Source organism: Pseudoduganella violaceinigra DSM 15887, assembly GCF_000425385.1.
In the GTDB taxonomy this organism is placed as follows: Bacteria; Pseudomonadota; Gammaproteobacteria; order Burkholderiales; family Burkholderiaceae_D; genus Rugamonas; species Rugamonas violaceinigra.
Genome location: NZ_KE384358.1, coordinates 404,761 through 460,189, shown reverse-complemented (window position 1 = coordinate 460,189; position 55,429 = coordinate 404,761). Strand labels below are relative to the sequence as shown.

57 protein-coding genes and 2 tRNA genes (2 of these 59 running past the window's edge) are annotated in these 55,429 nt (G+C 62.9%); 52 read left to right on the top strand and 7 right to left on the bottom strand.

What is annotated here, in order from left to right:
- The 5 genes from odhB to H597_RS32415 form a co-directional block, all read left to right on the top strand.
- Nucleotides 1–600, top strand: partial view of a 2-oxoglutarate dehydrogenase complex dihydrolipoyllysine-residue succinyltransferase gene (gene odhB / locus H597_RS0124720; RefSeq protein WP_028104461.1) — the 3' end only. Its footprint begins 639 nt before the window's first position; only the last 600 of its 1,239 coding nucleotides appear in the window; the start codon falls outside the window, past its left edge; the stop codon is at nt 598–600.
- An 87-nt stretch (nt 601–687) separates the two neighbouring features.
- A complete protein-coding gene (locus H597_RS0124715) occupies nt 688–1,014 on the top strand; it encodes a PspC domain-containing protein (RefSeq protein ID WP_028104460.1) in 327 nt (108 codons plus the stop codon).
- Nucleotides 1,015–1,026: 12 nt separating this feature from the next.
- Entirely contained in the window at nt 1,027–2,460 is a 1,434-nt protein-coding gene (gene lpdA / locus H597_RS0124710) for a dihydrolipoyl dehydrogenase (protein ID WP_028104459.1), read from the top strand.
- Between the two features lie 119 nt (nt 2,461–2,579).
- On the top strand, nt 2,580–3,677 hold the full coding sequence (zapE, locus tag H597_RS0124705) for a cell division protein ZapE (RefSeq protein ID WP_028104458.1): 1,098 nt from the start codon (nt 2,580–2,582) through the stop codon (nt 3,675–3,677).
- Nucleotides 3,678–3,690: 13 nt separating this feature from the next.
- A complete protein-coding gene (locus H597_RS32415; protein WP_051294087.1) occupies nt 3,691–4,380 on the top strand; it encodes a hypothetical protein in 690 nt (229 codons plus the stop codon).
- Here H597_RS32415 and H597_RS0124695 read toward each other — a convergent pair.
- The gene (locus tag H597_RS0124695; protein WP_307580969.1) at nt 4,377–5,177 is read right to left on the bottom strand and encodes a PP2C family protein-serine/threonine phosphatase; all 801 of its coding nucleotides are present in this window, start codon (nt 5,175–5,177) and stop codon (nt 4,377–4,379) included. The genes H597_RS32415 and H597_RS0124695 overlap by 4 nt on opposite strands.
- 145 nt (nt 5,178–5,322) lie before the next feature.
- Between H597_RS0124695 and H597_RS0124690 the strand changes: the two genes are divergently transcribed.
- Nucleotides 5,323–5,523 carry a YdcH family protein gene (locus H597_RS0124690; protein ID WP_028104456.1) on the top strand — a complete coding sequence of 67 codons (201 nt, stop codon included), beginning with the start codon at nt 5,323–5,325 and terminating at the stop codon, nt 5,521–5,523.
- 26 nt (nt 5,524–5,549) lie between these two features.
- A complete protein-coding gene (gene yoaA, locus H597_RS32410) occupies nt 5,550–7,571 on the top strand; it encodes a DNA repair helicase YoaA (protein ID WP_051294086.1) in 2,022 nt (673 codons plus the stop codon).
- Here the strand turns inward: yoaA and H597_RS0124680 are convergent.
- Nucleotides 7,568–8,335 (bottom strand): alpha/beta hydrolase family protein, encoded by a 768-nt coding sequence (locus H597_RS0124680; protein WP_161630641.1) that lies wholly within the window; start codon nt 8,333–8,335, stop codon nt 7,568–7,570. The two genes, yoaA and H597_RS0124680, sit on opposite strands and share 4 nt — an antisense overlap.
- An 88-nt stretch (nt 8,336–8,423) precedes the next feature.
- On the opposite strand from H597_RS0124680, the gene H597_RS0124675 reads away from it, so the two are divergent.
- The 10 genes from H597_RS0124675 to H597_RS32395 all read left to right on the top strand — a co-directional run bounded on the left by H597_RS0124675 (nt 8,424) and on the right by H597_RS32395 (nt 15,543).
- Nucleotides 8,424–9,470 (top strand): hypothetical protein, encoded by a 1,047-nt coding sequence (locus H597_RS0124675; protein WP_028104454.1) that lies wholly within the window; start codon nt 8,424–8,426, stop codon nt 9,468–9,470.
- Nucleotides 9,471–9,695: 225 nt separating this feature from the next.
- Nucleotides 9,696–10,361, top strand: a complete 666-nt coding sequence (locus H597_RS0124670; RefSeq protein ID WP_229632239.1) for a DUF6683 family protein — start codon at nt 9,696–9,698, stop codon at nt 10,359–10,361.
- A complete protein-coding gene (locus H597_RS33560; protein WP_051294085.1) occupies nt 10,358–10,741 on the top strand; it encodes a hypothetical protein in 384 nt (127 codons plus the stop codon). The genes H597_RS0124670 and H597_RS33560 overlap by 4 nt, the downstream gene beginning before the upstream one ends.
- The gene (locus H597_RS0124660) at nt 10,738–11,439 is read left to right on the top strand and encodes a DUF6683 family protein (protein ID WP_035375092.1); all 702 of its coding nucleotides are present in this window, start codon (nt 10,738–10,740) and stop codon (nt 11,437–11,439) included. The genes H597_RS33560 and H597_RS0124660 overlap by 4 nt, the downstream gene beginning before the upstream one ends.
- A complete protein-coding gene (locus H597_RS32400; protein WP_083941267.1) occupies nt 11,436–11,984 on the top strand; it encodes a DUF998 domain-containing protein in 549 nt (182 codons plus the stop codon). The genes H597_RS0124660 and H597_RS32400 overlap by 4 nt, the downstream gene beginning before the upstream one ends.
- A complete protein-coding gene (locus tag H597_RS0124650) occupies nt 11,981–12,451 on the top strand; it encodes a hypothetical protein (protein WP_028104451.1) in 471 nt (156 codons plus the stop codon). The genes H597_RS32400 and H597_RS0124650 overlap by 4 nt, the downstream gene beginning before the upstream one ends.
- A gap of 13 nt (nt 12,452–12,464) precedes the next feature.
- A complete protein-coding gene (locus H597_RS0124645) occupies nt 12,465–13,685 on the top strand; it encodes a hypothetical protein (protein WP_028104450.1) in 1,221 nt (406 codons plus the stop codon).
- A gap of 49 nt (nt 13,686–13,734) precedes the next feature.
- Nucleotides 13,735–14,394, top strand: coding sequence for a Vgb family protein (locus H597_RS0124640; protein ID WP_028104449.1), 660 nt, complete (start codon nt 13,735–13,737; stop codon nt 14,392–14,394).
- Nucleotides 14,391–15,122, top strand: a complete 732-nt coding sequence (locus tag H597_RS0124635; RefSeq protein ID WP_028104448.1) for a DUF899 domain-containing protein — start codon at nt 14,391–14,393, stop codon at nt 15,120–15,122. Before H597_RS0124640 ends, H597_RS0124635 begins: the two co-directional genes overlap by 4 nt.
- Complete coding sequence (locus H597_RS32395; RefSeq protein ID WP_051294083.1) at nt 15,082–15,543, top strand: hypothetical protein; 462 nt, start codon at nt 15,082–15,084, stop codon at nt 15,541–15,543. The genes H597_RS0124635 and H597_RS32395 overlap by 41 nt, the downstream gene beginning before the upstream one ends.
- On the opposite strand, the gene H597_RS0124625 is transcribed toward H597_RS32395, so the two are convergent.
- A complete protein-coding gene (locus tag H597_RS0124625; protein WP_028104447.1) occupies nt 15,530–16,504 on the bottom strand; it encodes an NADPH:quinone oxidoreductase family protein in 975 nt (324 codons plus the stop codon). The two genes, H597_RS32395 and H597_RS0124625, sit on opposite strands and share 14 nt — an antisense overlap.
- A gap of 116 nt (nt 16,505–16,620) precedes the next feature.
- Here H597_RS0124625 and H597_RS0124620 point away from each other — a divergent pair, with 116 nt between their 5' ends.
- The 7 genes from H597_RS0124620 to rlmD all read left to right on the top strand — a co-directional run bounded on the left by H597_RS0124620 (nt 16,621) and on the right by rlmD (nt 23,349).
- The gene (locus H597_RS0124620) at nt 16,621–17,226 is read left to right on the top strand and encodes a toll/interleukin-1 receptor domain-containing protein (RefSeq protein ID WP_028104446.1); all 606 of its coding nucleotides are present in this window, start codon (nt 16,621–16,623) and stop codon (nt 17,224–17,226) included.
- 23 nt (nt 17,227–17,249) lie between these two features.
- Nucleotides 17,250–18,290 carry a KGGVGR-motif variant AAA ATPase gene (locus H597_RS32390; RefSeq protein ID WP_051294082.1) on the top strand — a complete coding sequence of 347 codons (1,041 nt, stop codon included), beginning with the start codon at nt 17,250–17,252 and terminating at the stop codon, nt 18,288–18,290.
- Between the two features lie 98 nt (nt 18,291–18,388).
- A complete protein-coding gene (gene surE, locus H597_RS0124610) occupies nt 18,389–19,126 on the top strand; it encodes a 5'/3'-nucleotidase SurE (RefSeq protein ID WP_028104445.1) in 738 nt (245 codons plus the stop codon).
- The gene (locus tag H597_RS0124605; RefSeq protein ID WP_028104444.1) at nt 19,123–20,007 is read left to right on the top strand and encodes a protein-L-isoaspartate(D-aspartate) O-methyltransferase; all 885 of its coding nucleotides are present in this window, start codon (nt 19,123–19,125) and stop codon (nt 20,005–20,007) included. The genes surE and H597_RS0124605 overlap by 4 nt, the downstream gene beginning before the upstream one ends.
- Nucleotides 20,008–20,023: 16 nt before the next feature.
- On the top strand, nt 20,024–20,920 hold the full coding sequence (locus H597_RS0124600; protein ID WP_028104443.1) for a peptidoglycan DD-metalloendopeptidase family protein: 897 nt from the start codon (nt 20,024–20,026) through the stop codon (nt 20,918–20,920).
- Between the two features lie 10 nt (nt 20,921–20,930).
- Entirely contained in the window at nt 20,931–21,941 is a 1,011-nt protein-coding gene (gene rpoS / locus H597_RS0124595; RefSeq protein WP_028104442.1) for an RNA polymerase sigma factor RpoS, read from the top strand.
- Between the two features lie 67 nt (nt 21,942–22,008).
- Complete coding sequence (gene rlmD, locus H597_RS0124590; RefSeq protein WP_028104441.1) at nt 22,009–23,349, top strand: 23S rRNA (uracil(1939)-C(5))-methyltransferase RlmD; 1,341 nt, start codon at nt 22,009–22,011, stop codon at nt 23,347–23,349.
- 255 nt (nt 23,350–23,604) lie between these two features.
- Here the strand turns inward: rlmD and H597_RS0124585 are convergent, their stop codons facing one another.
- Nucleotides 23,605–24,288 (bottom strand): Bax inhibitor-1/YccA family protein, encoded by a 684-nt coding sequence (locus H597_RS0124585; protein ID WP_028104440.1) that lies wholly within the window; start codon nt 24,286–24,288, stop codon nt 23,605–23,607.
- A gap of 225 nt (nt 24,289–24,513) precedes the next feature.
- On the opposite strand from H597_RS0124585, the gene ndk reads away from it, so the two are divergent.
- The 20 genes from ndk to H597_RS0124485 all read left to right on the top strand — a co-directional run bounded on the left by ndk (nt 24,514) and on the right by H597_RS0124485 (nt 44,234).
- A complete protein-coding gene (ndk, locus tag H597_RS0124580) occupies nt 24,514–24,939 on the top strand; it encodes a nucleoside-diphosphate kinase (RefSeq protein ID WP_028104439.1) in 426 nt (141 codons plus the stop codon).
- A gap of 95 nt (nt 24,940–25,034) precedes the next feature.
- A complete protein-coding gene (rlmN, locus tag H597_RS0124575; RefSeq protein WP_028104438.1) occupies nt 25,035–26,207 on the top strand; it encodes a dual-specificity RNA methyltransferase RlmN in 1,173 nt (390 codons plus the stop codon).
- Nucleotides 26,207–27,022 (top strand): type IV pilus biogenesis/stability protein PilW, encoded by an 816-nt coding sequence (pilW, locus tag H597_RS0124570; RefSeq protein WP_028104437.1) that lies wholly within the window; start codon nt 26,207–26,209, stop codon nt 27,020–27,022. The genes rlmN and pilW overlap by 1 nt, the downstream gene beginning before the upstream one ends.
- Before the next feature lie 13 nt (nt 27,023–27,035).
- Nucleotides 27,036–28,184 (top strand): helix-turn-helix domain-containing protein, encoded by a 1,149-nt coding sequence (locus H597_RS0124565; RefSeq protein ID WP_028104436.1) that lies wholly within the window; start codon nt 27,036–27,038, stop codon nt 28,182–28,184.
- 15 nt (nt 28,185–28,199) lie between these two features.
- On the top strand, nt 28,200–29,462 hold the full coding sequence (ispG, locus tag H597_RS0124560; RefSeq protein ID WP_028104435.1) for a flavodoxin-dependent (E)-4-hydroxy-3-methylbut-2-enyl-diphosphate synthase: 1,263 nt from the start codon (nt 28,200–28,202) through the stop codon (nt 29,460–29,462).
- Between the two features lie 5 nt (nt 29,463–29,467).
- Nucleotides 29,468–30,805, top strand: coding sequence for a histidine--tRNA ligase (gene hisS / locus H597_RS0124555; RefSeq protein ID WP_035375087.1), 1,338 nt, complete (start codon nt 29,468–29,470; stop codon nt 30,803–30,805).
- A gap of 24 nt (nt 30,806–30,829) precedes the next feature.
- Nucleotides 30,830–31,477, top strand: coding sequence for a YfgM family protein (locus H597_RS0124550; protein ID WP_028104433.1), 648 nt, complete (start codon nt 30,830–30,832; stop codon nt 31,475–31,477).
- Nucleotides 31,478–31,480: 3 nt separating this feature from the next.
- Nucleotides 31,481–32,638, top strand: coding sequence for an outer membrane protein assembly factor BamB (gene bamB / locus H597_RS0124545; protein ID WP_028104432.1), 1,158 nt, complete (start codon nt 31,481–31,483; stop codon nt 32,636–32,638).
- Nucleotides 32,639–32,645: 7 nt separating this feature from the next.
- A complete protein-coding gene (gene der / locus H597_RS0124540) occupies nt 32,646–33,992 on the top strand; it encodes a ribosome biogenesis GTPase Der (protein WP_028104431.1) in 1,347 nt (448 codons plus the stop codon).
- A gap of 153 nt (nt 33,993–34,145) precedes the next feature.
- A complete protein-coding gene (gene hfq, locus H597_RS0124535) occupies nt 34,146–34,391 on the top strand; it encodes an RNA chaperone Hfq (RefSeq protein ID WP_028104430.1) in 246 nt (81 codons plus the stop codon).
- Between the two features lie 10 nt (nt 34,392–34,401).
- On the top strand, nt 34,402–35,547 hold the full coding sequence (hflX, locus tag H597_RS0124530; protein ID WP_028104429.1) for a GTPase HflX: 1,146 nt from the start codon (nt 34,402–34,404) through the stop codon (nt 35,545–35,547).
- A 9-nt stretch (nt 35,548–35,556) separates the two neighbouring features.
- Nucleotides 35,557–36,798: an FtsH protease activity modulator HflK gene (hflK, locus tag H597_RS32385; RefSeq protein WP_035375086.1), complete on the top strand. Its 1,242-nt coding sequence runs from the start codon at nt 35,557–35,559 to the stop codon at nt 36,796–36,798.
- Nucleotides 36,798–37,673, top strand: coding sequence for a protease modulator HflC (gene hflC, locus H597_RS0124520; RefSeq protein WP_028104428.1), 876 nt, complete (start codon nt 36,798–36,800; stop codon nt 37,671–37,673). Before hflK ends, hflC begins: the two co-directional genes overlap by 1 nt.
- A gap of 184 nt (nt 37,674–37,857) precedes the next feature.
- Entirely contained in the window at nt 37,858–39,018 is a 1,161-nt protein-coding gene (locus tag H597_RS0124515) for an ATP phosphoribosyltransferase regulatory subunit (protein WP_028104427.1), read from the top strand.
- A gap of 5 nt (nt 39,019–39,023) precedes the next feature.
- The gene (locus tag H597_RS0124510) at nt 39,024–40,334 is read left to right on the top strand and encodes an adenylosuccinate synthase (protein WP_035375085.1); all 1,311 of its coding nucleotides are present in this window, start codon (nt 39,024–39,026) and stop codon (nt 40,332–40,334) included.
- A gap of 15 nt (nt 40,335–40,349) precedes the next feature.
- A complete protein-coding gene (locus H597_RS0124505; protein WP_028104425.1) occupies nt 40,350–40,895 on the top strand; it encodes a phosphoribosyltransferase in 546 nt (181 codons plus the stop codon).
- A 259-nt stretch (nt 40,896–41,154) separates the two neighbouring features.
- A complete protein-coding gene (locus tag H597_RS0124500) occupies nt 41,155–41,751 on the top strand; it encodes a MarC family protein (protein WP_028104424.1) in 597 nt (198 codons plus the stop codon).
- A gap of 107 nt (nt 41,752–41,858) precedes the next feature.
- A complete protein-coding gene (locus tag H597_RS0124495) occupies nt 41,859–43,154 on the top strand; it encodes a TolB-like translocation protein (RefSeq protein ID WP_028104423.1) in 1,296 nt (431 codons plus the stop codon).
- A 35-nt stretch (nt 43,155–43,189) separates the two neighbouring features.
- The gene (locus H597_RS0124490; protein ID WP_028104422.1) at nt 43,190–43,504 is read left to right on the top strand and encodes a hypothetical protein; all 315 of its coding nucleotides are present in this window, start codon (nt 43,190–43,192) and stop codon (nt 43,502–43,504) included.
- 70 nt (nt 43,505–43,574) lie between these two features.
- Entirely contained in the window at nt 43,575–44,234 is a 660-nt protein-coding gene (locus tag H597_RS0124485; RefSeq protein WP_028104421.1) for a peroxiredoxin, read from the top strand.
- 129 nt (nt 44,235–44,363) lie between these two features.
- Here H597_RS0124485 and uvrB read toward each other — a convergent pair whose 3' ends face one another.
- Nucleotides 44,364–46,430: an excinuclease ABC subunit UvrB gene (gene uvrB, locus H597_RS0124480; protein WP_028104420.1), complete on the bottom strand. Its 2,067-nt coding sequence runs from the start codon at nt 46,428–46,430 to the stop codon at nt 44,364–44,366.
- 110 nt (nt 46,431–46,540) lie between these two features.
- Between uvrB and H597_RS0124475 the strand changes: the two genes are divergently transcribed.
- From H597_RS0124475 to H597_RS0124460, 4 genes are all read left to right on the top strand, one after another.
- The gene (locus H597_RS0124475; protein WP_028104419.1) at nt 46,541–47,743 is read left to right on the top strand and encodes an amino acid aminotransferase; all 1,203 of its coding nucleotides are present in this window, start codon (nt 46,541–46,543) and stop codon (nt 47,741–47,743) included.
- Between the two features lie 36 nt (nt 47,744–47,779).
- A tRNA-Asn gene (locus H597_RS0124470) sits at nt 47,780–47,855 on the top strand.
- A gap of 65 nt (nt 47,856–47,920) precedes the next feature.
- Nucleotides 47,921–48,778, top strand: coding sequence for a signal peptidase I (gene lepB / locus H597_RS32380; RefSeq protein ID WP_083941265.1), 858 nt, complete (start codon nt 47,921–47,923; stop codon nt 48,776–48,778).
- Nucleotides 48,779–48,806: 28 nt separating this feature from the next.
- Nucleotides 48,807–49,382, top strand: a complete 576-nt coding sequence (locus H597_RS0124460; protein WP_035375082.1) for an HI_0983 family protein — start codon at nt 48,807–48,809, stop codon at nt 49,380–49,382.
- An 18-nt stretch (nt 49,383–49,400) separates the two neighbouring features.
- Here the strand turns inward: H597_RS0124460 and H597_RS0124455 are convergent, their stop codons facing one another.
- Together H597_RS0124455 and H597_RS0124450 are read right to left on the bottom strand one after the other, a co-directional pair.
- Nucleotides 49,401–51,044 (bottom strand): serine hydrolase, encoded by a 1,644-nt coding sequence (locus H597_RS0124455; protein WP_035375081.1) that lies wholly within the window; start codon nt 51,042–51,044, stop codon nt 49,401–49,403.
- A 122-nt stretch (nt 51,045–51,166) separates the two neighbouring features.
- Entirely contained in the window at nt 51,167–52,621 is a 1,455-nt protein-coding gene (locus tag H597_RS0124450) for a serine hydrolase (protein WP_035375079.1), read from the bottom strand.
- A 167-nt stretch (nt 52,622–52,788) separates the two neighbouring features.
- On the opposite strand from H597_RS0124450, the gene H597_RS0124445 reads away from it, so the two are divergent.
- The 4 genes from H597_RS0124445 to H597_RS0124430 all read left to right on the top strand — a co-directional run.
- Nucleotides 52,789–53,484 (top strand): DUF3334 family protein, encoded by a 696-nt coding sequence (locus tag H597_RS0124445; RefSeq protein WP_028104415.1) that lies wholly within the window; start codon nt 52,789–52,791, stop codon nt 53,482–53,484.
- A gap of 52 nt (nt 53,485–53,536) precedes the next feature.
- A tRNA-Asn gene (locus H597_RS0124440) sits at nt 53,537–53,612 on the top strand.
- A 116-nt stretch (nt 53,613–53,728) separates the two neighbouring features.
- Entirely contained in the window at nt 53,729–54,577 is an 849-nt protein-coding gene (gene lepB, locus H597_RS0124435; RefSeq protein WP_083941264.1) for a signal peptidase I, read from the top strand.
- Nucleotides 54,578–54,799: 222 nt separating this feature from the next.
- Nucleotides 54,800–55,429, top strand: partial view of a hypothetical protein gene (locus H597_RS0124430; protein ID WP_028104413.1) — the 5' portion only. The gene runs 615 nt beyond the window's last position; the window shows 630 of its 1,245 coding nt (coding positions 1–630); its start codon is at nt 54,800–54,802; its stop codon lies off the right edge, out of view.

Below are 55,429 nucleotides of genomic sequence, written 5' to 3'. Positions count from 1 at the left end.
GAAGTGGACATGAAGCCGGTCATGGACCTGCGTAACAAGTACAAGGACAAGTTCGAGAAAGAACACGGCGTGAAGCTGGGCTTCATGTCCTTCTTCGTCAAGGCTGCCGTGCACGCGCTGAAGAAGTACCCGATCCTGAACGCTTCGGTGGACGGCAATGACATCGTCTACCACGGCTACTTCGACATCGGTATCGCCGTGGGTTCCCCACGCGGCCTGGTGGTGCCTATCCTGCGCAACGCAGACCAGATGAGCATCGCCGAGATCGAGAAGAAGATCGGCGAATTCGGCCAGAAAGCCAAGGAAGGCAAGCTGACCCTGGAAGACCTGACCGGCGGCACCTTCTCCATCTCGAACGGTGGCACCTTCGGCTCCATGCTGTCGACCCCGATCATCAACCCGCCACAATCGGCCATCCTGGGCGTGCACGCCACCAAGGACCGCGCTGTTGTCGTCGACGGCCAGATCGTGATTCGCCCAATGAACTACCTGGCGATGTCCTACGACCACCGTATCATCGACGGCCGCGAAGCGGTCCTGGGCCTGGTGGCCATGAAGGAAGCGCTGGAAGATCCTGCGCGCCTGCTGCTGGACCTGTAAAACCGGCTCCGCGACTTTCGCCGGCCAGTGTCGGCCCCTGCGGGGCTGACACTGGTGTACCGGTTTAACTATTCGACGAGAGGTCACATGAGCGTCTCCGAAGAACTGAAGCGCCTGCACGAACTGCACCAGGCTGGTGCCCTGAGCGATGAAGAATTCGCCCGTGCCAAGGACAAGCTGCTGCAAAGCGGCGGCAGCCAGCAGGCCGGCGGCGACTTCGCCACCGAAATCGGCAAGCTGCGCCGCGCCAGCCACGACCGCTGGCTGGGCGGCGTGTGCGGCGGCATCGCCCAGCAGACCGGGATCGAATCCTGGATCTGGCGCCTGATCTTCGTTCTGGTCGCAACATGTGCCGGCTTCGGCGGGCTGATTTACATCCTTATGTGGATTTTCGTCCCTACGGACGACCAATGATTGGGAAAATACATGAGCAACAAACAATTTGACGTAGTAGTTATCGGCGCCGGTCCTGGCGGTTACATCGCCGCCATCCGCGCAGCGCAGCTGGGCTTCTCCGTAGCCTGTATCGATGAATGGAGCAACGAAGCCGGCAAGCCAGCCCCAGGCGGCACCTGCACCAACGTTGGCTGCATCCCATCGAAAGCGCTGCTGCAATCGTCGGAACACTTCGACCACGCATCGCACAGCTTCAAAGAGCACGGCATCAACGTGGAAGGCCTGTCCTTCGACGTGGCCCAGATGCTGAAGCGCAAGAACACCGTTGTGAAGCAAAACAACGACGGCATCCTGTTCCTGTTCAAGAAGAACAAGGTCACCTTCTTCCACGGCCGCGGCGCGTTCGCCGGCGCCGCTGGCGCGGAAGGCTACCCGATCGCCATCTCCGGCCCGACCACCGAGACCATCACCGGCAAGCAGATCATCGTCGCTACCGGCTCCAACCCGCGCGCGCTGCCTGGCGCCCCATTCGACGAGAAACTGATCCTGTCGAATACCGGCGCCCTGAACATCGAATCCGTACCGGCCAAGCTGGGCGTGATCGGCGCCGGCGTGATCGGCCTGGAACTGGGCTCCGTATGGCGCCGCCTGGGTTCCGAAGTGACCGTGCTGGAAGGTCTGCCGACCTTCCTGGGCGCAGTCGATGAGCAGATCGCCAAGGAAGCGCACAAGCTGCTGACCAAGCAGGGCCTGTCGATCAACCTGTCCTGCAAGATCTCCAAGGTCGAAGCGGGCAAGGACAACGTCACCGTCGAGTACACCGACGCCAAGGGCGAAGCCCAGAAATCCGTGTTCGACAAGCTGATCGTGTCGATCGGCCGCACCGCCAACACCATCGGCCTGGGCGCCGATAAAGTGGGCCTGGCTGTCGACGAGCGCGGCATGATCACCGTGGACGAAGACTGCAAGACCAACCTGCCGAACGTGTGGGCGATCGGCGACGTGGTGCGCGGCCCGATGCTGGCGCACAAGGCGGAAGAAGAAGCGGTTGCCGTGGCCGAGCGTATCGCCGGCCAGCATGGCCACACCAACTTCAACACCCTGCCGTCCGTCATCTACACCCATCCGGAAATCGCTTCCGTGGGCAAGACCGAGCAGCAGCTCAAGGCGGAAGGCGTGGCGTACAAGGCCGGCACCTTCCCGTTCCTGGCGAACGGCCGCGCGCGCGCGCTGGGCGATACCAACGGCATGGTGAAGTTCCTGGCCGATGCAACCACCGACGAGATCCTGGGCGTGCACATTGTCGGCCCGATGGCTTCCGAGCTGATCTCCGAAGCGGTTGTGGCGATGGAGTTCAAGGCTTCGGCGGAAGACATCGCGCGCATCTGCCACGCACACCCATCGCTGTCGGAAGCGACCAAGGAAGCGGCGCTGGCTGTCGATAAGCGTACGCTGAACTTCTAAACCCGGAAAACCGGTAAACCGGTGTCGGACCCGCGGGGTCGGACACCAGGGCCCGCGACAGCCGTGTCATAAAGTGTCAGACCCCGCGGGTCTGACACTGGTTTACCGGTTCAAACAAGATGAATGTCCAAGAGTTTTACCAGCACGCGCTCACGCAGCGCGACTTCAAATCCGACGCCGCCCAACAGCGCGCCGTCGACCGCCTGCAGCAGTGCTACGACGAATGGGTCGCCTACAAGTCCCAGCGCTCGAACTCCTTCAAACGCCTGATCAACCGCCCGACGCCTCCGCGCGGCGTGTACATGTGGGGCGGGGTAGGGCGCGGCAAGTCCTTCCTGATGGACTCTTTCTATTCGGTGATCCCGCTGGTGCGCAAGACGCGCCTGCACTTCCACGAGTTCATGCGCGACGTGCACATGCAGCTCGATGAGCTGCGCGGCGTGGAAGATCCGCTGGACGAAGTGGCGAAACGCATCGCCAGGAAGTACCGCCTGATCTGTTTCGATGAATTCCACGTGTCGGACGTGGCCGATGCCATGATCCTGTACAACCTGATGAAGGCGCTGTACGACAACGGCGTGTCCTTCATCATGACCTCGAACTACGAGCCGTCCACCCTGTACCCGGACGGCCTGCACCGCGACCGCATCCTGCCCACCATCGCCCTGCTGAAGGAGCGGATGGATGTGCTGAATGTGGACGCCGGCATCGACTACCGCGGCCGCGCCCTGGAGCAGGTGGATGCCTATTACACGCCGCTCAACGCCGACACCGACCGCCACCTGCGCGAAGCCTTTGCCCGCGTGGCGGAAACGGCCGATGAGGACCCGCGCATCCAGGTCGAGGGCCGCGAACTCAAGGCCCTGCGCCGCGCCGGCACCATCATCTGGTTCGATTTCGCCACCTTGTGCGGCGGCCCGCGCTCGCAGAACGACTACCTGGAAATCGCCAGCCGCTTCCATACCGTGATATTGTCCGGTATTCCGATGATGTCGGCCGGACAGTCGTCCGAGGCGCGCCGCTTCACCTGGCTGATCGACGTGTTTTACGACCAAAAGGTCAAGCTGATCATGTCGGCCGAAGTGGAGCCGGAAGAGCTGTACACCTCCGGCGTGCTATCCAACGAATTCCACCGCACCGTGTCGCGCATCGTCGAGATGCAGTCGCGCGAGTATATGGAAAAGGAACAGCGCGGCGCCGCCGAAAAGCTGTCCTGACAAGGAGAATAATTTGAAGAACCTGATCTGGCTGGCCCTGTTGCTGCCCGGCGTGACGCTGGCGCAGGACATCGGCGCTCCGGCAACGCCGGATGCCGCGCGCACCCCGGAAACCCATTCCATCGAACAGGCCGATGCCCGCCTGCTGCAAGTGAAGAAGGACCGCGAAGCGGTGGAGGCGGAATTCAGCACCAGCGAAGCGCTGTGCTACGAAAAGTTTTTCGTCAACGCCTGTCTCGACAAGGCAAAGGAGCAGCGCCGCATGCGTCTGGCCGAACTGCGCTCGGTGGAGGTGGAAGCGAGCCACTTCAAGCGCCTGAACGTGGTGGAAGTACGCGACCGCGAGCTGGAGGACCGGGCCCAGAAGGATGCGGCGGAAGCGGCCTTCAACGCGGCCAACCCGAAGCCGCCCAAAGCGTCGCCGGCGGCCAGGCCGCTGCCCAAGCCCGCCGCCGTGTCGGTGGAGCAGCGCCAGGCCGAGCATGACGCAAGGGAGCGTGCCCGCCTTGCCCGTGAAGCGGCCGACGCGCCGAAGCACGCGGCCCAGGCCGTGGAGTTCGAGCGCAAGAAGGCCGAATCCGAGAAACGGCAGGCCGAAATCAAGGCCAAGCTGGCCGAAAAAGAAGAGAAGAGAAAACGCCGCGCCGAATCGGCGCAAAAACCTGAAGCCAAGCCGGAAACCCAGCCTGGCAGCAAGCCTTAAACCGCCTTGCGCATCTTCTGCACGGTGTAGTTCACCGGCTCCTTGGGCAGGGCGACCAGCTTGATGATGGCCATCGAGCAGTTGTCGCCTTTGCCCTGGGCGCGTTCGCGCGCCTTGTTGATCAGGATTTCGGCCGCCTCGCGCGGCGACTTCTTGGCCACTGCGGTGGCCAGTTCCACGTCAGCGAAATAGGACCATAAGCCGTCCGAGCAAAGCAGGAACGCCTGTCCGGCCTTCAAGTCTTCCTGTACGCCGAAGCTGACAAACGGGGCCCGGTTCTTGTTGCCCAGGGCATTGGTCAAGAGCTTGGCCTGGCGGTGCTTGCGTGCCGCTTCTTCCGGCAGTTTGTCGTGCTCCATCAGGTGCGCCACGTAATCGGCATCGCTGCTGCGCGCCAGGCATTCCTTGTTGTCGAAACGATACAGTCGCGAGTCGCCGACCACGCCCCAGACGGCCTGGCGCTCCGGCGTCAACACCATCAGCACCATGGTCGACAGCGGTTCGCTGGCGCCGGTGCGGGGATCCATCACGAGGATCTCGTGTACATCGTGGGCGATTTCACGCACCAGTTCTTCCAGCCGCGGCAAGCTGACGACTTCCGACGCGCGGTATTCGTCGAACAATTGCTTGGCCGTGTGCAGCACCTGTTCAGAGCCTGTGGCGCCGCCGCTGATGCCGTCGGCCAGCACGGCGAGCACATAGCCCGGTGCCTTTGGCGCGGTAAACAGTGCGACGCGGTCATTTTGTTGGGGCCGGCTACCGAGATGTTGCGCGGTTCCGGCCTCTATCTTGTACATGCTCATAAGGACTTGACAGCTTCTTTCCAATGACTACCTGAGTTAAACTATGCACCTGTATACAGTTTCGTTGCAAGTATAGCCTGTTGTCCACGCGAAACTGTAAGCAAACGTTAATCGAACTTGCCAGAATGATAATCCATCTATGGTCAACAAAGAAGAGATCCAGCGCCGCATTATAGAGCTCGATGTCGAGCATCGCGACCTGGACGCGGTCATTGAAATGTTGACGCTGGATGGTCACCACGATCAACTTCAGTTGCGCCGGCTCAAAAAGCGCAAGCTGCAATTGAAAGACTATATCACCCTGCTGAAAATGCAATTGGTGCCCGACGTACCGGCCTGAACAGGCCACTCTCTTCCACGACGAACTTGACAGATCCACAACAGCCGACCGCCGAACCCGGCGCGCCGAACGAACCGGTTTTCCCTCCGGGGGCGCATGACGCCGATATTGAGCGCTTGTTTGGGCCCGGCGGCCCCCTGGGCCCGGCAGTGGGCGGTTTTCGTCCGCGCAAATCGCAGACCGAGATGGCCAAGGCGATCGCCGACGCCATCGACAAGCAGCAGACCCTGATCGCCGAAGCCGGCACCGGCACCGGCAAGACCTTCGCCTATCTGGTGCCGGCGCTGCTATGGGGCGGCAAGACCATCGTCTCCACCGGCACCAAGAATCTGCAGGACCAGTTGTTCCTGCGCGATATTCCGACCATCCGCGCTGCGCTGCAGGCGCCGGTCTCGGTGGCGCTCTTGAAAGGGCGTTCCAACTACCTGTGCCACTATCACCTGGAGCGCACGCTGCAGAACGGCCGCATGACCTCGCGCGAGGATGTGGGCCACCTGCGCGAGATCTCGCGCTTCCTGAAGATGACCAGCACCGGCGACAAGGCGGAGCTGGCGCGCGTGCCGGAAAATGCCCTGGTGTGGAACCTGGTGACCTCCACCCGCGAGAACTGCATGGGGCAGGAGTGCCAGTACTACCAGGACTGTTTCGTCATGAAGGCGCGCCGCGAGGCGCAGCAGGCGGACGTGGTGGTGGTCAACCACCACCTGTTCTTCGCCGACGTGGCGCTGAAGGATACCGGCGTGGCCGAGCTGCTGCCGTCGGCCAACACCGTGATCTTCGACGAGGCGCACCAGCTGCCCGATACCGCCACCCTGTTCTTCGGCGACAGCATCTCCACCTCGCAGATCCTCGAGCTGTGCCGGGACGTGCTGGCCGAGGGCCTGGCCCATGCGCGTGATGGCGCCGAGTGGGCCAAGGTCGTCACGCCGGTCGAGAAGGCGGCGCGCGATCTGCGCTTGACCTTCACGCAGGACATCGTGCGCATGTCGCTGCCGCAGATCGCGCCGTCCAGCGATTTCTTCCCGGCGCTGCAGACGCTGAAGGACGAGCTGATCGACATGGTCGCCGTGCTGGAAAAGAACGCCGAGCGCGCCGAGACCATCGAGCAATGCCGCGTGCGCGGCAACGAACTGTCGGCCCGCCTGGAAGCCTGGAAGTTCGATCCCAAGGCCAAGGTGGTCCCGGGCGAGGAGGCCGTGTTCTGGGTGGAGGCCTTCCAAAGCTCGCTGCAGCTGCACAAGACGCCGCTGTCCATCGCGCCGATCTTCAACGGCCAGCGCGAAGGCGTGCCGCGCAGCTGGATCTTCACCTCCGCCACGCTGGCGGTGAAGAACGACTTCACCCACTTTGCCCAGCAGCTGGGCTTGGAGAACGAAGTCGCGCGCAACTGGCCAAGCCCGTTCAACTATGAACAGCAGGGCATCCTGTACGTGCCGCAAGGCCTGCCCGACCCGAACTCGCTGGGCTACACCGACGCCGTGCTGGATGCGGCGCTGCCCGTCATCGAGGCGGCGGGCGGCCGCACCTTCCTGCTTTGCACCACGCTGCGCGCCGTCAAGCGCGCCGCCGACCGCCTGCGCGATGAATTCGACAAGCGTGGCCTGAAGTTCCCGCTCTTCGTGCAGGGCGACCGCGGCCGCACCGAGCTGCTGGACCAGTTCCGCAAGGCCGGCAACGGCGTGCTGATCGGCTCCCAGAGCTTCTGGGAAGGCGTGGACGTGCGCGGCGAGGCGCTGTCGCTGGTGATCATCGACAAGCTGCCGTTCGCGCCGCCGGACGATCCAGTGCTGGCCGCGCGCATCGAAGTGATGGAACGCCAGGGCCTGAACGGCTTCATGGGCCACACGCTGCCGGAAGCGATCATCAACCTGAAGCAGGGCGCGGGGCGCCTGATCCGCGACGAAGGCGACCGCGGTGTGCTGATGCTGTGCGATCCGCGTGTGATCTCCAAACCCTACGGCCGCCGCATCTGGCAAAGCCTGCCGCCGTTCAAGCGCACCCGCGAAGCGGCCGAGGTGATCGCCTTCTTCAGCGGCGACGCCGCTTAAGGGATGGTTGCCGGCGCCGCCCCGGTCAGCAGCCAGGCGCCGATAGCGCGGTAGACTTGCGACAGCTGGCCATGCAGGCCGTGCGCGCTTTCGCGGCTGCAGTCGCGCGGGGTAGCGATGGACACGGGCGGGAATGCCGGGCTGTCGGCCACGATCAGCGGATAGAAGCGCGCCTTCGGGTAGCTGTCGCGGAAGGGCAGGCAGGCGTCGCGCTTGTGGTGCACGCCGAGCACGGGCCGCTTCAGGTGCGGCGCTTCGGCCCATGCATCGGCGCTGGCGTTCACCAGCACCACTTGATCCACCGTCGGCAGGCGGTTCGCCACATGGGCGGCCGAAAAGGCGCCATTGCTGCTTCCCATCAGCACGATGCGCGCCTGCGGATGGCGCGCCCGCATGAACGCCACCACCGCGGCGATGTCCTGCCGGTGCGCGGAGCCCTGGCGGTCGTCCATCGTCAACACTTCATGGTCGCTGGCGGTGTCCACCGCAACCATGGCGCCCACCTGCTGCGCCATCTGGCGCTGGGCCCCGTACAGGGTATCGGGATCGGTCGGCAGGCTGCCCGGCCAGACGCCCAGCAGGCCGCGCTGGCCCGTGCCGCCGGCGAGATACAGTACCACGTGGCTGGCGGCGTGCTCGCCCGTCATTTCCAACACCCTGACCGTGGCGCCGGGCCGCGTGGGGATGTCCAGCAGGACTTCCCCGCCCAGCGCCGCCGTGCCATGCAGGGCCAGCGCCAGCAGCGCCATGGTGCGTAGAGCCATTGCTCGCCTCCCAGCAGATTGGTGAATGGCCATTTTGCCAGCAGATGCAATAGAATCCTTAAAAATTCACCAACTATCAGGAATGGCCATGAAGCTGACACGCGCGATGCTCGACGACGCGGCACAAGAGGGCTTGCTGGATGCGAGCCAGGCGGGACGCTTATGGCACTACCTGCTCGAGCGCGAGCAGCACACGCCCGGGTTCAAGACGGCGCATATCCTGTATTACCTGGGCGGCCTGATCGCCATCGGCGCCATGTCGCTGTTCATGACGCTGGGCTGGGAGTCGTTCGGCGGCACAGGGCTGTTCCTGATCTCCATCTGCTATATCGCGGCTGCCATCGGCAGCGTCGAATGGCTGCGTGCGCGCCAGCTGCTGCTGCCGGCGGGCGTGTTGGCCGCATTCGCCGTGGTGCTGGTGCCGTTGGCGGTCTACGGCCTGCAGCATATGCTTGGTCTGTGGGCGGACGGCCAAGCCGGCGATGCCTATCGCAATTACCACTATTACATCGACTGGCGCTGGATCCTGATGGAACTGGCGACGCTCGCCGTCGGCGCCGTCGTGTTGTGGCGCTACCGCATGCCGTTTACGGTGATGCCGCTGGCGGTCACGCTGTGGTACATGAGCATGGACGTCACCGCCATGCTGCTGGGCAGCAGCCACGGCTTCTTTTCGCAGGAGGGTAAAGTCATTTCAGGGCTGTTCGGCATCGCCATGACGCTGATGGCGCTGTGGGTCGACCTGCGCAACCGCAGCGGCAAGGACTTCGCGTTCTGGCTGTACGTCTGGGGTGTGCTGACGTTCTGGGGCGCCTTGTCGTCGATGGATTCGGGAAGCGAGTTGGGCAAGCTCGTATATTGCATGATCAACCTGCTGATGATCGGTATCGGCGCCGCCTTGTCGCGCCGTGTATTCGCCGTGTTCGGCGGCTTCGGCCTGGCGGGCTACCTGGGGCATTTGTCGTACACGGTATTCAAGGACAGCCTGATGTTCCCGGTCGCGCTGACGGCGATCGGCATTGCCATTATCGCCGCTGGCGTATTCTGGCAGCGCCGTGAAGCCGCCATCGGCGCCACGCTGCGCCAATGGCTGCCCGGTCCGCTGCGCCTGCTGGTCGAACGCCGCGCCGCATGACGATTACGTTCGGCTTCCGCAAGGCGCAGGAGGCGCCCATGCTTGACCTGTAAATCCCGCCGCGTACCAGGGGACGGGCGCTTACGACCCGGTCCAATATAAAGCGCATCTGTTGGAATTCTTCGCTGCTCTTTGAGTAACTTGCACGCCCTTGAATTCGATTGGCGTGCTGTGATTTCTTGTATATTCTTCATCAATCTTTTATGTCAAATGAAGAGCTTAGCGATGAAGTACAGCGTGATATTCGCCGTGCTGGCATTGGGCGCCGCTCCCGCCGCGCATAGCCAGTGCTGCGGCTACGGCATGAGCTACGACAATGTCGTGGTGTGGCCGCAGCCGGACTTGCGCGTCCCGGTGCCGACCAGGACGGAAGTGAAGAAGGCTCCGCCGATCCTGCCGAAGTCCAAGCCGGCGATACAGGCCAATGCGCGTACGCTGGCCCAGCACTTCCCGCCTGAGAAACGCGCCGAGATGGAAAACATCTATGTCAAGAGCATGGACGTCTACCTGCAGGTTGAAAAGAAGCTGGGCTGGACTCCGCGCGATATGGCGGGCGGCTTGGCCGCCTTCCTGGTGGGGAACTACATGGTGCTGAAGGGCGTGGAAGTCTCGGACGAGGAGTTCGCCGCCGTCGCCAACCAGATGCGCGCCCAGAACAAGCTACAGGGCGTCAACACGCGCGCCGAAGCCGACAAGGTGCGCGACGTGTTCGAGCAAAGCGCCATGATCGGCGCCTTCATGGCGCTGGCCTTCAAATCGAACCAGCAGCAGCCGCAGCCTCCCGCGGTTTACGAAAACCTGCGCAACGCGGCGCGCGAAAACCTGCAACTGGTGCTGAAAGGCGATCCCTCCAATTTGCTTGTCGATAAAAACGGGATGAGGTTCCAATGACGATCTTTATCAAAAAACTTTGCAACGCATTTATTACGGACGCCGTCGTTAAACGCGGTATCGGCGGGGTGGCGGGGCGCCAGGTTGAGGCCATCGGCACCATGATGGGCGGCTTGTGGGTGGGCGGCACCGTCACCGTATCGGCCGATGCAATTGACTGGATACCGAACATCATGAATAAGGCGGTGCACGACAATCTGCAATCGGTGCACATTTCCTTGCGCGAGGTGCGCGCCGTGCGGCGCGAATTCGGCATCCTCACCGGGATCGTCGTGGTTGAACTGGAGGATGGCGGCGAGTTCCGCTTCCGTTGTTTTAACGCGCGCAGCGTGGCGGAGAATATGTCCGACTTGCTGCCAAGTCAGATGCTCTCCGCATGAAGTTGAACATTACGCTGAAAGCCCTGCTGCTGGCGAGCGCCTTGATGGCAGGACAGGCGGCCCAGGCCCAATGGCTGGGCCAGGACTACGCAACGTTCGGTGTTCCGTTGGTCAATTTCGGCAATATGGCCGCGATGAACAACAATTCGATGAACACCGGGAAGCACACGCACTCTGACACCGATTCGCGCTCTGCGCGCGCGTCGGCGCCGCCGGCGGTGCAGCGCAATGCGCAGGAACTGTCGAAAGTGTTCCCGGCGGCGAGCCAGGCGAGCATGCGGCAAGCCTTCCAGCAAAGCATGGATGTCTACCAGCAGATCGCGGAGAAGATGGGCTGGCAGCGCAACGACCTGGATGGCGCGATGGCTGCTTTCATCGTGGGCAATTACATGGTCTTTGCCAATCGCGACGTGCAGGATGCGGAATTTGCCGCCGTCGCCGAGCAACTGCGGCGGGGCGCCGGCACGCGCCGGCTGGCCGAAAGGCAAAGCGCTGAATCGATCCGCGACCTGTACGAGAAAAGCGCGATGGTGGGCGCCTTCATGGCCCTTGCCTACAAATCGCAGCAGCAGAAATCGCAGCAGGAACACGTGGCGGCCAACCTGCGCAATAGCGCGCGCGAGAACCTGAAGCTTGTTTTGGGGACCGATCCGGAGCGCCTGCGGATCAGCGAGCGGGGTGTTATGCTTGCCGAATGAGCATAACCCCAGCCCAAACCATGTCATTGGCCGCCGCGGCCTACCTGTTGGCTGCCTGCGTCGTGCTTGGCCGCCGCAAGGCCGGTTACAGCCATTGGGCGCATACGATCAGCGAGTTGGGAGAGACGGGCGCGCGCGACCAGGGCTTCGTGGCGTTCGGCCTGTTCCTGCCGGTGGGAGCGCTGCTGCTGGCAGTCGCCTGGCTGGCATCGGCCAGCGAGCCTGTGAGCGCCGCACTGGCCGGGTGTATCGCGGCAGGCTATATCGGTGCCGCTCTGTTTCCCTGCGATCCGGGCTCGCCTGGCTCGGGCACCGCGCGCCAGGCCCTGCACAATCTGGCCGGCGGCATTGAATACGTGGGTGGCGGCATCGCTCTCATAACATTGGCGCGCGGCCATGGCCTGTTGTTCCAGGCGGCCGGGATTGCCGTGATCGGCTGCGGCATCCTGATTGGCCAGATGCGGTCGACCGGCTGGCGCGGCGCCCTGCAGCGCCTGGCCGAAGCCTGCCTGTTCGGCGGGCTTTCCTGTGCGCTGTATTCATGATGGCGGAACTGCCTTCCGATGCGTTGTTGCAGCGCTACCGCCTGCAGGGCGACTATACCGATTGCTTCGCCATCGACGTACCGGGGCAGGTAAGCCATGCGGCCTTTGTGGAAGCCTTCTACACCAGCGCACCATTCAAGCTTGAGCGCTTGTTGCTCGCCTTATGCGTCGCGCGCCCGTCGCGCGATGTGGAAGCCCGAGCCCTGGCGAACGGCCAACGCGAAGAATTCGCCGCATGGTCGGTGGAAGGGCGCGCGCCGAATCAGTTGCTGATGTGCGATTACGCGGGCAGCACGCGTTCATGGCTGATGGCGGCACCGGTGGGGCAGGGGACGAGGCTGTATTTTGGCTCCGCCGTCGTCAGTGCACGGCAGGGCCGCGCCTTCCGCGCCCTGCTGGGATTTCACAAGCTTTATTCGCGCATCCTGCTGCGGGCCGCTGCTTCGCGCGCGTGCCGGGCGGGATAGTCGCACTGCTTCGATGGATTCCCTGGTCACTGCCGCTGCGCGCGCCCTTGCCAGCGGCGATGTTCTTGGCGCATTGAAGCACGTTTCCCTGCGCAGCGACCCGCCGGCGCTGGCCTTGCGCGGCATCGCCATGGCGCGGCTGGGCAATTTTCCGCGAGCGCGCGATCTGCTGCGGCGCGCAGCGCGCGGCTTCGGCGGGCATGAAGCGTTGTCGCGCGCACGCTGCGTGGTTGCCGAGGCCGAAGTGGCGCTGGCCATGCGCGACTTTGCCGCTCCGCCGCGCGCTTTGGCGGAGGCGCTGGCCGTGCTGGAATCGCATGGCGACTACGGCAATGCGCTGCAGGCGCGCTTGATCGCGGCCCGAAAATTCCTGCTATTGGGACGCCTGGATGCCGCCGCGTCCGAGCTGGCCCGCCTCGATATGCGGGCGTTGACGCCGGCGCTGGCGGCGGTGGCTGAACTGACCGGGGCCGAGCTGGCGATGCGTTCCCTGCGCCCAATGCCGGCGCGTGCAGCGCTGGCACGGGCCCAGGCGGCGGCCGTGCGCTCGGGCGTGCCGGAGTTGTTGGCCGAAGTGGCCGAGGCCGCGGCTGCGCTCGGGAGGCCTGCGGCGCGCCGCCATGGAGCGCCTGAAGGGCAGGCCATGCAGCTCGACGAAGTGGCGGCCTTGCTGGCTTCCGATACCCTGGTGCTGGACGCCTGCAGGCGAGGACTGGGATGCGCTGCCGATTGGCGTCCACTGGCACGCCGGCCGGTGCTGTTCGCGCTGGCGCGCACGCTGGCGGAGGCGTGGCCCGGCGATGCACAGCGCGATGTGCTGATCGAGCGCGCCTTTAACACCCGCCGGCCCGACGAAACCCACCGCGCGCGCCTGCGGGTCGAGATTGGCCGCCTGCGGGCGCTGGCCAAAGGACTGGCCGGCATCGAAGCGACGCCGCGCGGCTTTGCCTTGCGGCCCGACTGCGGCCGCGAACTGGCCGTGCTGGAGCCGCCGATCGACGGCGAGCAGGCGTCCCTGCTGGCGCTGCTGTCCGATGGCGCCGCCTGGTCGACATCGGCGCTTGCCCTGGCGCTGGACGCCAGCCAGCGTACCGTCCAGCGCGCATTGGCGGAGCTGGAAGCGGACGGCCGGGTACGCGCCATCGGCAACGCCCGCACGCGGCGCTGGCTGGCGCCGCCCCTGGCTGGATTCACGACAATCTTGTTACTCCCCGCTGCGTTGGCGTTGGAATAAAGTGCACTTGCGGCGCCGGTCCAAGGCGCGCCACATAAGGAGCCAGGCAATGAACAGCACTACAAGCAAGGTACGCACGGCCGAGATCGTGCGCGAGTACGGCCCGTTCGACGGCGCCGCCAAAATCCACGGAGTGACCCATGACGGCGAACTGGTATGGGCCGCCACGGGCGCGCGGCTGATCGGTATCGATCCCGCCAGCGGCAAGCAGGCCCGCACGCTGGAATTGGCCGCCGATGCCGGCACGGCTTTCGACGGCAAGCACCTGTACCAGATCGCCGAGCAGCGCATCGACAAGATCGACCCGGCTAGCGGCAAGGTGCTCAAGACGATTCCGGCACCCGGCCATGGCGCCGATTCCGGCCTGGCCTGGGCCGAAGGCAGCCTGTGGGTGGGCCAGTATCGCGACCGCAAAATCCACCAGATCGACCCCGAGACGGGCACCGTCATCCGTTCCATCGAATCGAATCGCTTTGTCACCGGCGTGACCTGGGTGGACGGCGAACTGTGGCACGCCACCTGGGAGGGGGAGCAGAGCGACATCCGCCACATCGATCCGAATACCGGCGAAGTGCTGGAGCGGCTGGAAATGCCGCAGGGCGTATTCGTCAGCGGCCTGGAGTCCGATGGCGCCGGCTTGTTCTACGCCGGCGGCGGAGGCAGCGGCAAAGTGCGTGCCGTGCGCCGTCCGCAAGGAGAACGGCCATGAATACCGTGGTCAATCACGAGCAGTGGCTGGCGCGGCGCCTGGATTTGCTGGCGCGCGAAAAGGAGCTGATGCGCCAGCAAGACCAGTTGGCCAGTGCGCGGCGTGCGTTGCCGTGGGTGCGTGTGGACAAGCAATACGTATTCGACACGCCGCAGGGCAAGCGCTCCCTGGCGGACCTGTTCGAGGGGCGCAGCCAACTGGTGGTGCAGCACTTCATGTTCGCACCGGGGAAGGAACGTGGTTGCCCGCATTGTTCCTACATGGCCGACCACACGGACGGTGCGCTGCCGCACCTGGCGCAGCGCGGCGTGAGCTTTGTCGTAGTGTCGCGCGCCCCGCTGGCAAGCCTTGAGAATATGCGCAGGGAATTGGGCTGGAAATTCAAATGGGTGTCGTGCGGTGAGAGCGATTTCAACTACGACTTCCATGTCAGCTTTGCGGCGGAGGAGATGGCCGGGGGCGCGGTTTATTACAACTTCAAGAAGCAGCCTTTCCCGCTCCAGGATGCGCCGGGTATCAGCGTGTTCTACAAGGACGAGGCGGGTGCGGTCTACCACACCTATTCGACATACGGTCGCGGTGTCGAGGTCATGATGCACACTTACCGCATGCTGGACCTCACGCCGCTGGGACGGCAGGAGGAGGGGATGCCGTACGGCCTGGCGTGGGTGCAGTACCACGACCGATATGCGCAAGAAGCCGCGTCCTGCTGCGGCGCGCACGATTGAGGCGCAGCGCGACATGGCGGACATCCGGCCTTGGCGGCCGATGGCGCTTATCGCCTGCGGCCAGGCGGCATCGATGGCGGTGATGGCCGCGGCGGGCGCACTGCGGCTGCCGCTGGATCGCCCCGCGCTGCAATGGGGCGCAGGCGCGCTGCTGGCCGGCGCACTTGCCTGGCGCTGCCACAGGGGCCAGGCGCAGGCCGGGCGGGCGGGCATGGCGCTGTGGGGCTTTTTCATGTCCACAGTCCATGGCAGCGGGCTTGCGCTGCTGCCGTCCCTGATGCAGGTCTGCGGCGCGGGGGCTGCCGGCGCGCTGCTGCAAGCCCTGGCGGCGGCAGGCCTGCACCTGGGGGCAATGCTCGCGGCGAACGGCGCCGTTTTCTACCTGGCCGCGCGCCTGAAACGCCTCATCAAGGCTGGATGATCACTTTGCCCGTGACCTTGCGCGCCGCCATGGCGTTCAGGGCCTGCGCAGTGTCCGCCAGCGCATAGCGCGCCGAGATGTGCGGGCGGATCCTGCCTTCGGCCAGCCAGCCGAGCAGCTGTATCATGCCGGCCTGGTTGGCTTTCGGTTCGCGCTTGACAAACTCGCCCCAGAATACGCCCATCAGCGACGCGCCTTTCAGCAGCGCGAGGTTCAGGGGCAGCTTCGGGATGTCACCGTTGGCAAAGCCCACCACCAGGTAGCGTCCGCGCCAGCCGATGGAGCGGAAAGCCGGTTCGGCATACGCGCCGCCCACCGGGTCGTAGATCACGTCCGGACCTTTGCCGCCGGTGGCGGCCTTGATCGCCTCGCGCAAATCGCCGCTGCTGTAGTTGAGCAGGACGTCGGCGCCATGCGCCTGGCACACGGCCAGCTTTTCGTCGGTGGAGGCGGCGGCGATCACGCGGGCGCCCAGCGCCTTGCCGATCTCGATCGCCGCCAGGCCGACGCCGCCCGCCGCGCCCAGCACCAGCATGGTCTCGCCGGCCTTCAGTTGTGCGCGGTCCACCACGGCGTGATGGGAGGTGCCATAGGTCAGAGTAATGGCGGCGGCGGTGTCGAAATCCATCCCGGGCGGCATCAGCATCAGGGAAGCCGAGGGCGCCAGCATCTGTTCCGCAAAACCGCCATGGGCGGAGAAGGCGATCACCTTGTCGCCCGGCTTGTACGCTTGCACGCCTTCGCCCACCGACAGGACCACGCCGGAAACCTCGTTCCCGGGCGTAAACGGCAGCGGCGGCTGGTACTGGTACTTGCCCTGGATGATCAGCACATCGGGGAAATTCACTGCAGCCGCCTTCACCTGCAGCAGCACCTGGCCGGGCCCGGGCTGAGGGTCCGGCAGGTCTTCCAGCACCAGGGTGTCGGGCAAGCCCCATGCCTTGCAAACGATAGCCTTCATATTGCCTCCATATGATTATCGAACGGTCGTGCAATTATGCCCGGTAACGCTTTGCGCTGCGACAAAGTTCAGCGCGCTGGGCGGCGTACATTGGGCGGGCAGGGGAGGCAATTGCCATGAGTATCCGGTACGGCTGCTTTTTCAGTTACGCGCATGGCCAGCACGCATATATGAGCCGCTTCAAGGACGACCTGGTCGATGCCTTGAAGTGCTACCTTGAGCCCCATTTCGACAACGAGACCGAACTCTTTGTCGACAGCGAGCAGCTGGGGGGCGGCGACGACATCGACCGCCGCATCGCCATGGCCATGTGCCAGAGCGTGTCGATGATCATGATCTATACGCCCAAATATGAGGCCCACCCGTACACGCGGCGCGAATTCGCCGCCATGCAGATGATCGAGGCCGAGCGCGGCGCCTGGTACGAGCTGCCCAGCCACCTGATCATCCCCGTCATCATGACCCGCCACCCGCTTTGCCTGCCGCGCCAGATCAGCGAGCCTGGCATGTATGTGGACTTTTCGCGCTACACGCTGGCCACCGGGGACTTGAAGACCAACCCCGATTTCCTGCCCGATATCCGGCGCATCGTGGACCGTATCACGATGCACTACCACTGCCTGAAGGCCAGTATTCCGCCGGGCCACGACTGCCGGGAGTTCGCGCTGCCGCCGGTTCCGCCGGAGTGGCGCCCGCCGGCGCCGCCGCACTTCCCACGCTGATAACCACTGAAAGAAAGAGCACCATGGAATTCCTACGCCTGCACCTGCCGCAGCTGCCCGCAGCCGGCGAAGTCACCACTTTCTATTCCTATAAAGGCGGCGTGGGCCGCACCATGGCGCTGGCCAATCTCGGGTATTTGCTGGCGCAGCGCAGGACAGCCCCGGTGCTGCTGGTGGACTGGGACCTGGAGGCACCGGGCCTGCAGTACTATTTCCCTGGTGCGCCGCGTGCCCCCGGGGTGCTGGAGCTGTTCGAGGCATGCCGCGAGCAGTTGCAGGAGCGCGCCGGCCGCTATGCCAGCGACGAGGCGCTGGCCGAAGCCGTGCTGGACTCGGTGCGCTGGGAGCAGTACCTGGTGCGGGCATGCGACGACCTTCCTCTCTGGCTGCTGCGCGCTGGGCGGTGCGACGGCGGCCACGCGGAACGCGCGGCAATGATCGACTGGCAAGGACTGTTCGACGCCTGCCCCGCGCTGTTCCGCACCTTTGCCGCGCGGCTGGCGCGCCATTTCGAGCACGTCCTGGTCGACGCCCGCAGCGGGCGGGCGGACTGCGCCGCCATCTGCACCACCTTGCTGCCGACCCGGCTGGTGCTGGTGTTCGCGCCCAACCGGCAGAACCTGGACGGCCTGCAGGATCTGGTGGCGCGCGCCACCGGCTACCGCAGCAGCCACGAAGACGAGCAGCGCCAATTGCTGGTCTATCCGCTGCCGTCCCGCGTCGACCTTGCGGACGAGGCGCAATGCCTGCTGTGGCGGCGCGGCGACGCCGGCTACCAGCCGCTGTTCGAGCGCATGCTGGCCCAGGCGTACGGCCTGCCCTGGCTGTCGCTGGAAGGCTATTTCGACGCCGTGCAACTGCCGCACTGCGCCAGCCTGGCCAGCGGCGAACCGATGCCCGCGCCGGCCCTGCGGCAGGGTTATGAGGCGTTCATGCAATGGTTTCACGGCGGCCTCTGCCCCTGGCACAGGCTGCCCTCCGCGACGGCGGGGCTGAACAACCACCACCCCATGCCGCTCGAGCAGGAACGCACCGGCTACTGGCCGCTACCGGTGGCGATGTAAAGGACTTCATTGCAGGGAAGCTGAGAAACAGGGGGATTCCCCTGTTTTCGCAGCTTCCCCTTCATTTTTTCCGCGTTGCTTCAGGTAAAATTCCCTGTATGAGAATTCTGATCAGTAATGACGACGGCTACCTGGCGCCTGGCATCAATGCGCTGGCGGAAGCCCTGCAGCCTATCGCCGATATCGTGGTTGTGGCGCCCGACAGCAACCGGTCCGGCGCCTCCAATTCGCTCACCCTGGACCGGCCCCTGTCGGTGCACCAGGCAGCCAATGGTTTCTATTTTGTCAATGGAACGCCGACCGACTGCGTCCACGTGGCCCTGACCGGCTTGCTGGACTATGTACCGGACCTGGTGGTCTCGGGCATCAACAACGGCCCGAATATGGGCGACGACACCTTGTACTCCGGCACGGTGGCCGCCGCGACGGAAGGCTATCTGTTCGGTGTGCCGGCAATTGCTTTCTCGCAAGGATCATATGGCTGGGCCAACATCGATGCCGCCGCCCGCGTGGCGCGCGAACTGGTCGAGCGCTACCTGGAGCTGCTGGAGCGGCCCTATCTGCTGAATGTGAACATCCCTGCGCTGCCCTACGAGCAACTGGGGCCCTTGACCCCGACCCGCCTGGGCCGGCGCCACCAGGCCGAACCCGTGGTCAAGGCGCTCGACCCGCGCGGCCGCGAGATTTACTGGATCGGCCCGCCGGGCGCCTGCAAGGATGCGGGCGAAGGCACCGACTTCCACGCCGTCGCCAATGGACGCGTGTCGCTGACGCCGCTGCAGATTGACCTGACCCATCGCCAGCAGCTCGACGCCTTGGCAAAGGCCATCGCATGAGCGACAAGACCCGCACTTTCCCGCTGCCCCTGTCTTCCATCACCGACAAGAGCCCGGCGAAAAAGCCGGTCTACAACAGCGTGGCCACGCCACAAACGGCCACCCAGAACGCCGCGCGCACGGCCGCTGCCAGTCCGGGCGGCTGGCGCCCGCCGCAGCCGGTGGCATCGCCTTCGCGCTCCCACTCCTACGCCCAGGAGCGCGCCCAGGTGCAGCCGGCGCCGGTCGCCGCGCCGCGCCAGCACGCGCTGGTGTCGGACGGTGTGCGGCGCGCCATGGTGCAGCGCGTGGCCCGGCAGGGGGTCGCCGACCCGGTGGTGCTGGGCGCGCTCGACACCGTGCCGCGCCATCTGTTCATGGACGAAGGGTTGGCGCCGCAGGCCTATATCGACGCCTCCCTCCCGATCGGCCACCACCAGACCATTTCGCAGCCTTATATCGTGGCGCGCATGATCGAGGTGATGCGCGCCGGCCAGGACTTGCAGCGCGTGCTGGAAATCGGCACCGGCTGCGGCTATCAGGCGGCGGTGCTGGCGTGCGTGGCGAAGCAGGTCTTCTCGATCGAGCGCATCAAGCCATTGCATGAACTGGCCAAGGCCAACCTGCGCCCCATGCGCGTGCCGAATCTGCGCTTGCACTACGGAGATGGTATGCTAGGCTTGCCGCAGGCGGCGCCATTCGATGGCATCATCCTTGCCGCCGCCGGCCTGGAAGTGCCGCAGGCCTTGCTGGATCAATTGAATATCGGCGGCCGCCTGGTCGCCCCGGTCGGGGCCCGCACCCAGCATCTCGAACTGGTGACCCGTGTCAGCAAGAACGAATGGGTGCGCCAAACACTGGAAGACTGCCACTTTGTGCCGCTGCGCCCTGGCACCGTTTAACACACAGACTTATAGAATGACGAAGAAATATTCCCTTTTACTGACGGCGGCCTCGCTGGCCGTACTGACCGCGTGTACGACCGTGAATACCCCGGCCCCGGTCGTGGACCGCTCGGCATCGAATCTGACTCCGCAGCCGAAAGCTGCCCCGGTGGAGGAGACGAAAGACAAGGAAGGCTATTACACCGTCCGCAAGGGCGATACCCTGATCCGCATCGCCTTCGACCGCGGCCTGAATTACCGCGAGCTGGCGGCCTGGAACAGCCTGTCCAACCCGGACGATATCAAGGTTGACCAGGTGTTGAAACTGGCGCCGCCGGAAGGCGTGCAGACCGCGTCCGTACCGGCCCCGCCGCAGATCGAAAAGACCCCGCCGCCGCCGCGCAAATCGACGCCGAAGGGGGAAAAACGCGTCTATTCAGAGTCCGCCGTGGCGGAATTGCAGAAAAACGAAGAACGGTCCGAAAAACCGGTCCAGATGGCCAGTGCGGCGCCAGCGCCGGCCCCTGCGCCGGCGCCCGCGTCGGCCATGAGCGCGGAAGACCGCGACCTGACCTGGACCTGGCCTTCCGACGGGCGCATTGTGGGCCAGTTCGACGAAGGGAAGAACAAGGGCATCGATATCGCCGGCCGCGCGGGACAACAAGTGTTGGCTGCGGAGCGAGGAAAAGTGATGTATGCCGGTAGCGGCATCCGCGGATATGGTAATCTCGTCATTGTGAAGCACAGTAACAGCCTGTTGTCGGCCTATGCCCATAACCGCGCCATCCTGGTGAAGGAAGGCCAGGAGGTGCGCAGGGGGCAGGCAATTGCTGAAATGGGGGACTCCGATACCGACACGGTCAAGCTGCACTTTGAGATAAGGCAGCAGGGCAAGCCGGTGGATCCATCGAAATTCCTGCCTAACCGCTAGATAAGCACCCATGACACGCTCGCCGAATGACCAACTGGAAGACGACTCGATTCCTGAGGAATTCCCGGACGAGCCGATCGATGAAGTAGCCATCGATTCCAATGAGGGGGACGGCGAGGTTGCGGTCGAAGGCAACGCCGTCCTCGAGACCGTCGACGAGCTGAAAAAAGTGCTGGCGGCGGAGCTCTCCACCGACACCACCCAGCACTACCTGAACCAGATCGGCACCCGTCCGCTGCTGACGGCGCCGCAGGAAGTGCATTTCGCCACCCTGGCCAAGCAAGGGGACTTCTCCGCGCGCCAGACCATGATCGAACATAACCTGCGGCTGGTGGTGTCGATCGCCAAGCATTACATCAACCGCGGCGTGGTCCTGCTCGACATGATCGAGGAGGGCAACATCGGCCTGATGCGCGCCATCGACAAGTTCGAACCGGAGCGCGGCTTCCGGTTCTCCACGTACGCCACCTGGTGGATCCGCCAGAGCATCGAGCGCGCCATCATGAACCAGGCGCGCACGGTGCGCCTGCCGGTACACATGGTGCGCGAATTGAACCAGATCCTGCGCGGGAAGTACCACCTGGAAGCGCAGCACCACAACGGCAAGGATGCCACAGCGGAGGATATCGCCGACCTGGTGGGGCGGCCGGTGGAGGAGGTGCAGGATATCCTGGCCTTGTCCGAGCATGCCACCTCGCTCGACGCGCCGCTGGACAACGATCCGCAGTCCTCGCTGATGGACATGCTGCCGGGCGATTCGGAGGACTCGCCGGACGCGCGCGCCGAGCACCATGAAATGACGGTGCTGGTGCGGGACTGGCTGACCAAGCTGCCGGACAAGCAGCGCATCGTCATCATGCGGCGCTTCGGGCTGGATAACGACGATCCCGCCACGCTGGAGACCCTGGCCGAGGAAATGGGCGTGACCCGCGAACGGGTGCGCCAGATCCAGCAGGAAGCACTGGTCAAGCTGAAGCGGGCAATGGCGGCGCGCGGCGTGGTCCGCGATTCGCTGCTTTAAGAGGCAGCTTCTCTGCTATCATAGCGGGCTTTGGGCGCGCAATGCGCCGGCTGCAATCTTAATCGCTATGCAAGACAACATCGTCGAAATCAAATCCCTGGACATGGATGCCCGTGGCGTTGGCCACATCGAGAACGAAGACGGTTCGCCGGGTAAGGTCGTCTTCATCGAAGGCGCGCTGCCGGGCGAAAAAGTCAGCTTCGAGCTGCTGCGCAAGAAGAAGAACTGGGAGCAGGGCCGCATGACGGCGCTGCACAAGGAATCGTCGATGCGCGTCCAGCCGAAGTGCGAGCACTTTGACGTCTGCGGCGGCTGCTCCATGCAGCACCTGGACGCTTCGGCCCAGGTGGCGATCAAGCAGCGCGTGCTGGAGGACAACCTGTGGCACCTGTCCAAGGTCAAGTCCGACACCATGATGCGCCCGATGTACGGCCCGACCTGGGGCTACCGCTACCGCGCACGCCTGTCCGCGCGTTATGTGGCCAAGAAGGGCACGGTGCTGGTCGGTTTCCACGAAAAGAAATCGGTGTTCGTGGCCGACATCCAGAGCTGCCAGATCCTGCCCAAGCACGTGTCGGACATGATGATGCCGCTGCGCGCCCTGATCCACTCGCTGACCATCTTCGACAAGGTGCCGCAGATCGAGTTGGCGGTGGGTGAGGACAATACCGTTCTGGTGATGCGCAATATGGTGGCGCTGGGCGAGGGCGACGAAGACAAGCTGAAAGCCTTTGCCGACCAATACAAGATCCAGTGGTGGCTGCAGCCCAAAGGCCCGGACACCGCCTATCCGTTCTACCCGGCAGGCAAGGAGCTGTATTACACGCTGCCGGAATTCGGCATCAAGATGCCGTTCAAGCCGACCGATTTCACCCAGGTGAACCACCACATCAACCGCGTGCTGGTGCATAAGGCGCTGCGCCTGCTGGACGTGCAGAAGGACGAGCGCGTGGCCGACCTGTTCTGCGGCCTGGGCAACTTCACGCTACCGCTGGCGACCCAGGCGCGCGAAGTGGTCGGTATCGAAGGCTCGACCGCGCTGACCGAGCGCGCGCTGGCCAACGCCAAGGTGAACGGCGTCGATGGCCATACCACCTTCCAGTGCCGCAACCTGTTCGAAATCACCAAGGATGACCTGATCGCCCTGGGTAAATTCGACCGCATGCTGATCGACCCGCCGCGCGACGGCGCCATGGCGCTGTCGCTGGCGCTGGCCGAGCTGAAGGAATCGAATCCGGACATGCTGCCAAAGCGTATCGTCTACGTTTCCTGCTCGCCGTCCACCCTGGCGCGCGATGCCGGCGTGCTGGTGCACCGCGCCGGCTACCGTATGTCCCAGGCCGGTGTGATGAATATGTTCCCGCACACCTCCCACGTGGAATCGATGGCGGTGTTCGACTTGGAATAAGGAGATTCAGCGGGCAGGCCCTCCACGGAAGACTGTCCGCTGGTCATGTATGCCGGAGGAGGAGGGCTCAGGCCAGCCTTTCCAAGATACGAAGAAGGATGCTGATCGTTCCGGTCATGCCGCCCATGATAGGCGCCGGCGGCTAGCGATGCCATAAGTGTTCGCCTATCGTGCGGTCACGGATTGCGATGCCGCCAAGGTGCGCAGCAAAGAAAAAAGCCGGCGTTTGCCGGCTTTTTCAGGGAGCGGGTGCGCTTAGTCGCGGTCGCCGGCCAGGCCCAGCAGGTTCAGCAGGGCGGTGAAGATGTTGTACACGTCCAGGTACAGGGCCAGGGTGGCGGAGACGTAGTTGGTTTCGCCGCCGTTGACGATGCGCTGCACGTCGAACAGGATGTAGGCCGAGAAGACGGCGATCACCATCACCGAGATCACGATCGACAGTACGCTCATGTGCAGGAAGATATTGGCGATGGATGCCAGCATCAGCACGATCACGCCGGCGAACAGCCATTTGCCCATCATCGAGAAATCACGCTTGGTCACCGTGGCGTAGCTGGCCAGACCGGCGAACACGGCGGCGGTACCGCCAAACGCGGTCATGATCAGGGTGGCGCCGTTGCTGAAGCCCAGGGTGCGCTGGAGCAGCGGCGTCAGCATCAGGCCCATGAAGAAGGTGAAGCCCAGCAGCAGGGCCACGCCCAGTCCGGAATCCTTGTTCTTTTCAATGGCGTAGAAGAAGCCGAAGGCGATCCCCAGGAACAGCAGGGCGCCCATGAAGCCGCGCGGGATCGGCACGCCGAACATGACGCCGATGGCGGCGCCCAGCACGGTCGGGATCATCGACAGGGCCAGCAGCCAGTAAGTATTGCGCAGCACGCGATTGCGGATGACTGCGTTGTCGGTTGCGACTGCACTACCGAAATGATGTACGTTTTGCATGATTAAATGCCTCCTTTATTAAAAAGCATAGCATGCCGACGACCGGATGGGGGCTTTCTGCCTTAGGAAATACTTAAAACCCCGTAAGGGAAGCCCATATAAGTCCGGCGCCGGGCTCTTCACTGCGATTCCTTAGGTATATAGAGTGAACTATGTTAAAATCTAGGGTTGATCGAGAATCTAATTTCTTGTTTTAAACCTTTCTTTTTATTGGAGTTTTTCATAATGGCAATCGAACGCACCCTGTCGATCATCAAACCTGACGCAGTAGCCAAGAACGTGATCGGCCAGATCTACAGCCGTTTCGAAGGCGCAGGCCTGAAAGTGATCGCAGCCCGTATGGTTCAGCTGTCACGCGCTGAAGCCGAAGGCTTCTACGCTGTGCACCGCGAGCGTCCATTCTTCAAGGATCTGGTTGACTTCATGGTTTCCGGTCCTGTGATGATCCAGGTTCTGGAAGGCGAAGGCGCGATCCTGAAAAACCGCGACCTGATGGGCGCCACCGACCCGAAGAAGGCAGAAAAAGGCACCATCCGTGCTGATTTCGCTGACTCCATCGACGCCAACGCTGTTCACGGCTCCGACGCCGCTGAAACCGCCGCTGTGGAAATCGCCTACTACTTCCCAGCCCTGAACGTTTACTCCCGTTAATTTATTTGCGGTTGTAATGTAGTAAAGTAGTATTGCGCGTTTGCCCCGGTCCCCTGGTCCGGGGCAAAGCCGTTTTTGAAATTGAGTAAAAAAGCATGGAAACGTCCCTCACCAACTTGCTGGATTTCGATCCGGAACAACTAGTCGCCTACTGCGCCGAGCTGGGGGAGAAGCCTTTCCGTGCCAAACAGCTGCAGCGTTGGATCCACCAGTTTGGCGCCGCCGACTTTGACAGCATGACCGACCTCGCCAAGTCCTTGCGCGAGAAGCTGAAGACGCGCGCCCACATCGTGGCGCCGGCCGTCATCAGCGACCATACTTCCGCCGACGGCACCCGCAAATGGCTGGTGGACGTGGGCAATGGCAACGCCGTGGAAACCGTGTTCATCCCGGAAGAAAACCGCGGCACGCTGTGCATCTCGACCCAGGCCGGCTGCGCCGTGAACTGCCGTTTCTGCTCGACCGGCAAGCAGGGCTTCAACCGCAACCTGACCGTGGGCGAAATCATCGGCCAGCTGTGGATGGCTGAATTCGCGCTGCGCGCGACGAAGGGCATCGAACCCGGGCCGAAAGGCGAACGCCAGATCACCAACGTGGTGATGATGGGCATGGGCGAGCCGCTGCTGAATTACGGACCAACCGCCACCGCGCTCAAGCTGATGCTGGACGATAACGCCTACGGCCTGTCGCGCCGCCGCGTGACCCTGTCCACCTCGGGCGTGGTGCCGAATATCGACAAGCTGTCGCAGGATGTGCCGGTGGCGCTGGCGGTATCGCTGCACGCCTCCAACGACAAGCTGCGCGACGAGCTGGTCCCGCTGAACAAGAAGTACCCGCTGAAGGAACTGCTGGCGGCGTGCAAGCGCTACCTGGAGTTCGCCCCGCGCGACTTCATCACATTCGAGTACTGCATGCTCGATAACTACAACGACTCCGACGAGCACGCGCGCGAGCTGATCGCGCTGGTGAACCACCCGGAGTTCGGTGTTAACTGCAAGTTCAACCTTATTCCTTTCAACCCCTTCCCGGAATCGGGTCTGCTGCGCTCCAAGAATCCGCGCATCAAGGCCTTCGCTGAAATTCTGATGAATGCGGGCATCGTAACCACCATTCGCAAGACCCGCGGCGATGATATCGACGCGGCTTGCGGGCAGCTGGCGGGCGAAGTGAAAGACCGCACCCGCGTGGCTGAACGGATGGAAAAGATGACCGAATACCAGAAGAAGTACGGCGCCGATTTCGGCAAGATTGTGGAGATTCGTTCCTGATGACCGATTTCGCCCAGCGCCGCTTCAAGTGCCTGGCCGCGGTCGCGCTGGCCGGGGTATTAGCGGGCTGCGCGACTTTGGGGCAAGGCCCCAGTGGCAAAGAAGAACTGAAAACCGCCTCCGACCAGACGTCCGCGCAAAAACGCGCCGAGATCCGCCTGCAGCTGGCGGCCGGCTATTTCGAACAGGCCAACTATCCGGTGGCGCTCGATGAAGTGAAGAAGGCGATCGCCGCCGATCCGCAGAATCCGAACGGGTATGGCCTGCGCGCCATCATCTACATGCGGATGGAGGAGAAGGAGCTGGCCAACGACAACTTCCTGCAAGCCTTGAAGCTGGCGCCGACCGACCCGGACCTGAACAATAATTACGGTTCCTTCCTGTGCCAGCACGACCGCATCCAGGAATCGTTCAAGCATTTCGATACCGCGCTGGCGAACCGCAATTACCAGTCGCCGGCCGGCGCCTTGAACAATGCCGGCAATTGCGCGCTGAAGATCAAGAACGTCGACCTGGCCGAGCGCTACCTGCTGCAGGCCTTGAAGCTGGCGCCCGATGTGCCGGAGACGAATATCGGTCTGGCCAAGGTGTACTATGCGCGGCGCGACTATCCGCGCTCCAGCTTCTTCATGAACCAGGTCAGCAAGACGGCCAAGCTGGATGCCCTGCCGGCCGACGTGCTGTGGCTGGGAATCAAGGTGCAGCGCAAGATGGGCGACGAGGGCGCGGAGCAGGGCTTCGCGACCCAGTTGCGGCGACATCACGCCGATTCGGCGGAATTCGCAGCGTATCAACGTGGGGCGTTTGATGAGTGAGAACGGGGAAAGAATGGATTCTGAGCAGGACAAGCCAGTCAGCCAGCAGTATGCCTCCGCGCCCGGGGCAGCACTGGTGGCGGCACGCGAGGCCATGGGCCTGTCTGTCGAGCAGGTGGCAGACCAGCTGAAACTGGCGCCGCGCCAGGTGCTGGCGATTGAGCAAGGGAATATCGATGCATTGCCGAACCGCGCGGTGGCGCGCGGTTTCATCCGCGCCTACGCCAAGGCTGTGCGGCTGGATCCGGCGCCGCTGGTGGCGATGGTGGAAGTGGAAGCGGCCGAAGGTCACGCCACGGCGACCGTGCGCCCGACCAAGGTCACGGCCTCGTTCCAGGAATCGCGTTTTCCTTCCCTGACTGAACGAAATAATGGCAAGCCGCTGGGCGCCATCGTGGCCGGCGTGGCTGTGCTGGCGCTGGCCGGCGCGGCGGCGGCCTGGAAGATGGGCGTACTGCCTCCCCTGAACCTGGCGCCGCATGCAACCGTCGGCAGCCCGGCAGCGTCCGAACCGGCGCCGCCGGTGGTGGTCGCGCCTCCTGCCGCGCAGCCGGCAGAAGTGCCGCTGCAAACGCCGAATGTGCCGCTGATTTCCGTGCCGCCTCAGCCAGGCAGCAACTCCGCGCCGGATGCGGTGGCCGGCGTCGGAGCGCAAGGCGGCGCCGGTAGTGCTGCCGCGTCGCCTGTAGTACCGCCTGCCGCGCAGGAAGCCGTCGGCGCCGCGCCATCGGCCCAGGCGGCAAATGCGCCGGTGCTGGCGCCGGCCAATCGTCCGTCGCTTGCGCTGACGCCGTCGGTTGCCAACGCGCCGGCCGCTGCGCCGGGCCTGATGCCGGCCAAGCCAAACGCCGTGGCGCCAGCCGCCGCGCCGGCGCCGGCCGCGGCCGCGCCTGCTGCTGCGCAAGCCCCGGTCGTGGGCGCCGCCGGCGGCAAGCTGGTGCTGACGGTAAAGGAAGATTCGTGGCTCGAGATCCGCCGCGGCGGACAGGCTAAACTGGTGGCGCGCATGGCGCGCGCCGGCAGCACGGAAACGTTCACCGTGCGCGAGAATGATGTGCTGATCGTCGGTAAGCCGGGCGCCGTCAGCGCCAGCCTGGCCGGCGGCCCGCTGGCGCTGCCGCAAGGCCCCGGCAAGACCTATTCTCTCGTCAACATCAAGTAATAAGAGTAGCCAAGCATGTCTTCTTCCAACAACCCGATCCCTTCCGGACCACTGGCACGCCGTGCCAGCCGACGCGTGCTGGTGCAGCACGGCGAGCGCAAGATCTGGGTCGGTGGCGACGCGCCGGTGGTGGTGCAGTCGATGACCAATACCGACACCGCCGACGCGGTGGGCACGGCGATCCAGATCAAGGAACTGGCGCGCGCCGGCTCCGAACTGGTGCGCCTGACGGTGGACCGTCCCGAAGCGGCGGCCGCCGTGCCTTACATCCGCGACCAGCTGGACAAGATGGGCATCGACGTGCCGCTGGTGGGCGACTTCCACTACAACGGCCATACCCTGCTGACCGAGTACCCCGATTGCGCCGCTGCCCTGTCGAAGTACCGCATCAACCCGGGCAATGTGGGCAAGGGCGCCAAGCGCGACACCCAGTTCGCACAGATGATCGAAGTGGCGGCCAAGTACGACAAGCCGGTGCGCATCGGCGTCAATTGGGGCTCGCTGGACCAGGCGCTGCTGGCGCGCATCATGGATGAAAACGCGGCCCGCGAACATCCATGGACCGCGCAGGCCGTGATGTATGAGGCGCTGATCACCTCGGCGATTGAAAACGCCGTGCGCGCCGAAGAGCTGGGCCTGGCGCGCGACAAGATCATCCTGTCGTGCAAGGTGTCCGGCGTGCAGGACCTGATCGCCGTCTACCGCGAACTGGGCAAGCGCTGCGACTACCCGCTGCACCTGGGCCTGACCGAAGCGGGCATGGGCAGCAAGGGCATCGTGGCCTCGACCGCCGCGCTGTCGGTGCTGCTGCAGGAAGGCATCGGCGACACCATCCGCATTTCGCTGACGCCGGAACCGGGCGGCGACCGCACCAAGGAAGTGGTGGTCGGCCAGGAAATCCTGCAGACCATGGGCCTGCGCAAGTTCACCCCGATGGTGATCGCCTGCCCGGGCTGCGGCCGCACCACGTCCACCGTGTTCCAGGAGCTGGCGGACGATATCCAGTGCTATCTGCGCGAGCAGATGCCGGAATGGAAGAAGACCTTCCCGGGCGTGGAGGCGATGAATGTGGCCGTGATGGGCTGCATCGTCAACGGTCCGGGCGAATCGAAGCATGCGAACATCGGCATCAGCCTGCCCGGCACCGGCGAATCGCCGGCCGCGCCGGTGTTTGTCGATGGCGAGAAGGTGGCGACCCTGCGCGGCGATAATATCGTCGGCGAGTTCCAGGCTATCGTGCTCGAGTACGTGAAGAAAAACTATAGCAAGGCAGCATAAAGAATATGTCCAATAAAGCAGACAAAATCACAGCCATCAAGGGGATGAACGATCTCCTGCCGGCCGACGCCCACTTGTGGGAAATTTTCGAGAACACCGCGCAGTCCGTGGTGCAGAGCTACGGCTTCCAGCAGATCCGCACCCCGATCGTGGAAGAAACCCGCCTGTTCTCGCGCGCCATCGGCGCCGTGACCGACATCGTCGAGAAGGAAATGTATTCCTTCGAAGACTCCATGAACGGCGACAAGCTGACCCTGCGCCCGGAAGGCACGGCGGGCGTGGTGCGCGCCGTGCTGGAGCACAACCTGGTCTACGAAGGCCCGAAACGCCTGTGGTACAAGGGGCCGATGTTCCGCCACGAGCGTCCGCAGCGCGGCCGCTACCGCCAGTTCCACCAGTTCGGCGCGGAAGCCGTGGGCTTCACCGGCCCGGACGTGGACGCCGAAATGATCGCGATGTGCCGCCGCCTGTGGGATGACCTGGGCCTGGAAAACATTCGCCTGGAAATCAACTCCATCGGCGATGCCGAGGAGCGCGCACGCCACCGCGTCGACCTGATCGCCTACCTGGAGCAGCACGAAGAGCAGCTGGATGCCGACGCCAAGCGCCGCCTGCATACCAATCCGCTGCGCATCCTGGACACCAAGAATCCGGACCTGCAGGGAATCGTCAACAGCGCACCGAAGCTGCTGGACTACCTGGGCGAGGAATCCCTGGCCCACTTCGAAGGCGTGAAGAAGATCCTGGATGCCAACGCCATCCAGTACACCGTCAACACCCGCCTGGTGCGCGGTATCGACTACTACAACCGCACCGTGTTCGAATGGGTCACCGACGAACTGGGCGCGCAGGGCACCGTGTGTGCCGGCGGCCGCTATGACCCGCTGATCGAGATGTTCGGCGGCAAGCCTACCCCTGCGGTCGGTTTCGCCATGGGCATCGAGCGCCTGATCGAACTGATGAAGGGCGCCGGCGACACCGCCGCGCCGCGCCAGTGCGACGTCTACCTGGTGCACCAGGGCGAAGCGGCACGCATGCAAGCCTTCATCATCGGCGAGCGCCTGCGCGACGCCGGCCTGGACGTGATCCTGCACTGCGGCAGCGCCAGCGGCGCCGGCAGCTTCAAGTCGCAGATGAAAAAAGCCGACGGCTCCGGCGCAACCTTCGCAGTCATCATCGGCGAGGACGAAGTGGCCAACAACACTGCCGTTGTCAAGGCAATGCGCGCTGCAGAAGGCGAGGACCAGCAACAGACCGTCGCGTTCGAAGGCGTTGTCGATTATGTCGTGGACCAGATCACATGCGGGGACGATTGTGACCACGACCATCACCACCACCATTAATTAAAGATACAGGCAGACTGAAACATGGCATACGATCTCGAAGAACAAGAACAGCTTGCTACCCTCAAGGAGTGGTGGGCGAAGTACGGCAACCTGAGCACCTGGGTGGTGATCGCAGGCCTGGCCGCGTATTCGGGCTGGAACGGCTGGGGCTACTACCAGCGTAACCAGGCGGCGCAAGCGTCCGTGCTGTTCGACGAACTGCAGGTGGCGGCCAACGCCAAGGACAATGCCAAGGTGCTGCGCGTGGCCGGCGATATCGAAAGCAAATACGGCCGCACGGCATACGCTGCGCTGGGCGCCCTCAGCGCCGCCAAGTCCTTCTTCGACGCCAATGACCTGAAGGGCGCCAAGGCCCAGCTGGAATGGGTGCTTGCGCATGGCAACGACGAGCACAAAAATATCGCCGCGATCCGCCTGGCCGGCGTGCTGCTGGACGAAAAAGCCTTCGACGAAGCGTTGAAGGCGCTGGCCGTGGCGACCCTGCCGCAGTTCAAGGCCGACGTGGAAGACCGCAAGGGCGATATCCTGGCGGCGCAGAACAAGCTGGAAGAGGCCCGTGGCGCCTACAAGGCGGCGCTGGAAGCGGCCGGCAAGAACAATCCTGGGCGCCAGCTGATGCAGCTGAAACTCGAATCCATCGGCGGCTCCGTGCCGGAAGTGAAGGCGTAAGGCATGCGTGCGACTCGTACTGTAATCGCGCTGGGCGTACTGGCGCTGGCATCCGGCTGCAGCACCCTGAGCAAGCTGAACCCGTTCGCGAAAGAAGATAAATTCGCCCCGGCCAAGCTGGAAGAACTGAAGCCGGGCGTGCCCGCGCGCATCGTCTGGAAGCACGGCACCGGCAAGGCAGGCGCCAATGTCTTCACGCCGGCACTGGCCGACAACAGCGTGTTCGTGGCCGACTCCGACGGCAACCTGGAGCGCCTGGACGCCGCCAGCGGCAAGCTGCAGTGGCGTAGCAAGACCGGTTCCGACCTGTCGGCCGGCGTCGGCGTCAGCCCGGACGGCAAGCTGCTGGCCGTGGGCGGCGTCAAGGGCCAGCTGATGGCTTTCGACGGCAGCGGCAAGGCGCTGTGGAAGGTGCAGGCCTCGAGCGAAATCCTGTCGGCGCCCGCCGTCGGCGCCGATGTCGTCATCGTGCGCACGGTGGACAACAAGGTCACCGCCTACGATGCGGCCGACGGCAAGAAGCGCTGGTTCATCCAGCGCGTGACGCCGCCGCTGACCCTGCGCAATATGCCGGGCCTGGTGATCGCCAACAACAACGTCTACGCGGCGCAGCCGGCCGGACGCATCCTGGCGCTGGCCCTGTCGAACGGCGTGCCGCGCTTTGAGGTGCCGCTGTCCGAACCGCGCGGCGCGACTGAGCTGGAACGCGTGTCCGATATCAGCGGCACGCCTTCGGTGTACGAGCAGGACCTGTGCGCCGTCAGCTACCAGGGCAAGGTGGGCTGCCTGGACGTCAACACCGGCGTGGCCCGCTGGACCAAGCCGGCGTCGTCGGACGTGGGCGTGGGCGTGGATCAGCGCTTCGTCTTCGTCTCGGACGAGAACGGCGCCGTACAGGCTTTTGCCCGCGAAGGCGGCGCATCGGCCTGGAAGAACGATAAGCTGGCATACCGCCGCTTGTCGGCTCCGGTTTCCTATGGCCGTTTCGTGGCAGTGGGCGACCTCGAGGGCTACGTGCACTTCCTGTCGCGGGAAGACGGCACGGTATTAGGTCGGATCGCCACCGACGGCAGCGCCATCAAGTCGGCGCCGCAGTTGGCCGGTTCGAATGTGATTTTCCAAACCCAGAATGGGACTGTGGCCGCTATCGCGGTCGAATAAAAATAATATGAAGCCGGTAATTGCACTTGTAGGTCGCCCGAACGTCGGGAAATCGACCTTATTCAATCGACTGACCCGCTCGCGCGATGCGCTGGTGGCGGACCTTCCTGGCCTGACGCGCGATCGTCACTACGGCGAGGGCCGCGTGGGCAATCGCCCGTTCCTGGTCATCGATACCGGCGGTTTCGAGCCGGTCGCCAAGGAAGGCATCATGTTCCAGATGGCGCTGCAGACCAAGCAGGCCGTGGCGGAAGCCGACGTGGTGGTGTTCCTGGTCGATGGCCGCCAGGGCATGACCCCGCACGACAAGACGATTACCGATTTCCTGCGCAAGTCCGGCCGCCCGGTGCTGCTGGTGGTAAACAAGGCCGAAGGCATGCGCTACACCGCGGCAGTGTCGGACTTCTACGAGCTGGGCCTGGGCGATCCGTATGCGATTTCCGGCGCCCACGGCGACGGTGTGCACGACCTGGTGGCCGAGGCGCTGGACAAGGCCTTCGCCTCGCGTCCGGCCGACGAGGAAGAGCTGCTGCCGCAGGAGCGCGGCGTGAAGATCGCCCTGGTGGGCCGCCCGAACGTGGGCAAGTCGACCCTGATCAACACCCTGGTGGGCGAAGAGCGCGTGATCGCCTTCGACATGCCGGGCACCACGCGCGACTCGATCGAAATTCCGTTCGAACGCGAAGGCCGCCAGTACACCCTGATCGACACGGCCGGTATCCGCCGCCGCGGCAAGGTGTTCGAGGCGATCGAGAAGTTCTCGGTGGTGAAGACGCTGCAGTCGATCTCGGAAGCGAACGTGGTGATCCTGATGCTCGATGCGCAGCAGGATATCTCCGAGCAGGACGCCCACATCGCCGGCTTCATCCTGGAAACGGGGCGCGCCCTGGTGGTGGCGGTCAACAAGTGGGACGGCCTGCAGTCGGACGACCGCGACCAGGTGAAGATGGACATGGACCGCAAGCTGGACTTCCTGTCCTTCGCCAACACCCACTTCATTTCGGCCCTGCGCGGTTCCGGCATCGGTCCTTTGATGAAGTCCGTGAACGGCGCCTACGCCGCCGCCACGGCCGACCTGCCGACGCCGAAGCTGACGCGCGCCCTGCAGGAAGCGCTCGAGAAGCAGGAGCCGAAGCGCAAGGCCGGCGTGCGGCCGAAAATGCGCTATGCGCACCAGGGCGGCCAGAACCCGCCGATCATCGTCATCCACGGCAATTCGCTCGATGCGGTGTCCGAACCGTACAAGCGCTATCTGGAAAAGCATTTCCGCGATACGTTCAAGCTGGTCGGCACCCCGCTGCGGATTGAGTTGCGTAACGGCAAAAATCCTTTCGATAAGCGCGAAGGCAAGTAAAAAAGGGGGATCTCCCCTTTTTCAGCCTTCCTTAAGGTTTATCTCGCTGCAAGATTTAAAAAAACAAGGTACAGTGTCTTTGGAGCATCCCCGGCACTTGAAATACAGCGCAGCGTCTCCAATTCGTACACAACAACATAAAACGGAGCTGTTATGAGCAATAAAGGGCAATTGTTACAAGACCCATTCCTGAACGCGCTGCGCAAAGAGCACGTTCCTGTCTCGATCTACCTGGTCAACGGCATCAAGCTGCAAGGCCATATCGAGTCGTTCGACCAATACGTGGTCCTGCTGCGTAACACCGTGACCCAGATGGTGTACAAGCACGCCATTTCCACCGTGGTGCCTGCCCGCGCCGTCAACCTGAACATGGAAAACTCCTCCGAGGCAGCGGAGTAACAGCCTTCGTATGCGAGCAGCTTTAGTCGGGGTGGATTTCGGTCAGGGCGACTTCGCTGCCAGTATCGAGGAATTGATGCTCCTGGCCCGCTCGGCGGGTGTGGAGCCGGTCACCACCGTGACCGGCAAGCGTTCCGCGCCGGATGCGGCATATTTCGTCGGCAGCGGCAAGGCCGACGAAATCGGCCTGGCAGTGCAGGACCACAAACTTGAAATCGTCATCTTCAACCATGCGCTGTCGCCCGCCCAGCAGCGCAATCTGGAAAAACGCCTGAACGTCAGGGTGCTCGACCGCACCAGCCTGATCCTCGATATCTTTGCGCAGCGCGCGCAAAGCCACGAGGGCAAGCTGCAAGTCGAGCTGGCGCAGTTGCAGCACTTGTCGACGCGCCTGGTGCGCGGCTGGACCCACCTGGAGCGGCAAAAGGGCGGTATCGGCCTGCGCGGCCCCGGCGAAACCCAGCTCGAGACCGACCGCCGCCTGATCGGCGAGCGCGTGAAAGCGCTGCGCGCGCGCCTGGCCAAGCTGCGCAAGCAGCACGAGACCCAGCGCCGCGCCCGTGGCCGCAGCCATACCTTCTCCGTGTCCCTGGTCGGCTACACCAATGCCGGCAAGTCGACCCTGTTCAACACCATGACCAAGGCCGGCGTGTACGTGGCCGACCAGCTGTTCGCCACCTTGGACACGACTTCGCGCCGCGTCTATATGGGCGAGGAGATCGGCAATGTGGTGGTGTCGGACACGGTGGGCTTCGTGCGCGAATTGCCGCACCAGCTGGTGGCCGCTTTCCGCGCCACGCTGGAGGAAACCATCCATGCCGACCTGCTGCTGCACGTGGTCGACGGCTCCTCGCCGGTGCGCATGGAACAGATCGAGCAGGTCAACCTGGTGCTGAAGGAAATCGGCGCCGACCATATCCCGCAGATCCTGGTGTGGAACAAGATCGATGCGGCCGGCCTGGAGCCGGCAGTCGAACGTAATGAGTATGATAAGATTTCCCGCGTATTCATCAGCGCACGCACGGGCGACGGCCTGAACCTGCTGCGCGATGCAATCTGTGAGGCAGCACGGGATGAGCAGGAGGCGCTCGCCAACCCCAAAGAGGAAGCGGCGCCGGACAGTATTCTCACCTTTACCCAAGTAGGATCTCACTAAAAGAAAAATATGCCTTTTTCCTCTCTCAAGAAAAGACTCGGCAACTATATTGCCCAGGAAGGCAAAAAGCCCGGTGAAGGTCCACCGGACCTCGATCAACTCTGGCGCGATTTCAACCAGCGCCTGAACGGCCTGTTCGGCGGCGGCAAGAACCGCGGCAGCAATACCGGCGGTGGCGGTGGCGGCGGCGACATGAAGGGCGCCGGCTTCACCTTCGGCGCCGTGGCCACGATCGCGCTGCTGGTCTGGCTCGCGTCGGGCGCCTTCATCGTGCAGGAAGGCCAGGCCGGCGTGGTCACCACGTTCGGCAAGTTCGACCACATCACGCCGGCCGGCTTCAACTGGCGCTGGCCGTATCCGTTCCAGAGCAACGAGACCGTCAACGTGTCGCAGGTGCGCACCGTGGAGGTGGGCTACCGCGTCAACGCCAAGACCAAGATGGCGTCGGAAGCGCTGATGCTGACGGAAGACGAGAACATCATCGACATCCAGTTCGCGGTGCAGTACAAGCTCAAGAGCCCGCAGGACTGGCTGTATTCCAACCGCGACGCGGAGGAAACGGTGCGCCAGGTGGCCGAGACGGCCATCCGCGAAATCGTCGGCCGCAGCAAGATGGACTTCGTCTTGTATGAAGGACGCGAGAAGGTCGCCACCGACACCCAGCAGCTGATGCAGGTGATCCTGGACCGCTACAAGTCGGGCGCCCAGGTGACCAATGTGACCATGCAGGGCGTGCAGCCGCCGGAGCAGGTGCAGACCGCCTTCGACGACGCCGTGAAGGCGGGCCAGGACCGCGAGCGCCAGAAGAACGAAGGCCAGGCCTATGCCAACGACGTCGTGCCGAAAGCGCGCGGCGCCGCGTTCCGCCTGATCCAGGAAGCGGAAGCCTACCGCGCCATGACGGTGCAGAACGCCACCGGTAACGCCGACCGCTTCAAGTCCGTGCTGGCCGAATACCAGAAGGCGCCGGGCGTGACGCGCGACCGCATGTACCTCGATACGATGCAGCAGATCTTCACCAACACCAGCAAGGTGATGGTGGACTCCAAGGCTGGCAGCAACCTGCTGTACCTGCCGCTGGACAAGCTGATTGCCCAGGTGGCTGCCACCGAGGCGCGCGCCACCAGCGTGGCGAGCGCGCCACCGCCGACCGCCGTGCTGCTGCCGCCGGAACCGACTACCGATCCGAACCGCCGTGACAGCCGTGACGGCCGTTCGCGTGAATCGTCCCGTGAACGGGAGGGCCGTTAATGAATCGCTTTGCAACTATCCTGATTTCGGGCTTTATCGCCCTGATGCTGCTGTCCTCCACCGTGTTCGTGGTGGACCAGCGCAAGTATGCCATCGTGTTCGCGCTGGGCGAGGTGAAGCAGGTGATCGCCGAGCCGGGCCTGCACTTCAAGCTGCCGCCGCCGTTCCAGAACGTGATCTACCTGGATAAACGCATCCAGACCCTGGATCCGAAGGAAGCCGACCGCTTCATCACCGCCGAGAAGATGAACATCCTGGTCGATGCCTTCGTCAAATGGCGCGTGACCGAACCGCGCCTGTATTTTGTCTCCTTCGGCGGGGACGAGAGCCGGGCGGGCGACCGCATGCAGCAGATCGTCAAGGCGGCGCTGAACGATGAAATCACCAAGCGCACCGTGCGCGAAGTGATCTCGGGCCAGCGCGGCAAGGTGATGGAATCGATCCGCAGCAAGGTGGTGGACGAGGCCAAGCAGATCGGCGTGGAGATCGTCGACGTGCGCCTGAAGCGTGTCGATTATGTCGAGCAGATCAACAACTCGGTGTACGAGCGCATGAAGGCCGAGCGCCTGCGTGTGGCCAATGAAGCGCGTTCCACCGGGTCTGCCGAATCGGAGCAGATCCGTGCCGACGCCGACAAGCAGCGCACCGTGATCCTGGCCGAAGCCTACCGCGAAGCCGAGAAGATCAAGGGCGAGGGCGATGCCAAGGCGTCGCAGATCTACGCCGAAGCCTTCGGCCGCAACCCGGAGTTCTACAAGTTCTACCGTTCGCTGGAGGCCTACCGCGCTTCCTTCAAGAACAAGGCTGACGTGATGCTGGTCGATCCGCAGTCGGACTTCTTCAAGTACTTCAAGAGCGCCGGCAACGGCAAGTAAGCCGCCGCGCACGGCCTGACAGGGCGCAAAACGGGGACGCACCTTGTTAGAGGGTTGCGTCCCCTTTTTTTGCCCCCTTTTTTACCTGCGCCGCAGCAATTCGCGTAAAATACGCGGTTTGGTCATCCGGTTTTCCGGATGGCGCCTTGCGCCTGCATTGTTTATATTTCAATAGCACCAAACCATGCCTAATTGGCTTTTGCCTGAATATATTGCCGACGTCTTGCCGTCCGAAGCACGCAAGATCGAGGAGTTGCGCCGCCTGATGCTGGATAACTTCCGGCTGTACGGTTACGAGCTGGTGATGCCGCCGCTGCTGGAGTACGTCGAGTCCCTGATGACCGGCGCCGGCGCCGACACCGACCTGCGTACCTTCAAGCTGGTGGACCAGATTTCCGGACGCATGCTGGGCCTGCGCGCCGACATGACGACGCAGGTCGCGCGCATCGACGCCCACCTGTTGAACCGTGCCACGGTGACGCGCCTGTGCTATGCCGGCTCCGTGCTGCACACCCGTCCGTCCGGCCTGCACGCCACGCGCGAACCGTTCCAGATCGGCGCCGAGATCTACGGCCATGCCGGCCTGGAAGCCGATGCGGAGATCCAGGAACTGGCGCTGGCCTCGCTGGCCCTGGCCGGCTTCGCCGATGTGCGCCTGGACCTGACCCATGTCGGCGTGCTGCACGCGATCCTGGCGCAGGACGCCGCGGCCAAGAAGGATTACGAGGCCATCGTCGCGCTATTGCGCGGCAAGGATGTGCCGGGCCTGCAGCAGCAGTCCGCCCAGTACAACGAGACCACGCGCGCCGCGCTGCTCGCGCTGCCGAGCCTGTACGGCGACGTGGACGTATTGAAGCGCGCCCGCGAAGTGCTGCCGGCGCTGCCCGGCATCACCCATGCGCTGGCCGAACTGGCCGCGCTGGCGGCATCGGCCATCGGCCGCGCCGAAGTGGCGATCGATCTGGCCGACCTGCGCGGCTACCAGTACGAGAGCGGCGCCATGTTTGCGCTGTATGTGCCGGGCCTGCCCAACGCGGTGGCCAGGGGCGGGCGCTACGACCACGTGGGCGAAGCATTCGGCCGCGCGCGTCCGGCCACCGGCTTCTCGCTGGATCTGCGCGAACTGGCGCGCCTGCTGCCGACCGCGGAGCGCAAGCATTCGATCCGCGCGCCGTGGGGCAATGCGCCGGAATTGAAGGAAAAAATCGCCGAACTGCGCAAGTGCGGCGAAGTTGTGATCCAGTCCCTGCCGGGTCACAACGATGAACAGGACGAGTTCGAGTGCGATCGCGCGCTGGTGCTCGACGAAAGTGGTAGTAACTGGATTCTCAAAAACTTAGGTTAATTGTGATGTCAAACAAAACTGCAAAGAACGTTGTTGTTATCGGCACCCAGTGGGGCGATGAAGGCAAAGGCAAGATCGTCGACTGGCTGACTGAACACGCCCAGGGCGTGGTGCGCTTCCAGGGCGGCCACAACGCGGGCCACACCCTCGTGATCGGCGGCGTCAAGACCGCCCTGCAGCTGATCCCTTCGGGCATCATGCGCCCAGGCGTGGCTTGCTACATCGGTAACGGCGTGGTGCTGTCCGTGCCGGACGTGCTGCGTGAAATCGACAAGCTGGAAGCGGCCGGCGTGGAAGTGTCTTCGCGCCTGAAGATCTCCGAGGCTTGCCCGGTCATCCTGCCTTACCACACCGCACTGGACGCGGCCCGTGAAGCGGCCCGCGGCGCCGCCAAGATCGGCACCACCGGCAAGGGCATCGGCCCTGCATACGAAGACAAGGTGGCGCGCCGCGCCATCCGCGTGGCCGACCTGCTGAACGCCGAGCGTTTCGCCGAGAAGCTGAAAGAGAACCTGGACTACCACAACTACGTCCTGGAAAACTACCTCAAGGCGCCGAAGATCGACTACCAGAAGACCCTGGACGACGCGCTGGCCTACGTGCCGCGCCTGCGCCCGATGGTGACCGACGTTTCGTCCGCCCTGTACGCGACCCACAAAGCGGGCGGCGCGCTGCTGTTCGAAGGCGCGCAAGGCTCGCTGCTGGACGTCGACCACGGCACCTATCCGTTCGTCACCTCGTCGAACTGCGTGGCCGGTAACGCCGCCGCCGGCGCCGGCGTCGGCCCTGGCATGCTGCACTACATCCTGGGCATCACCAAGGCCTACACCACCCGCGTCGGTTCCGGTCCGTTCCCGTCCGAACTGCCGACCGATGCCGGCGTCGGCCACCACCTGTCCTCCGTCGGCCACGAGTTCGGCACGGTGACCGGCCGCGCCCGTCGCTGCGGCTGGTTCGACGCAGCGCTGCTGCGCCGCTCGGTCCAGATCAACGGCGTGTCGGGCATGTGCCTGACCAAGCTGGACGTGCTGGACGGCGTGGAAACCCTGAAGCTGTGCACCGGCTACATGATCGACGGCCGCAAGGTCGACATCTTCCCGGTCGGCGCTGAAGACGCGGCGCGCTGCGAGCCGATTTACGAAGAGATGCCTGGCTGGACCGAAAGCACCGTCGGCGCCAAGTCGATGGACGCGCTGCCGGCCACCGCCCGCGCCTACATCAAGCGTATCGAAGAACTGGTCGGCGTGCCGGTCGACATGGTTTCCACCGGCCCTGACCGTGAAGAGACCATCGTCCTGCGCCATCCATTTGCATAAGAAAGAACAAGAAGCATGACTACCCCTGTATCCGACCAAAAGCACCTGTGGGTTTCCTGGGATGAGTACCACCGCCTGATCGAGCGCCTGGCGCTGAAGGTCCATGAATCGGGCTGGAAGTTCGACATGGTGCTGTGCCTGGCGCGCGGCGGCGTGCGTCCGGGCGACGTGTTCTCGCGCATCTTCGACGTGCCGCTGGCGATCCTGTCGACCAGCTCCTACCGCGAAGAAGCGGGCACCGTGCGCGGCGACCTGGATATCGCCAAGTACATGACCATGACCAAGGGCCCGCTGTCGGGCAAGATCCTGCTGGTCGACGATCTGGCCGATTCCGGCGTGACCCTGACCAAGGTCATGAAGCACCTGAAGGACAACTTCGAAGGCGTGACCGAGGTGAAATCGGCCGTGATCTGGACCAAGGGCTGCTCGGCGTTCAAGCCGGACTACCAGATGGAAGAACTGCCGCACAACCCATGGATCCACCAGCCGTTCGAAGACTACGACGGCCTGCGCCCGCACCAGCTGGCGGCCTGGATCAAGAAAGGCGAAACCGGCGCGTAATCGCACACGGCTTCACAGCAAAGGCGGAACGGCGCAAGCCCTTCCGCCTTTTTTCATGGCAGATCCGCTGCCCGCCCGAGCCGCATCCGCGGCCGTTACCCATCAGGGTCAGACCCTTGGGTCCGACCCTGGTTTACCGGTTTTTGCCGGCGCCGCCAGCAGGGCAGCATTGGGGAAGGGCTTGGCCAGGCGTACGGCAAACATGTGCCCAATCCGCCACAGCTGGGCCGGGACCGTCGAGTGGTGTAAACTCGCGTTCATGACCCAAGATTTCTTCCAGACCTTCATCCTCCTGTTGCTGGTGACCGACCCATTCGGCAACGTCCCCCTGTTTGCCATCGCCCTGGAGCCGGTGCCGCTCAAGCGCCGCCCGAAAATCGTGGTGCGCGAGTGCCTGATCGCCTTCGTGGTGCTGCTGGTGTTCATGTTCTTCGGCAGCCACTTCCTCAAGGCCCTGAGCCTGTCGGAAGCGTCGCTGCGCATTGCCGGCAGCGTGATCCTGCTGCTGATCGCGATCCGCATGGTGTTCCCGCACCCGGACGGCGTGCTGGGCAAGCAGGAAGGCGGCGAACCCTTTATCGTGCCGCTGGCCATTCCCGCCCTGGCCGGTCCGTCCGCGCTGGCGACCGTGCTGCTGTTCTCGCGCGAGAGCACCGGCGAAGTGCTGGTGCACGTGGCGGCGCTGGCGGCGGTGGTGGTGGTGTGGCTGGTCGTCTTCCTCGGCGCGGAACGCTTGCAGAAGGTGCTCGGCTCGCAGGTGATGACGGCTTTCGAACGCCTCATGGGCCTGATCCTGGCCGCCATGTCGATCGAGATGCTGATGGGCGGCATTCGCGAGTTCGTCAAGACGCTGTAAGCCAGATGCGCGCGGCTGCCGCGTGATTTTCCGTGACTTTTTCTGCCGGGCAATGGCAATATAATCGTTGAATTTGCCGCGCCCGCGGCTCCTCACTGAGGTGATTCATGCATGTTTTGATCATATTGGGCATTGTTGTCCTGCTGGTCGTGCTGTTCTACAAATCGACCAACCAGTATGTGCAGCCGGCCGGCTCGCAAGGGCCGGCGCCGGTCCAGGCCATGGGCGGCAATCCGCCGCCGGTGCACATCGGCTGGATCTCCAACGGCAAACTGTTCGTACAGGGCGGCTATGGCGCGGTGCAGGAAATTACCAGCCCCTACGCCCAGCAGGCGATGGACCGCGCTGAGCGCAGCCGCGAAAAGAACGCCTGGAAGAAGGGCACGGCCTTCGGCGTGGCGGCGCAGGGCAATTACCGCGACTTCGAACGCGACACCGATCCCATCCTGATTTCCTCGGCCCGTTTCACCAGCGAAGGCAAGCTGCTGTACTTCCAGGCCGACCAGGGCATGGGCGGCCTGTTCTCCTACGATATCGCCAGCGGCCACGAAGAGCGCCTGCTGCATCGCCAGCTATTGCAATTGCAAGACATGAACTTGTCGCCATCCGGCCAGGTCATTTACTGCACCATGCAGTCGCGCGGCGGCGCCAGCCACATCGCGTCGATGAGCGTTTCCGGCGACGGGCTGCGCGAACTGACTGGCGGCGACACCATCGATTCGGCGCCGACGGCGGTGCCGGGCGATGAGAGCGTGGTGATCTACCAGTCGGCCGGCATCGCGCGCGACCAGCATGGCGCCTGGGCAGGCATCGGCCATGTGACGCTGCAGGAATTGAATACGCAGAGTGGCCGCATCACGCCGGTGCTGGACGATCCCCGCTACGACTTCCTGTCGCCGCGCGTGGCGCCCGATGGCGCGCTGTTCTTCATCCGCCGCCCGTACGAACCGCCGCAATACAACGCCGGCAATGTGGTGCTCGACACGCTGTTCTTCCCATTCCGCTTGCTGCGCGCGGTGTTCCATTACCTGAACTTCTTCTCGCTGATGTATTCCCGCAAGCCCTTGACCGGCGCGGGCGGCATGCCGCTGCAGGCCGACCTGAAGAACATCGTCCTGCAGGGCAAGCGCATCGATGCGGAACGCGCACTGCGCAAGGAAGCCAGCATTGGCGGCATTCCGTCGCTGGTGCCGTCGTCGTGGCAGCTGGTGCGCCGCCTGCGCAGCGGGGGCGAGAGCGTGGTCGCCAGCAATGTCAGCTCCTTCGATATCACGCCGAACGGCACCATCGTCTACAGCAACGGGCGCGGCATGTTCGCGCTCGATGCCCAGGGGCGTTCCTCGCTGGTGACGCAGGGCGACCTGGTGGGGGCGGTGCTGGTGCATGACAGGGTCGGCGCGTAAATCCGCACCCGGGTCGACTATCGCAAGGATAATGAATGAAAGAGCTTGAACCGAAGTTTCGCTGCGTTGGCTGCAAGCGCGGATTGTTGAACCGCAGTGTGGCGCGCTGTCTCTACTGCGGCGCCGATGTGCCGGAAGAAGCCCGCCTGGCGCCGGAGGCGATTGCGCAGCGCGATGCGGTGCATGCGCGCATGGAAGCTTCCCGCGCGCGCCTGGCACAGTACGTCCCGCCGAAACAGAAAGAGGAGGGCAGCCCAGCGCTGGACTTCGTTGACGGCGTGGCGACGGGGCTGGACGTGATCGACATGCTCGGCGGCGGCCTCTCGCTGCTGGGGCAAGTCCTGGACTAAAACATATTGCTTTGATAATGATGGCATGGCAGGATAACGATCCCGCCATGCCATCATTTAAGGAGCTGTCATGTCCCTGCGCATCAACGATACTGCACCGAATTTCAAGGCCCAGACGACCAAGGGCACCATCGATTTCCACGAATGGATCGGCGACCAGTGGGCCGTCCTGTTCTCGCATCCGAAGGACTTCACGCCGGTCTGCACCACTGAGCTGGGCTATATGGCCAAGATCGAGCCTGAGTTCACCAAGCGCAATACCAAGATCATCGGTCTGTCGATCGACCCGGTCGAGAATCACAGCAAGTGGGCCACCGATATCGAAGAGACCCAGGGCGCGACGGTGAAATATCCGATGATCGGCGATACGGACCTGCAGGTTGCCAAGCTGTATAACATGCTGCCGGCGGAGGAGCCGGGCTCGTCGGATGGCCGCACCGCCGCCACCAATGCCACCGTGCGTTCGGTGTTCATCATTGGCCCGGACAAGAAGATCAAGCTGATGCTGACTTATCCGATGACCACCGGCCGCAATTTCGACGAGATCCTGCGGGTGCTGGATTCCATGCAGCTGACTGCCAAGCATAAGGTGGCGACGCCGGTGAACTGGAAGGATGGGGAGGATGTGATCATCGCCGGTTCGGTCAGCGATGATGATGCCAAGACCTTGTTCCCGGGCGGATGGAAGGCGCCTAAGCCTTATTTGCGGATTGTGAAGCAGCCTTCTTAAACCGGTAAAGCGGGGTCAGACCCAAGGGTCTGAGCCCGGCTGACCAGCGGCCGCGGATTTCGGTTGTTCGCCTTTGATTTTCGTCGAAAATCAAAGGCCTCGAACCAACACCCGCGAGCGTTACTGGTTTTACAGAGCATCCGCCCCCGGCGCCCCAAACAGCTGCTCTTTGAGATGGTGCAACTGGTCGCGCACCTGCGCCGCCTTCTCGAACTCCAGGTTCTTGGCATGGTCAAGCATGAGCTTCTCAAGGCGCTTGATCTCCTTGCTGATCTGCTTCTCGCTCATGGCCTCGTACTTCGCCGCCTCCTCGGCCACCTCGCGCTGCTCGCGTGCCGCGGCGCTGTAGACGCCGTCGATCATGTCCTTGATGATCTTCTTCACCCCGCGCGGCACGATGCCCATCTTCTCGTTATAGGCCATCTGCTTGGTCCGGCGCCGTTCGGTTTCGTCGATCGCGCGCTTCATCGAGTCGGTGATATTGTCGGCGTAGAGCAGTGCCACGCCGTTCAGGTTACGCGCCGCGCGGCCGATGGTCTGGATCAGCGAACGCTCGGAGCGCAGGAAACCTTCCTTGTCCGCGTCCAGGATCGCGACCAGCGACACTTCCGGCAAGTCCAGGCCCTCGCGCAGCAGGTTGATTCCCACCAGCACGTCGAAGGTGCCGATACGCAGGTCGCGCAGGATTTCCACGCGCTCCACTGTATCGACGTCGCTGTGCAGGTAGCGCACTTTGATGCCGTGGTCGCCCAGATATTCGGTGAGCTGTTCCGCCATGCGCTTGGTCAGTGTGGTGACCAGCACGCGCTCGTTTTTCTCGACGCGGTCGTTGATCTCGCCCAGCAGGTCGTCGACCTGGGTGCGCGCCGGGCGCACGATCACCAGCGGGTCGACCAGGCCGGTCGGACGCACCACCTGCTCGACCACGGCGCCGGCGGTTTTCTTCTCGTAGTCGGCCGGCGTGGCGGAGACGAAAATCGTCTGCCGCATCTTCGCTTCGAATTCCTCGAACTTCAGCGGCCGGTTATCCAGCGCGGACGGCAGGCGGAAGCCGTAATCGACCAGGTTGGTCTTGCGCGAGCGGTCGCCGTTGTACATGGCCGACAGCTGGCCGATCAGCACGTGCGATTCGTCGAGGAACATCAGCGCGTCGCGCGGCAGGTAGTCGACCAGGGTCGGCGGCGGTTCGCCGGGCTGGGCGCCCGACAGGTGGCGCGAGTAGTTCTCAATGCCCTTGGTGAAGCCCACTTCGGACATCATTTCCAGGTCGAAGCGGGTGCGCTGTTCCAGGCGCTGCTCTTCCACCAGCTTGCTCTCGCGGCGGAAGAAATCGAGGCGCTCGCGCAGCTCTTCCTTGATGGTTTCGATGGCGCGCAGCACGGTGGCGCGCGGCGTCACGTAGTGCGAGCCCGGGTAGACGGTAAAGCGCGGGATCTTTTGTTTGACTTTGCCGGTCAGCGGGTCGAACAGCTGGATCGATTCCAGTTCGTCGTCGAACATCTCCAGGCGCACCGCCAGGTCGGCATGTTCGGCGGGGAAGATGTCGATGGTGTCGCCGCGTACGCGGAAGGTGCCGCGGCCGAAGTCCACCTCGTTGCGCGTGTACTGCATCTGGATCAGGCGCGCGATGATGTCGCGCTGCGACACGCGGTCCTTGGCGCGCAGCGTCAGGATCATCTGGTGGTATTCGTTCGGATTGCCGATACCGTAGATGGCCGAGACGGTGGCCACGATCACCACGTCGCGCCGTTCCATCAGCGACTTGGTGCAGGACAGGCGCATCTGCTCGATGTGCTCGTTGATTGACGAGTCCTTTTCAATGAACAGGTCGCGCTGCGGCACATAGGCTTCCGGCTGGTAGTAATCGTAGTAGGACACGAAGTACTCGACCGCGTTTTCCGGGAAGAATTCACGGAATTCGGAATACAGCTGCGCCGCCAGCGTCTTGTTCGGTGCGAACACGATGGCCGGGCGGCCCATGCGGGCAATTACATTGGCCATGGTGTAGGTCTTGCCGGAACCAGTCACGCCGAGCAGGGTCTGGAAGGACAGGCCGTCCCCGATGCCTTCGCACAGCGCGTCAATGGCGGTCGGCTGGTCGCCGGCCGGCGGAAAGGGCTGGTGCAGGCGGTAAGGCGAGTCCGGGAACGTGACGATTTCCGCTGCCGGGGTAGCTGGTGTTGGTGATTCAGACATGAGTGCAGACCTTTGATAGAATATGCGATTGTCGGCGGCCCTGACCGGATTTTCTTCGGGTGCCGGCTTGCCTTCGCTTCGCCCCGCTCCCAAACGTTAATAATCTAATCATGACGAACCCTTCCGTTTTCAGCGCCATCGAGATGGCCCCGCGCGACCCGATCCTCGGCATCACCGAAGCCTTTAATGCAGACGCTAACCCGGCGAAAATCAACCTGGGCGTAGGCGTCTATTATGACGACAATGGCAAAGTGCCGCTGCTGAAGTGCGTGGAAAAGGCGGAAGCGATCCTGATCGAGCAGCATGCCCCGCGTACCTACCTGCCGATCGAAGGCCTGGCAGCGTACGACAAGGCGGTTCAAGAGCTGGTATTTGGTGCCGACAGCGCCGTAATTCAAGAGAAACGTGCGGTGACCGTGCAGGCACTGGGCGGTACCGGCGCGCTGAAGATCGGCGCCGACTTCCTCAAGCGTTTCGCGCCGGATTCCGATGTCTACATCAGCAACCCAAGCTGGGAAAACCATCGTGCGCTGTTCGAAAGCGCCGGGTTCAAGGTGCACAACTACGCCTACTACGACGAGGCCACGCACGGCGTGGACTTCCCAGGCATGCTGGCGGCGCTGAAAGCCATGCCGCGCGGCGCCATCGTCGTGCTGCACGCCTGCTGCCATAACCCGACCGGCGCCGACCTGACCCAGTCCCAGTGGGATGAAGTGATCGCGGCCGTGGTCGCCGGCGGCCTGGTGCCGTTCCTGGACATGGCTTACCAGGGCTTCGGCGCCGGCATCGCGGAAGATGGCGCCGTGGTGCGCCGCTTCGCCGCCACCGGCGTGGCGCTGCTGGTGTCGAACTCCTTCTCCAAATCCTTCTCGCTGTACGGCGAGCGCGTGGGCGCCCTGAGCGTGGTGGCGTCCTCCGCCGACGAAGCGGCCCGCCTGCTGTCGCAGCTCAAGCGCGTAGTGCGCACCAACTACTCCAACCCGCCGGTTCACGGCGGCAAGGTGGTGGCAACCGCCCTGGCGACCCCGGAACTGCGCCAGATGTGGGAAGACGAGCTGGCCGGTATGCGCGTGCGCATCAAGGAAATGCGCGAAGCCTTCGTGCAGAAGCTGAAAGCCAAGGCCCCTGGCCACGATTTCGACTTCGTGCGCGAGCAGGTCGGCATGTTCTCTTACTCCGGCCTGAGCAAAGAGCAGGTGGCCAAGCTGCGCGAACAGTCGATCTACGCCGTGGATACCGGCCGTATCTGCGTCGCCGCATTGAATTCCAAGAATATTGATGTGGTAGTTGACGCCATCGCCAAGGTTCTGTAATATCTTGGTCTCTGATCGCAACGCGGTCAGAAAAGATCCCTGATAGCTCAGTCGGTAGAGCGACGGACTGTTAATCCGCAGGTCCCTGGTTCGAGTCCAGGTCGGGGAGCCAGAATAAAGAAAAGGGCCGCATCGAAAGATGCGGCCCTTTTTGCATTTGCACGCAAGGAAAGCGAAATGAACTGGAAACCAACTCCGTGGATAGCAGCTTTGCTGGGATTGTTGTCCGGCCCGGTCGCAATGTTGTACGTTCGGCGACCTTGGCAAGCCCTGTGGTTCCTGCTCGCCGGTCTTGCCGTTGCCTTGCTGGACCTATTTGGCCACGCTGCCGGGATGCATGCGCCGTTCGCGATTGCTTACTGGATCGCCGGGCCGATTGCTGCCTTCTTTTACGCCGGATCGGCGAAAGAGGGGCTGCGGCCATGGTATGCGCGCTGGTATGGGATGCTTGGCATTGTCGCCGGCGCCGTCGGCGGTGTTGTTGCGGTCCGGACCTTCCTTTACGAACCATACAGAATTCCTTCGTCGGCGATGGCGCCGGCGCTGGTGCGCAATGGCGTCATTTTGGTGGAAAAGCGTCCAGGGAAGCTGCATCGCGGCGAAATCGTGGTGTTTGACTATCCGCGCGATCCAAGCGTCGTCTATGTTGAGCGCCTGATTGGCTTGCCTGGCGACCGCATCACCTATCGCGCCAAGCACGTTCTGGTCAATGGCCAGGAAACCCGCGTGCGGCAACTGGAGGACTTCCTTGATGAAAATGCAGAAGTTCTCAGCTACCAACAGCGCTTCCTGAATCGCCTCGATAGCGTCAGCTTCGAGACCCTGACTGATGGGAGTATGCTAACGGAGCCGCCGCAAGCGTGGAACTTCCCCATGAGCGAGCCATGCGTACGCACGGACGAGCAGGTGGAGTGCGTTGTCCCTGCCGGCCACTACTTCATGCTGGGCGACAACCGGGACCATAGCAATGACAGCCGCTATTGGGGATTTGTACGCGCGGACCTGGTGAAGGGCCGCGTCCTCAAAGTGCTTTAATGCGTGGATTTTCACGATAGGAGGAAACATGAACAGATTGGCAGTTCGCTTGCTGGCAAGCCTGGGCCTGGCCGTCGTCGCCACATGCGCTTATGCCCAGAAGTTTACGGCTCCGGAGCAGATGATTTTCCAGGGCAAGACATATAAGCTGGCTTTCAAGAGTGCTGCGCCGGATGGCAAGGAGCTTTATGAATACACCACGAATGACGAAGCCATCGAAAAATGGTCGACGCTCATTACCCTGAATTACTTCAAACCTTTACCGGTCACGCCGCTGAAGTGGGCATTGGCGATGCAGGAGTCGCTTGACCGGGAAAAGCCAAAGCCTCACTACAGCTTGTATGTGAAAGGGGCGAATGGGTACGCCAAGATCATCTACGAGCCGGACGCCAGGAATCCCTCCTACGAATCGAACGTCCACAAGACTTTTCACGTCGATGCCTGCGGCGGGCGCGTGGTCTATCAATTTGCGCAAAAATATCCGTTAATCGAGAATCCGTCGAGCGAAGCAAAGCTGGAATTATTGAAAAAGATCGCGGCAGAAAACGGCCAGTTCGCCACCGAGATGGAAAAGTCCGACTGGCAGCCCCAATGCGGCCCCTGAGGCAGGGCCGCTTTTCGATCACTGCAATCGTTTCGCCGGCATTTCCTGGCCGCCCTGGATCAGGACCAGCCGACTGACGCTGCCGTCGGCGCCGCGCTCGAAGCGAAGATCCGCCTCAACTCCTTTGGCAAAGAACAGCTTATCCGTCTCGGGAAAGATCTCTTCCGCGGCTTGGCCGGTCGCTTGCGTGTAGTATTTGCCGTCCTTGGTGGAGACGGCGAGGATAAAGCCTGGCGCCAGTTCATAGCGGCCAATGTAGGCTTCAAACACGCCCGGCGCCAGTGTCGCCTCGGGGCGCTGGGCGGGAGGTGCGTCATTGGTGCGCGGGCTGATGGATTCCTGTCCTGCGCCAGTCAGCATCAGGCTCTCGACCTTGCCGGACTTGTCCTGCTTGAAGCTGACCTCTATCAGGCCGCCGGGCGTGAAGAAGCCGTTGCTCGAATAGGCGGCGAGTTCGCGGCGTGAGCCGCCGGTGCGCTGGATATACAGGCGTTTGCCTTCGCGCGTGACGAGCCGGTTATTCTTCTCATCCACCTTGTACGTCCCCACAAATGCGTCGAGCGCTTGTTCGTCGAGTTCGATGGCCTTGCGCTCCACGAAGGGCTTGCCGATCGCGATGGCGGCCACTTTCGAGGCCACATATTCCGGCGAAGGAAGGCCGCTGTCGCTATTGGTCAGCACTGCCACATACACGCCTTCCGCCGGCAGGCGCACGCCGTGCGTGGCGAAGCCATTGATACCGCCACCATGGGCGATGGTGGGCGAGCCTTGCAGCGTCCCGATTTCCCAGCCATAGCCGTAGCCGGTGGACTTGCCGCCAGCCAGCGTATACGGCGTGAATGCCTGCTTCCAGCTGGCTTGCGAAATCAGTTTATGCGCAGCGATGGCGTGCTCCCACCGTGCCAGGTCGTCCACGGTCGATACCAGGGCGCCGGCGGCGTACGGCTGCGTCATGCTGAGCGGGGTTGCGGGAGCGAATTTCCCGTCCGTGTGGCTGTAGCCTTGTACCTGCGCCACCTTGCCGCGCTGATGCCCTTCATAGGCCGTGTGCCGCATGTGCAGCGGCGTGAAGATGCGGGCCGCCACAAAGTCGGCATAGGGCATGCCGGAGACTTTTTCGATAATCGCGCCAAGCAGGAAGTAGCCCGAGTTGTTGTAGGCGAAGCGTTCGCCCGGCGTGAACTCGAGCGGCAGGTCCTGGAACGTGGCGATCATGCCGTCGACCGTCATGTCCTTGGCCATATTGGCCTGGTAGTGCAGTTGCCCTGTAAAGCTGGGGATGCCTGAGGTGTGGGTCAGGAGATGCTCGATCGTGATGGTCTTACCCTTGTCCGGGAAGCCGGGCAGGTATTTGCGGATATCGTCGCTGGTCTTCAGTTTGCCTTGTTCGGCCAGCATGAGGATGGCGGTGGCAGTGAACTGCTTGGTAATTGAACCGAGGCGGAATGCCATGTCCGGCGTGGCAGCCTGTTTCTTGTCCAGGTCTGCCATGCCATAGGCCTGGCGGAAGACTGTCTGGCCGTTCTTGAGGACGATGACCGAGGCGCCGGGCGTGCCGGTGTTGAACATCGGCCGCACGGTAGCGTCTATCGCGGCGGAAAGGTCGGCCGCACAGGCAGGCAGGGCGGTGGTGATGAGGCAGATGGCGAGAACAGGCCGCATTGAGTCACTCCAGGAGTTGTTGTAAATGTGCAATGCAGACAATATTGCGTTGCCTAAATGTCATGGTTAAGGTTTGCTAAATGCCAAATGGCAAACGCGTTGGGCGATGCGCTGCGCTGGCGTCAGGGTTGCAAGGCCTTCTGCAGCATTTCCTTGGCGTTGTTGTTGGATGGGTCGAGTTGTATGGCGCGCCGGTAGGCGGTCGCGGCGTTGGTCTTGTCGCCCGTCATCAGGTAAAGCTCGCCCATCGAGTCGTGCAGGTTGCCGTCCTGCGGGAACAGGGCGCTGGCGCGCTTGAGAATGGCGATGCCGGTGCCGGGCTGGCCGGCTTGGGCGTACTGGTAAGCCAGCGTATTCAGGCTATCGCCGCTTTCCGGTTTACCGCTGCGCGCGAGCAGGGTGTCAAAGCGGGCCAGTGCTGCCTCATCGCCGGCGCTGCGGATTTCCGCCGCCAGCAGTTCATGCAAGAAGGGTTTGGGCAGCGCGACGGTTTTGCCGAAGAGGGTGTCGCTGAAGTCGCTGCGCATGCGGTAAATCTCCGGCCCCTTGTTGCCATTGCCTTCGTTGAGGAAAATGACGACCAGTGCCCCATCTTCCGGGTAGCGCGTGACCAGCGTGCGGAAGCCGTTGCCGTTGCCGCCGTGTTCATGCACCAGGCGCGGTTTGCCAGCAATGGTGCGCGTCCCGATCAGCCAGCCGTAGCCATAACCGAGGTCGCCCCACACGTCGTCCTTGATGTAGGGGGTGAACATCAGGCGCTTCGATTCGGGCTTGAGCAGGGTGTCGCCCGCCAGCGCGCGGTCAAGCTTGAAAAAATCGCCAGTGGTGCTGGCAATGCCGCCGCCCGCGCCGAGATTGGGAATCCAGAGCGGATCGGCCGGGCGGTAGTCGCCTATCACGCGCATATAGCCGGAGGCCTTGCGCGGAATGATGCGGTCCGGTGCGTCATAGGCGGTGCGCTGCATGCCGAGCGGGCGCAGGATCATGCTGTCCAGGGCTTCGCTGTAGGTTTTGCCGGTTTGTTGTTCGATGACCCAGCCCAGCAGCGTGTAGTTCGAACTGCTGTAGTGGCCTTGCGTGCCCGGTTCGAATTCCAGCGGGCGGTTCATGATGGCCAGGAAGTCCGCCTTGGGCACTTTCTCGCCGAGGCGGTTGGCCCAGAAGCCGGGGAAGTTCGCGTAGTCGACGATGCCCGAGGTGTGGTTCAGCAATTGGTGCAGCGTGACCCGATTGCCGATGTCCGAATTCAGCTCGGGCACGTAGTGTCCAATCTTGTCGTCCAGGCGCAGCTTGCCCTGTTCAGCCAGTTGCATGATCAGCGTGGCAGTGAACTGCTTGCTCAGAGAGGCGACGCGGAATACGGTATCCGTCGTATGCGGCATTTGCCATTCGCGGTTGGCGAGGCCGAAAGCGCGGTGGTAGATCACCTTGCCGTGGTCGGCGACCAGGACCGAGCCATCGAGTTGGCCGAGTTCGTGATAACGCTTGGCGAGGCGATCAAGCTCCGCGGCGCGGTCGGCGTGGGCAGGGGCTGCGGCGACAAAAGCCAGGGCGAGGGCGGCAAAGATATTTTTCATGCGGCAACGATAACACAGTGATAAGCTTGTATGGCCATCCCAGCGACTTGCGGGGATGCCAAAAGATATTACCGGAATGAACACAAGCTTTTTGCTTTTGGGGTGGAATCAGTTATTCTTCAAGGTATCCCACAGGTTCAATCGACATAATCCGGAGCGTTAGCAGAATGATTACAAAAGAAGAGCAGGTGGTGTATGGCACCGAAGACCTGCTGACTACCCTTTGCTCGTCGGTCATCCGCGTGTTGAACCTGGCCTCGCAAAGCCGGATTACCTACTCGGCCATGGTTCAGCGCATCACCAAAGTTGGCCTGAAACCCGATATCGGCTGTTTCGTACTGTTCGATGGTGGCTTTACCGGCTTGGTCGTGCTGAACTTCGCGGCTGACGCGGCGATGGAAATCTATGAGCGCTATATGCTCAGCATGGGCATGCCGAAGTCGGAGCTGGCCAGCTCCTTTACGTCGGACGAGGTAGCGAACATCATGGGCGAGCTGATGAACCAGATTGTCGGCGACTTCACTGGCAAGGTGCGCAGCGAACTGCATACGAATATCACCCAGAATCAGCCAAAGATGCTGGTGCTGAGTAAGCAGATAACGCTGAGCGTGGATACCCCGCTGGACCGTCCGGAAATGCGCCGCGTCTCCTTCTTCACCGAGCGCAACAATATCTTCTACCTCGAGCTGGCGATCGACCGCACCGAATTCATCAAGCTGCACGACTTCGAGAAGACTGAAGTGGAAGATCCGGATGCACTGCTGGAGCGCGAGCAAGCCGCTCACAAAGCAGCCACCGCGCCGGCTGCCACTTCCACGGCGGACGACGACGCTGACGAACTTTTGAAGTCCCTCGGCATGTGATCTAAAATAGGCTTTGCAAAAGCAAAAACGGCAGTTATAATATTGCCTCTTTTCCCTGATAGCTCAGTCGGTAGAGCGACGGACTGTTAATCCGCAGGTCCCTGGTTCGAGTCCAGGTCGGGGAGCCAGAACATAGAAAAGCCCAGCCTTCCGAGGTTGGGCTTTTCGCATTTGCGCGCACACATATGGAAAACAGAATTACCCGAGCAAGATCATTTGCCTTGGACTGTATCGGGCTGCTGCAATGAACTGGAAACCAAGGCCAGCGATCGCAGCCTTGCTGGGCCTTTTTTCCGGCCCGATTGCCTTGCTGTATGTGGGGCGAGGGAAGTTAGCCCTGTCGTTTGTGGCTGCATTTTTCGCGATCTGCCTGGCGTTTATGTTCAGCATTACCGGGCATTCTGACAATGATTTCCTCCGCTTTGCCTATTGGCTTGCGGGGCCGGTGGTGGCCTTCAGGTGCGCTAATTCGGCGAAAGGCGGCATGCAGCCTTGGTTTGCGCGCTGGTTCAACCTGGCCGGCATTGCGGCTTGCGCATATGGAGTCGTGGCATCCGTAAGGATTTTTCTATACGAGCCATATTGGATCCCCTCCACCGACATGCTGCCGACGATGAGGCAAGAGGTTCATATTTTGGTGAAGAAACGACCGAATGAGTTGCGCAGAGGCGAAATCATCCTATTCAAATTCGCGCTTGATCAGGGCTATGAGCGCATAAGCCGGGTAGTTGGCCTGCCGGGCGATCGTATTACATACAGCGCCAAGCATCTGCTTGTAAATGGGAAGGAAACCCGTGTGGGGCGGCGCGAAGACTATCTCGACTTACCGTTTGGCGATCACAGGGAGCGCTACAGCAATCAGCTCGACGGCGTCAGCTTCGATACCCTGGTCAATGCGGAACGGAAGGAAGAGTCTACGCTCATGATGAAAATTCCAATACGCGGAGCCTGTGTCCAGACAGAAGCGAGCCTGGAGTGCAAGGTCCCCGAGGGCCACTACTTCGTGATGGGCGATAACCGCGACGATTGTGACGACAGCCGCAACTGGGGATTCGTGCCGGCAGATGGTGTGATTGGTAGTCAAGGTGATTGACCCGCTGTGATTTGCAATGCGGGCCTGTTGATTGTTAATCCGCAGCTCCCCGGTTCGAGTCCAGGCCGGGGAGCCGGAATACAGAAAAGCCCAGCCTTAACCGGTTGGGCTTTTTGCTTTGCGGTGACGACTCATTTGCGCAATGCCTTAAAATTCGTCAGGCACGAAGTAATACGCGCGCAGCGCTGGCCTGTGCGATTTCACCATCAAGGAGTGGGCGTTATGAACAAACTTTACGCAGGCATTGCTGTGCTTTGCATGCTAGCCACGTCGAACTTGATGGCAAAGGAGGGCGACGCCTGGAAAGCTGCCTACACATTCCCTCACTTTACCGCTGAATATGCGGCATGCGGGAACTTCGCATTAAATGAAATGAAGAAGCTGCTGCAGGAGCAGGGAGTCCCAGCTTCGGAATGGGCGGGAATATTGGCGTCCTATCACAAGGATCTTCGAGCCCGCGAGGTAATTCGTCCCTTTGTCAACGGCGAATCCCTACTCATCGGCCTCAATATGCGGTGGCTCGCGACGGGTCCGGCTTGTCAAAATCCGGTGTTGTCATGCCAGGACATAGACAAGGGTGTTTGTGCGGAAGTTGCCCATGTTCCGAACGATCGGGTGGTCGCGCCGTTTTTTGCGAATGAGCAGATCATCATCGCAGAAAGCGATAAATTCAGGCCTTCAAACCTTAACCCTGATCACGCAGGCTTCGTCTTCAGTAAGGACAAAGGTAAAAGCTGGGCAAAGTTAAATACTCCAGTGTCTTGCGATGAACTGGGGGGACTGTGCCGCCTGATTCCGCAGACCGCTTCGCGTTTCATCCTGGCGTCAAGTAAGCTCGCGCACGATAAGTGG

What these genes read in the sequence shown, in the direction of transcription:
- H597_RS0124485 (WP_028104421.1), top strand. Translation starts at nt 43,575, where the DNA reads ATGTCCCTGCGCATCAACGATACTGCACCGAATTTCAAGGCCCAGACG.
- hflC (WP_028104428.1), top strand. Translation starts at nt 36,798, where the DNA reads ATGAATCGCTTTGCAACTATCCTGATTTCGGGCTTTATCGCCCTGATG.
- H597_RS0124660 (WP_035375092.1), top strand. Translation starts at nt 10,738, where the DNA reads ATGAAGTTGAACATTACGCTGAAAGCCCTGCTGCTGGCGAGCGCCTTG.
- ndk (WP_028104439.1), top strand. Translation starts at nt 24,514, where the DNA reads ATGGCAATCGAACGCACCCTGTCGATCATCAAACCTGACGCAGTAGCC.
- H597_RS0124500 (WP_028104424.1), top strand. Translation starts at nt 41,155, where the DNA reads ATGACCCAAGATTTCTTCCAGACCTTCATCCTCCTGTTGCTGGTGACC.
- lepB (WP_083941264.1), top strand. Translation starts at nt 53,729, where the DNA reads ATGAACTGGAAACCAAGGCCAGCGATCGCAGCCTTGCTGGGCCTTTTT.
- H597_RS0124620 (WP_028104446.1), top strand. Translation starts at nt 16,621, where the DNA reads ATGAGTATCCGGTACGGCTGCTTTTTCAGTTACGCGCATGGCCAGCAC.
- H597_RS0124695 (WP_307580969.1), bottom strand. Translation starts at nt 5,177, where the DNA reads ATGTACAAGATAGAGGCCGGAACCGCGCAACATCTCGGTAGCCGGCCC.
- H597_RS0124515 (WP_028104427.1), top strand. Translation starts at nt 37,858, where the DNA reads ATGCCTAATTGGCTTTTGCCTGAATATATTGCCGACGTCTTGCCGTCC.
- H597_RS0124635 (WP_028104448.1), top strand. Translation starts at nt 14,391, where the DNA reads ATGAATACCGTGGTCAATCACGAGCAGTGGCTGGCGCGGCGCCTGGAT.
- H597_RS0124475 (WP_028104419.1), top strand. Translation starts at nt 46,541, where the DNA reads ATGACGAACCCTTCCGTTTTCAGCGCCATCGAGATGGCCCCGCGCGAC.
- H597_RS0124640 (WP_028104449.1), top strand. Translation starts at nt 13,735, where the DNA reads ATGAACAGCACTACAAGCAAGGTACGCACGGCCGAGATCGTGCGCGAG.
- zapE (WP_028104458.1), top strand. Translation starts at nt 2,580, where the DNA reads ATGAATGTCCAAGAGTTTTACCAGCACGCGCTCACGCAGCGCGACTTC.
- H597_RS32390 (WP_051294082.1), top strand. Translation starts at nt 17,250, where the DNA reads ATGGAATTCCTACGCCTGCACCTGCCGCAGCTGCCCGCAGCCGGCGAA.
- lpdA (WP_028104459.1), top strand. Translation starts at nt 1,027, where the DNA reads ATGAGCAACAAACAATTTGACGTAGTAGTTATCGGCGCCGGTCCTGGC.
- hflX (WP_028104429.1), top strand. Translation starts at nt 34,402, where the DNA reads ATGCGAGCAGCTTTAGTCGGGGTGGATTTCGGTCAGGGCGACTTCGCT.
- hflK (WP_035375086.1), top strand. Translation starts at nt 35,557, where the DNA reads ATGCCTTTTTCCTCTCTCAAGAAAAGACTCGGCAACTATATTGCCCAG.
- H597_RS0124645 (WP_028104450.1), top strand. Translation starts at nt 12,465, where the DNA reads ATGGATTCCCTGGTCACTGCCGCTGCGCGCGCCCTTGCCAGCGGCGAT.
- rlmN (WP_028104438.1), top strand. Translation starts at nt 25,035, where the DNA reads ATGGAAACGTCCCTCACCAACTTGCTGGATTTCGATCCGGAACAACTA.
- rpoS (WP_028104442.1), top strand. Translation starts at nt 20,931, where the DNA reads ATGACACGCTCGCCGAATGACCAACTGGAAGACGACTCGATTCCTGAG.
- H597_RS0124450 (WP_035375079.1), bottom strand. Translation starts at nt 52,621, where the DNA reads ATGAAAAATATCTTTGCCGCCCTCGCCCTGGCTTTTGTCGCCGCAGCC.
- H597_RS0124505 (WP_028104425.1), top strand. Translation starts at nt 40,350, where the DNA reads ATGACTACCCCTGTATCCGACCAAAAGCACCTGTGGGTTTCCTGGGAT.
- H597_RS0124600 (WP_028104443.1), top strand. Translation starts at nt 20,024, where the DNA reads ATGACGAAGAAATATTCCCTTTTACTGACGGCGGCCTCGCTGGCCGTA.
- H597_RS0124445 (WP_028104415.1), top strand. Translation starts at nt 52,789, where the DNA reads ATGATTACAAAAGAAGAGCAGGTGGTGTATGGCACCGAAGACCTGCTG.
- bamB (WP_028104432.1), top strand. Translation starts at nt 31,481, where the DNA reads ATGCGTGCGACTCGTACTGTAATCGCGCTGGGCGTACTGGCGCTGGCA.
- H597_RS0124715 (WP_028104460.1), top strand. Translation starts at nt 688, where the DNA reads ATGAGCGTCTCCGAAGAACTGAAGCGCCTGCACGAACTGCACCAGGCT.
- H597_RS0124650 (WP_028104451.1), top strand. Translation starts at nt 11,981, where the DNA reads ATGATGGCGGAACTGCCTTCCGATGCGTTGTTGCAGCGCTACCGCCTG.
- H597_RS0124460 (WP_035375082.1), top strand. Translation starts at nt 48,807, where the DNA reads ATGAACAGATTGGCAGTTCGCTTGCTGGCAAGCCTGGGCCTGGCCGTC.
- H597_RS0124510 (WP_035375085.1), top strand. Translation starts at nt 39,024, where the DNA reads ATGTCAAACAAAACTGCAAAGAACGTTGTTGTTATCGGCACCCAGTGG.
- H597_RS33560 (WP_051294085.1), top strand. Translation starts at nt 10,358, where the DNA reads ATGACGATCTTTATCAAAAAACTTTGCAACGCATTTATTACGGACGCC.
- der (WP_028104431.1), top strand. Translation starts at nt 32,646, where the DNA reads ATGAAGCCGGTAATTGCACTTGTAGGTCGCCCGAACGTCGGGAAATCG.
- rlmD (WP_028104441.1), top strand. Translation starts at nt 22,009, where the DNA reads ATGCAAGACAACATCGTCGAAATCAAATCCCTGGACATGGATGCCCGT.
- H597_RS0124605 (WP_028104444.1), top strand. Translation starts at nt 19,123, where the DNA reads ATGAGCGACAAGACCCGCACTTTCCCGCTGCCCCTGTCTTCCATCACC.
- H597_RS0124690 (WP_028104456.1), top strand. Translation starts at nt 5,323, where the DNA reads ATGGTCAACAAAGAAGAGATCCAGCGCCGCATTATAGAGCTCGATGTC.
- H597_RS0124625 (WP_028104447.1), bottom strand. Translation starts at nt 16,504, where the DNA reads ATGAAGGCTATCGTTTGCAAGGCATGGGGCTTGCCCGACACCCTGGTG.
- ispG (WP_028104435.1), top strand. Translation starts at nt 28,200, where the DNA reads ATGTCTTCTTCCAACAACCCGATCCCTTCCGGACCACTGGCACGCCGT.
- H597_RS32400 (WP_083941267.1), top strand. Translation starts at nt 11,436, where the DNA reads ATGAGCATAACCCCAGCCCAAACCATGTCATTGGCCGCCGCGGCCTAC.
- H597_RS0124495 (WP_028104423.1), top strand. Translation starts at nt 41,859, where the DNA reads ATGCATGTTTTGATCATATTGGGCATTGTTGTCCTGCTGGTCGTGCTG.
- hfq (WP_028104430.1), top strand. Translation starts at nt 34,146, where the DNA reads ATGAGCAATAAAGGGCAATTGTTACAAGACCCATTCCTGAACGCGCTG.
- H597_RS0124455 (WP_035375081.1), bottom strand. Translation starts at nt 51,044, where the DNA reads ATGCGGCCTGTTCTCGCCATCTGCCTCATCACCACCGCCCTGCCTGCC.
- H597_RS0124670 (WP_229632239.1), top strand. Translation starts at nt 9,696, where the DNA reads ATGAAGTACAGCGTGATATTCGCCGTGCTGGCATTGGGCGCCGCTCCC.
- hisS (WP_035375087.1), top strand. Translation starts at nt 29,468, where the DNA reads ATGTCCAATAAAGCAGACAAAATCACAGCCATCAAGGGGATGAACGAT.
- H597_RS32395 (WP_051294083.1), top strand. Translation starts at nt 15,082, where the DNA reads ATGCGCAAGAAGCCGCGTCCTGCTGCGGCGCGCACGATTGAGGCGCAG.
- H597_RS0124565 (WP_028104436.1), top strand. Translation starts at nt 27,036, where the DNA reads ATGGATTCTGAGCAGGACAAGCCAGTCAGCCAGCAGTATGCCTCCGCG.
- surE (WP_028104445.1), top strand. Translation starts at nt 18,389, where the DNA reads ATGAGAATTCTGATCAGTAATGACGACGGCTACCTGGCGCCTGGCATC.
- H597_RS0124585 (WP_028104440.1), bottom strand. Translation starts at nt 24,288, where the DNA reads ATGCAAAACGTACATCATTTCGGTAGTGCAGTCGCAACCGACAACGCA.
- uvrB (WP_028104420.1), bottom strand. Translation starts at nt 46,430, where the DNA reads ATGTCTGAATCACCAACACCAGCTACCCCGGCAGCGGAAATCGTCACG.
- H597_RS0124680 (WP_161630641.1), bottom strand. Translation starts at nt 8,335, where the DNA reads ATGGCTCTACGCACCATGGCGCTGCTGGCGCTGGCCCTGCATGGCACG.
- H597_RS0124490 (WP_028104422.1), top strand. Translation starts at nt 43,190, where the DNA reads ATGAAAGAGCTTGAACCGAAGTTTCGCTGCGTTGGCTGCAAGCGCGGA.
- H597_RS0124550 (WP_028104433.1), top strand. Translation starts at nt 30,830, where the DNA reads ATGGCATACGATCTCGAAGAACAAGAACAGCTTGCTACCCTCAAGGAG.
- H597_RS0124675 (WP_028104454.1), top strand. Translation starts at nt 8,424, where the DNA reads ATGAAGCTGACACGCGCGATGCTCGACGACGCGGCACAAGAGGGCTTG.
- pilW (WP_028104437.1), top strand. Translation starts at nt 26,207, where the DNA reads ATGACCGATTTCGCCCAGCGCCGCTTCAAGTGCCTGGCCGCGGTCGCG.
- lepB (WP_083941265.1), top strand. Translation starts at nt 47,921, where the DNA reads ATGAACTGGAAACCAACTCCGTGGATAGCAGCTTTGCTGGGATTGTTG.